The organism is Acidovorax sp., from assembly GCF_034519795.1.
Classification (GTDB): domain Bacteria; phylum Pseudomonadota; class Gammaproteobacteria; order Burkholderiales; family Burkholderiaceae_C; genus Acidovorax.
On record NZ_JAXHOB010000005.1, the window covers coordinates 1 to 42,278 of the forward strand.

Here is a 42,278-nt window from a genome sequence, read left to right on the forward strand (position 1 = left end):
TGGGCGCCATTGTGGCGAGATTCCCCGCGCTCGGGCAGCACTCAAATGGGTGATGCGCCAGGCGCTCGAACAGCCCCTCAGAGGGCGTTGTGCTGCCGGTTCTCTTCTGCATCGATGAATTTACAAAGGGCTACACTCATCTCGCGCTCTGGCGGGAGGCACACGATGTTTTCGAGCAGGTGCGCGGCATCGTCAAGGTAGTGACCGCCGTGGCCGCTACACACCAGGGATGGACGGTTGCGAGCCCCTGCGCGAGATCCGCAAGGACAGGCGCTTTCGCACGCTGTCCATCTTGGCGCTCACGGCCAAGGCCATGCAGGGCAACCGTGAGAAGTGCCTGCAGGCCGGCCGCCAGCGACTACATCGCCAAGCCGGTGAACACCCACCAGCTACTTTCACTGATGCGTGTATGGCTGAGCCTCTGAGCCCGGGACCGACGGCAGGCCTTTAGCAGATGTGGGCCATCAGGGGCTGGGGGCAGGAGCAGGACATGCGCTGGGCGCGGGAGGCGGGCTTCGACCACCACCTGGTCAAGCCCGTCAGCCCGGAAACGCTCATCGGGATGCTCGCCGACCTGGCATCGGCGCTGGCCGCTGCGGGCTGAGGTTCGGCGACAATCACCCGCCGATCACCAGACCCCAAGGAACCATTGGACCCATCGATCCTCGCGCGCCTGCTGGCGCCCGCCTTTCTGGCCGCGCAAATCGAGCGGCACCTGCAGCTGGGGGGCGCCTCCCTGCGGTCCGCAACGCCCAGGGACATCGATGCCCCGGGCTACCTCTCCGACCTGGTGGGCGTGGTGCTGGACTGGAGCGATCCGGTCGCCAGCGTCCCGGCGCGCGCCGTGCTCAAGGTGTCGCACCCCGGCTACGGCCAGCCGGAGCTGCCGTTCTACGAGGGCATCGCCGCGCACCTGGGCAGCCCTGTCATCCCCCGGTTCTTTGCCGGCGGCGTGGATGAACCCACGGGGCGCACCTGGCTGCTGATGGAGGACCTGTCGGAGTCGCACATGCGGCCCAGCGAGGCCCCCCTGCCGCCAACCCTGGAGCGCAACGGGCAGATCGTCGAGGCGCTCGCGCGCTTCCACGCCGCAGGCCGGGATCTCGGCCAGGCGCCGGGCACGGGCGGCACCACGCTGTGGGACCGCCTGCGCGCATCGGACTGGCAGGACGGCGCCTGGCAGCGCCTGCAGGCCCAGGCCGGCGATGCGCTGGACGAGCGCACGCGGGACATGTATGCGCGGTTTCTCCCCGCGTTTGCGGAGCTCGTCGAGCGCGCCGACCAGTTCCAACACCGTACCCTCGTCCATGGCGACGCCCACGTCTGGAACTGGATGGTGCCACGCGACGGCAACGCGGCTGGGGTGGCCAAGCTCATCGATTGGGACGGCTGGCACCAGGGCGTGGGCGTGTGGGATCTCTCGTACATGATGGCGGTGCAGTGGGACCGCCGCGTGCGTGCGCGCTTTGAGATGCCGCTGCTCGACCGCTACCATGCGGCCCTCGTGGCCAGCGGAGTGTCCGGCTATCCGCGCGAGGCGCTGCAGCAGGACTACCGGCTTGCGGTGCTGCTGCACCTGCGCACGCCCCTCGCCCGGTTCGCGCGGGGCATGTCGGCCTATGTCTGGTGGCCCCAGATCGGGCGCATCGCCGATGCGGTGGAAGACCTGGACTGCCTGGATCTGTTGGGATGAAGCACGCCCCCACAGGCACACGGGCGCTGCCGGGGGCGCCGTTCCTGGTCTCGGTGGCGATCATGGCGGTCTGCGGGGGGCTCCTGGTCGGGCTGCGCGCGGTGCGGGGGCGGCTGGCAGGCTGAAGACCGGCCGGCGCCCGAGGTCCGGACCGCCCTGGCTTGCTCTGTGCGCCTTTGGCAGAGCGATCCTCCACACCACCAGGCCGCCCGCCGCGAACGACGCTGCAACCGCCGTGGCGGGCAGGGCACCGGTCCCCAGGGCGAGAAGGCCTGCGCCCACCAGGGCCGCCGGCAGGCCTGTCGCCACCGGCCAGCGCAGCAGGCGCAGCCGCGCCAGCAGGTAGAACAGCACTGCCTGGGCTGCCGCCACCACCAGGTACAGCAAGGGCCAGGCCATCAGGGTCGTGGTGATCGTGTGCGTGTAGCCGTCGTCGGGCGTGCCGTCGGGCCGCAGCAAGGGCAGCGAGGCGAACTCGATCACCACGGCCAGCAAGGGCACCAGCAGCGCCACGGCCGATCCGGCCAGCACGGCCTGGGTGAAACGGGCAAGAAAGGGGCGGGGTCGTGCTGGCATGGCTGCGAGGCTGTGAAGGTCCCGTGGATGGTGCACGATTGTTGCGTGCCGTGTCGCCATCCCTATGAGGTGGGAGTGAAGTTTTTCCAAAGGCCGGTTCGGTGCGAACCTTCGGGGCCCCTGCACATACGCCGCAGCGGGGCTGCCCGCCGTCATGCCTTGCGGCACAGGCCGCCATGCAGCGCTTGCATGGCCTTGTTGCTTTTTGTGCCGCGCGGCCCGGATGTTACGAAGGCTTGCATTTTTGGGCGGGGCGCGCGCCTATTCTCGGCCTCGATGTCCATGGAAAGCCAGCGCCGCGTACCGCGCGTTGCCATGGCGCATTGCAGAACAAGCCAATAACCCGAGGGAGAAGAACACCATGGCCCAGAACCACAACCGAACCACCATCGCCAGGGCCGCTGCTGCGGCCATCGCCACCGTGGCCGGCCTGCTGCCGCAGGCGCATGCACAAACGGCTGCAGCCGTGCGCGACGTCGCCGTCGTGGCCGAGGCCGATGGCCCGCAGGCCGCGCGCCTCGGCGCCCTGGTGACCGAGGGCATTCGCAAGAGCAGCTCCATGCGCTACAAGGAGCCCGCGTCCAAGGCGCAGCTCACCGTGCGCATCGCCACCATGTCGGCGCAGGACGCGGGCTCCATCGTCTATTCAGCAAGCTGGGTTTCCACCGGCAAGGACACCCTGATCGACCGGCAACTGGCCACCTGCGATGTGGAGCGCATCGCAGCCTGCGCAGACACGGTGGTGGCCAGGACGGATGCGGTGCGCGCGTCGCTGGCTGGCAAGAAGTAGGGCGGGTCGGTTGAGGGCAAATCCGTATCAGGCCACGGGAACCCAGTTGTCCAACTGCAGGCCGGGCACCTTGGCAAATTCGCGGCTGTTGTTGGTGACCAGCAGAGCCTGTTGGCTCAGGGCATGGGCGGCGATCATGGTGTCGAGCGAGCCAATGGGCGTGCCACGGCGCTCCAGATCGGCGCGCAGGTCGCCATAGGCCCACAGCGCTGCCTCGTCGAACGGCAGGATCGTGAGCGGGGCCAGGAACATCTCCAGCGCCTGGCGGTTGCGTGCCGAGCCGCTTTTGGCGACGCCATACGCCAGTTCTGCCGCCACCACGCTGCACAGCCCGATGTCGCCGAGCCGGTATTGGCGAAAGCGCTCCAGCACCGCAGGCGGCCTGGCATTGATGAGGTAGATGCAGATGTTGGTGTCCAGCAGGATCATGGGGTGATCTCTGCGCGCATCTGGTCGTCAGGCTGCTGGCGCTCCAGCACAAAGCCTGGCTCGAAAGCCGCCAGCCCTTGCTCCAGCGTTTGCCACGGGGCCTCGACCGGCAGCAGCAGCACGCCGTTGCCAAAGTGCTTGACGACAACCTCGGTGCCGGAAAAGCGGTATTCCTTGGGCAGCCGGACGGCCTGGCTGCGGCCTGACTGGAAAAGGCGTGCGGTGTCCATGGAGGGGCCCCTTCAGATGGTGATTATCAATGGTAGCTACCAAAAGCCGGCTCGTCAAAGCGACGGCTATTCCAGCGCCCGCCCCATCAACACCTGCACCTGCGGCACCCCCTCGGTTGGCCCCGCCTGCACGGCCCGCACCAGCGCCCGCGCCACGTCGGCGCCCGGCCGGGCGCGGTAGTTGGCGGGGATGATCGGGTCGAGCAGCTTGAAGGCCTGGATGGAGAGGGATTCGGCGGCGCGCGGCGCCTGGCCCAGGGCCTCGCGTTCGCCCAGCAGCAGGGAAGGGCGCGCGATCACCAGCGTGGCAAAGCCCAGGCTCTTGAGCACCTGCTCGACCTCGCCCTTGACGCGGTTGTAGAAGATGCGGGAGTGGGCATCGGCGCCCATGGCCGTGACCACGCCGCAGCGGGTGGCACCGGCTGCGAGGGCCGTGCGCGCCGTGGCGATCACCGCATCCAGGTCCACGGCGCGAAAGGCCTGCTGGCTGCCAGCGGCCTTGATGGTGGTGCCCAGCGTGATGTAGACATCATCCACGTGCGGCAGGGCAGGCACCACGGGCTTGGCGCCCAGAACGGCGAAATCCACGGCGTGCAGGTGCAGCCGTGGATGTGAAATGTCCGGCCTGCGCCGGCCGAGGGCATGCAGGGCATGCACCTCGGGTGGCAGCGCGCCGTTGCCGGGCGCTGCCATGGGGGATTGATCCCCGCCGTTGGAGTCCGCCCCCAATCCTTGGGACTGGCGCGGCCGAGGCGAGTGCTCCCGCGCAAGGGCCGCCCCGCCGCGCTGGGAGCGTCCCCCTCCCGACTCGTGCAACGAGTCGAGAGAGGGGGAAGGCGCGAAGCGACTCAGGGGGTGTTCTTCACCTGCCAAAAGAGCCGCGAGAACCGCCTGGCCCACGAGACCCGTTGCCCCGGCCACCAGAACCACCCGTGCCGCCTCCGCCATAGCCGCCACCTCCGCCGTTGCCGCCACGATAACCACCACCACCGCCACGGCGACCGCCGCCGCCCATGCTGTCCACGCTGGTACGCATCGGATCAGGCTGGCCACCTGCGCCGCCGCCGGCATGGCCGGAGCTGCGATGGCCTGGATTGGCGTGGCCCATGTGGGTGCCCAGGTGGGCATTGGGGCGTGGTGGCTGGTCGTCGTAGCGGTTGCCGCCACCACCACCTTCATAACCACCGCCGCCGCCACCACCGCCACCGGAACGGCTGCGTGCCGGGGCCTGGCCACCGGCGCGTGCGCCGCCGCCCTGGCCGCCGCCACCACCGCCAGCGCGTGCGCCGCGCGGGCCGTTGCCGCCACCGCCGCCGCCAGCCGAAGCACCGCCACCGGCGCGGCCACCACGGCCGCCGCCACCACCACCATTGCCACCGCCGGCAGGGCGGGGGCCACGGTCGCCGCCACCACCACCGCCGCCAGCACCCTGGCCGGCCTTGTTGGTGCGGATGCGTTCCATCATTTCGCTGCGGGCGGCCTTGGCGGCGGCCTGCATCACGTCACGGCTCGGGGGCTTGCCTGCGCCGCCCCAGATGGTCTGGCGGCCCATGGCGATGGGCTCGGCCTTCTCGCCTGGCTCGGGGCCGAAGCCGTCGATGACCTGCACGGGGATCTGCTGCTTGGTAAAGCGCTCGATCTCCATCATGAAGCCTTCTTCGTCCATGCAGACCAGGCTCACGGCCTCGCCGCTGTTGCCGGCGCGGCCCGTGCGGCCGATGCGGTGCACATAGTCTTCCGAGACGTTGGGGATTTCGTAGTTCACGACGTGCGGCAGCTCATCGATGTCGATGCCGCGCGCGGCGATGTCGGTGGCCACCAGGGCGCGGATGTCACCGCTCTTGAAGCCGGCCAGGGCCTGCGTGCGGGCGCTCTGGCTCTTGTTGCCGTGCAGGGCCATGGCGTTCACGCCGTTCTTGGTGAGGAACTCGGCCACGTTGTTGGCGCCGAACTTGGTGCGGGTGAACACCAGCACCTGGCTCCAGTTGTGCTGCTGGATGATGTGCAGCAGCACTTGCTTCTTCTTGCCACGGCCCACGGGGTGGATCACCTGGGTGATGCGCTGCACCGTGGTGTTGCTCGGCGTGACCTGGATGCTCTGGGGGTTCTTGAGCAGGGTGTTGGCCAGGTCGCGGATCTCGTCGCTGAAGGTGGCCGAGAACAGCAGGCTCTGCTTTTCGCGCGGCACCAGGGCCAGCACCTTCTTCACGTCGTGGATGAAGCCCATGTCCAGCATGCGGTCGGCTTCGTCGAGCACCAGCACCTGCACCGTCGACAGGTCCAGGAAGCCCTGTTGCTGCAGGTCCAGCAGGCGGCCGGGGGTGGCCACCAGAATGTCCACGCCGCGCTTGATGCGGTCGATCTGCGGGTTCATGCCCACGCCGCCGAAGACGACGGTGGAGTTGATATCGAGGTATTTGCCGTATTCGCGTACGGACTCTTCCACCTGGGCGGCGAGCTCACGGGTGGGGGTCAGCACCAGGGCGCGGATGCCCTTGCCGCCAAACTTGTTCTTGGGTGCAGCGCTTTGCGAAAGGCGGTGCAGCAGGGGCAGGGTGAACGCGGCGGTCTTGCCGGTGCCAGTCTGCGCGCCGGCCAGCAGGTCGTGGCCTGCGAGAACGGCGGGAATGGCCTGGGCCTGAATGGGCGTGGGGGTCTCGTAGCCCGTTTCGTGCACGGCCTTCAGGATGGCAGGAGCCAGGTTCAGTTCGTCAAATGTCATGTCGTTGAATGCGCCCATCCGGGCGCTGGGTATCGGCCTGTCGTACAACCGGGGGGTTGCCGAGCCAGTCTCAAGCCGACGAGGTTCAAGGGTGGGAGCCCAGAGGTTGGAATGCCTCTTTCGTCCCCAGCGGTGTGCTGATGTGGCGGGCAACTGGAGCCCGTCACGGTGTGTATTGTCGCATGGCCTGATAATCATGCCTTGAACGCAGAATTCTTCTGCCCAATTTCGCAGGTACAAGACTCAAGCAAATGGCCCAATACGTATTTTCCATGAACCGCGTCGGCAAGATCGTGCCGCCCAAGCGCCAGATCCTCAAAGACATCTCCCTGAGCTTCTTCCCGGGTGCCAAGATCGGCGTGCTGGGTACGAACGGCTCGGGCAAGTCCACCCTGCTCAAGATCATGGCCGGCGTGGACAAGGAGATCGAGGGCGAGGCCATCCCCATGGCCGGTCTGAACATCGGCTACCTGCCCCAGGAACCCCAGCTCGACCCCGACCAGACGGTGCGCGAGAGCGTGGAAGCCGCCATGGGCCGGGTGATGACCGCCAAGGCCCGCCTGGAAGAGGTGTACACCGCCTACGGCGATGAAAACGCCGATTTCGACGCCCTGGCCGCCGAGCAGGCCGAGCTTGAAGCCATCATCGCCACCGCTGGCACCGATTCCGAGCACCAGCTCGAGATCGCCGCCGACGCCCTGCGCCTGCCCCCATGGGACGCCAAGGTGGGCCTGCTCTCCGGCGGTGAAAAGCGCCGCGTGGCCCTGTGCCGCCTGCTGCTGTCCAAGCCCGACATGCTGCTGCTCGACGAACCCACCAACCACTTGGACGCCGAATCGGTGGACTGGCTGGAGCAGTTCCTGCAGCGCTACTCGGGCACCGTGGTGGCCATCACCCACGACCGCTACTTCCTCGATAACGCGGCCGAGTGGATTCTGGAGCTGGACCGGGGCTCGGGCATCCCTTACAAGGGCAACTACAGCGACTGGCTGACCCAGAAGCAGGCCCGCCTGGAGCAGGAGCAAAAGGGCGAGGAATCGCGCGCCAAGGCCCTGAAGAAGGAGCTGGAATGGTCGCGCCAGAACCCCAAGGCGCGCCAGGCCAAGAGCAAGGCCCGCCTGGCCCGCTTCGAGGAACTGTCGGACTTCGAGTACCAAAAACGCAACGAAACCAACGAAATCTTCATCCCCGTGGCCGACCGCCTGGGCCATGAAGTGATCGAATTCGAAAACGTCACCAAGTCCTTTGGCGACCGCGTGCTCATCGACAACCTGAGCTTCAAGGTGCCCGCGGGCGCCATCGTCGGCATCATCGGCCCCAACGGCGCGGGTAAATCCACGCTGTTCCGCATGATCGCCGGCAAGCAGGAGCCCGACAGCGGCACCGTCAAGATCGGCTCGACCGTGAAGATGGCCTTCGTGGACCAGACGCGTGACGACCTGTCGGACGACAAGACCGTGTGGGAAGACGTCTCCGGCGGCCTCGATATCCTGAACGTCGGCAAGTTCCAGATGGCCAGCCGTGCCTATTGCGGCCGTTTCAACTTCAACGGCGGCGACCAGCAAAAGAAGGTCGGCATGCTGTCGGGCGGTGAGCGCGGCCGTCTGCACCTGGCCAAGACCCTGATCGCGGGCGGCAACGTGCTGATGCTCGATGAACCCTCGAACGATCTGGACGTGGAAACCCTGCGTGCACTGGAAGACGCGCTGCTCGAGTTTGCCGGCACCATCATGGTCATCAGCCATGACCGCTGGTTCCTGGACCGCATCGCCACCCACATCCTGGCCTGCGAGGGCGACAGCCAGTGGACCTTCTTCGACGGCAACTACCAGGAGTACGAGGCCGACAAGAAGAAGCGCCTGGGCGAAGAGGGTGCCAAGCCCAAGCGCATGCGCTTCAAGGCGTTGAAGTAAGCTCCCCCTGAGGCGCTGCGCGCCACGGTGCCACCGCCAGAGGCGGCGGCCCCTGCACGGGGCGCCGGCATCGGGCGCGCAGGTTTCGGCGGCATTGCTCAGGGCTGGCGCTGGGGAAGGGCTTCCGCAGCCTCCCGCCGCTTGTTCTGCGATTGGAGCGTGGCTGAGAATGGTATGTAAAGACGCAAGCTGCCGCCCGTGTCCGCAGCGCCACCGACCAGCAGGGAATTGTGCAGATGCCCCTCAGGTCAAGTAGCATTGCAGCTGGAAACCTTTTTCCTATCCCCCTTCCCACCATGTCCCAGGCAGCGCCTTCTTCGAAAACCGTTTTCCGTGCCTGTGTCGTCAATGCAGTGCGCGGGGGCGAGGCGCTCATGGAAAAGCTGGTGGCGGTCACCCGCAACGCGCTGACCGCCGAAGAGAGCACGGTGCGCAACATCCAGCAGCGCAACCTGGCCAGCGACAGCCTGCGCCTGCTGGGCCAGCACGAGGCAGCGCTGGTCAAGGGCTACTCGATGGCCCTGCTCGAGATCTTTGCCGAAGGGCCGCCCGCCGCCGTCGGCAAAGCCCGTTCCGCAGACGATTCGCCCCTGGATTTCGGCGAGCTCTCGCTCATGGACGAGAGCGAGGTGCAAAACCAGGTGGAGCTGGCGCGTGCCCAGCAACTGGCCGCGCATGCCACCGAAGCGGTGCTGGCCGAGCTCAATACCCTGGTCAGCTCCGCCCAGGGCCTGCGCAGCGTGCAGCCCGAGCGCAATCCGTTGCGGCCAGAAAGCTACATCCGGGCCCTGCAGCAGGTGGTGGGCGAGACCGGCGTGAACGCCGAGGTGCGCGGGCTGTGGATGCAGCACATGCGCGACCTGCTGGGCAAGCTGCTGGTCGACGAATACAAGACCATGGTCAAAAGCCTGCGCGACAACGGCGTGGAGCCCGTGGGCTACGCCGTCGTCGGTGCGCCCGGCGCCCGCACGGGCTACGGCGGCCTGCAAGGCGGCGGTGGCGGTGGCTACGTGGGCCACAGCCACGGCGGCCCCATGGCCGGCCCCAGCGGCTATGGCAGCCCGGGCTACGGCAATACCGGCTATGGCAACACCGGCTACGGCCGCGGTGGCTATGGCGGCGGTGGCGCTGGCAACCACTGGAACGGCGACCCCAACAACAACTGGAGCGGCGAGGCCCAGGTACCCATGATGTCGCCCCAGGCCGCTGCTGCCGAAGAGGCGCTGCTCACCGTGGGCATCCTGCGCCAGATGCTGGCCGGTGGCGATCCGTTCGATCCGCGCTCCTATGGCGCCGTGGGTGGCGGCATGGGCGGCGGCGTGCCTTCGCAGCCCGCCGCCATGCAATCGGCCTGGGCCGGGGGTGGTGCCAGCGGTCCGGGCAGCATGCATTCGGGCCTGGGCGGTGCCTACCACCCCGGCAATGCGGTGGCCGAGGCCATGGAAGACATGGCCCAGCTCGAACGCCTGGTGGGCCGCCTGGCCGGCGTGCCGCAGGCCGTGCCACAAGTGGCGCACCCGGTACCCCAGGGCGGCTGGGCACCCACCACGCCTGGCACGGCACCCCAGCACCTGTACACGGTGCCTGGCATGCCCTACCAGCAGATCTACACCGTGCCCGTGGTGGCCCCGCACGACCCGCCGGCCATGGCCGCCGAGGTGGTGGGCCGCATGATGGAGAACATCGCCCGCGATTCGCGGCTGCTGCCCTCGGTGCAGCGCGCCGTGCAGAACCTGGAGCCCGCGCTCAAGCACCTGGTGCGCCGCGACCAGAGCTTCTTCACCGAGCCGGCGCACCCTGCGCGCGTGCTGCTCGACGAGATGACCCAGCGCAGCCTGGCCTTCCCCGACGAGAAGGCCCCCGGCTTCGCCCGCTTCATCCGCCTGCTCAACGAATCCGTGGGCTACCTGGCCGGCATCGAGATCAAGGACGCCACCCCGTTCGAGACCGTGCTCAAGGCCCTGCAGGCCGCCTGGAACTCGCAGGTGCAAAAGGCCAAGGCCCGCCAGGCCGAAAAAGACAAGGCCCAGCTGCTGGCCGAGCAGCGCGAGATGCTGGCCGGCAAGATCGCCGCCGACATCCGCAAGCTGCCCGACCTGGAGCGCGTGCCCGCCGACGTGCTCGACTTCGCCGCCGGCCCCTGGGCCGAAGTGGTGGCCCTGGCCCAGGTCTCGCAAGCCCAGGGCGGCGAGGACGACCCCGGCGGCTACCTGGCCCTGGTGCCCGTGCTGCTGTGGAGCGCCCAGCCCGAACTCACCCGCACCGAGCCCGACCGCCTGTCCGAAGCCATCCCCGGCCTGCTCGTCAAGCTGCGTGAAGGCCTGCAGACCATCGACCACCCGGCCGCCAAGACCAGCGCCTTCCTGGAGCGCCTGGTGGGCCTGCACCAGGACGCCTTCGAGCGCGCCAACTTCGCCAAGATCACCCTCGATCCCGAGGAATCTTCCCGTGCGCCGGACTCGCGCGACCCCATGGACTCCGTGGCGGCGGTCGCCGGCTACGACGACAGCGCCCAGGCCCTGGTGGACAGCGCTGCCCCGGCGGCGGCAGCCCCCGCTCCCGCCCCTGCCGAGCCCTATGCCGAATTCGTCGTGGGCGCCTGGGTCGAACTCATCACCAACGGCCGCGCCGTGCGCACCCAGCTCACCTGGACCAGCCCGCACGGCACGCTGTTCCTCTTCACCGCGCCCGACAACAGCACCCAGTCCATGACGCGCCGCATGCGCGACAAGCTGGCCGACGACGGCTCCCTGCGCGTGGTGCCCGCCCCCAAAGTGCGCCCCCCGGCGCCGGCCCCCGCGCGCGCAGGCGGCATCGCCACCACGCGCGGCAGCCTGCCGGCACCCCTGGAAACCGCGCGCGGCAAGCTCGGCAGCGCGCCCAGCAGCAAGCAGGCGCCGCTCGCGGGCAAGCCGTCGTCGTCCAAGGGGCGGTAGGCGGGGCACGGCCGGTCGGTGCCGTTTGCTGGGCGCAGGCAGCCTGCTGAAGAAGTGATCGGCCGGCGTGCCGCCGGCTGCGGAGCAGGGCAACTCAGCCTTGCTCTTTCTCCATCGTGCTCGGCGCAGGTATCAGCACATTGCCACAGCGCTTCTGGCCCTGCACCGGCAGCAGCAAAAACTGGTGCTCCTGGCCCGGCAGGTGGCCGGTGACCAGGGCGCACAGCGCCTCGCTGGCCGCCCGGGCGCTGGCTTCGTCGGCAAAGCCCAGCGTGGCGCGAAAGCCCGCGTGCAGCATGTCGGGCCGCTGGTAGGCCTGCACGATGTCGGGGCGCTCGGTGCTGACCAGTTCTTCCAGGCGGGCCTGGGCCTCGGGCGCAAAACCCGTGAATACGATCTTGCGGCCCGGCCCGATGGTCGGGGTCCAGCCCGTCACCAGCAGCTGCCGGCCGATCACGGCCACCGCGTCGATGGACCCGGCGTAGCCATGGGCCACGCGCGGCAGGGTCTTGCCCAGCGGCATGACGGCGCCGGCGTTGGCCAGCTGGGACCGGATGGCATCGTCCTGCTGCCCTGGCGGCAGGCTGGCGAGCGGCACCAGGCACAGGCACGCCTCGCTCCACACCTGGATGCGCGTGCGCTCGGCGGCATCGGCCGGTGGCGTGCGCAGCAGGGTCGGCCGGGCATGGGGCTGGCCCGGCGCGAGGATCCACTGCGCCGCGTGCGCGTTCATGATCATCGAGGTCATGGAGATGGGCGAGAAGAACTCGAACGGCGCCAGGATCTGCCCCTCGGGCGGCTGCATGGCGAAGGCGTAGTGCGCCTCGAACATGGCGTCGATGGGGCGATCATGCGCGCGCTGGGCCAGCGACTGCTGCGCCGCCGCCGCCACGAAGACGAGCAGGGCCGCCAGCTTCCAGCGTGCCAGGCGCGCAGGCCACTTCAGGCACCACAGCACGCAGGCGGCGGCCCAGGGCACCCACAGAAAGCGCGTGTAGGCCATCCAGTCCGCATAGGCCTGCACCGCGAACAGCAGCGGAAACACCACCACCACGGCGGCGGCGCCCAGGCCCACCAGCATGCGCGATCGGTCCGCAGCGGGCTGCGCCAGCACGCCCGCCACGGCGCAGGCCAGGCACAGCACAGCGGCTGCCACGCCCAGCAGGTTGGCGCCCAACAGGCCATCGGTCAGCACGCGCGCCAGCTCGGCAGCAAAGGCCAGCACGGCGCTCCAGCTGTTCAGGGCGTGCTGGTGGTAGCCGCCCACACCCGCAAACACGGCGATGCGCAGCGCCGCATACCCCAGCGCCACGGCCAGGGCCGGGGCCGCAAAGCGCCAGCGCGCCAGGCCGCGCGGCGCGCCCGCAGGCAGCGGCAGCAGCAGGTACAAGGCGATCCACGGCACATAGACCTCCTTGCACAGGGTCGACAGCAGGTAGAACGCTGCTGCTAGCAACGCCCAGCGCCACTGCGCCTTTCGCACGGCATGCACATAGGCCCACAGGCCCAGGCAGGCGAACAGCATGCCGTTCACGTAGTGCCCCGACATCAGCTGCTGGGCCATGTGCACGGCCGGGGCGCCCATCAGCAGCAGCGCCGCGGGCAGCAGCGCCTGCCAGCGCCCAAGCCAGTGGCGCAGCAGCAGGTACAGCGCGAACGCCGCGCCCGCCAGCGACAGCAGGTGGTGCAGGTAGTAGCCAAAGGGCTCCAGGCCGAAGAGGGCGTGGTTGACCTGGTAGATGAACAGGTTCCAGGGCGCGAACTGGTTGCCCGAGACGGCGCGCGTCACCTGCGGGTCCATGAACACCGACCAGGGGCTGTACAGGCCCAGGTAGAACAGGTGCTGGCCATCGTCCCAGCGCCAGGAGCCTTGCAGGGCGCTGCCATGCAGTGCAAACGCCAGCAGGCACAGCGCGCCCAGCACGGCCAGATCGGCTGCCCAGGCGGGTAGGGTGCGGGTTCTCATACGCTGCATCACAGGGGCCGTGTGCTGGCGGGCATCAGCGCGTTCTGGCAGCGCGTGCCGCCTTCGATGGGCAGCAGCAGAAACTGGTGCTCCTGCCCCGGCAACTGGCCGGCAACCACCGCGCACAGGTTGGCGGCGGCGGCCTGGGCGGCCTCCGGGCTGGCAAAGCGCAGCGTGGCGTGGAACCCCGAGTTCAGCATGTCGGCACGGTGGTGCGCGCTGGCCACGTCGGGCCGCTGCACGCTCTCGATGGTCACAGGCGGTACGCCGGCAAACCCGGTGAGGAACAGTTGTCTGCCGGCGCCCAGCGTCGGCGTCCAGCCCCTCACGTGCAGCACGCCGCCCTCGGTGGTGATGGCGTCGATGGCGCCGCCCCAGGCGTTGGCGATATAGGGCAGGGGCTGGCGCAGCGGTGCCGCGATGGCCTGGTCGTCCAGTTGTGCGTGCAGTGCGGCCTGCTGCAGGGCCGGGGCCAGCGTGTCCAGCGGCACAAGGCACAGGCAACTGGCCTGCCAGACGCGGATGCGCGCGCGCTCGCCCGCATCCGCCGGCCACTGGCGCAGCAGAGCGGGCTGGGCATGCGCCCGCCCGGGCTCCATGCGCTGGCGCGCGGCGTGGGCGCTCATGGTCACCGCCGCCACATAGCCGGGGGTATTGAACTGGATGGGCAGCAGCACCTGGCCGGGCGGGGGCTGCAGGGCAAAGCCGTAGTGCGCATCGAACATCGCCTCGATGGGCCGGTCATGCTGGCGCTGCACCCAGGCCTGCTGGCCCGCCGCCACCACAAAAACCAGCAGCGCCAGCGCATGCCAGCGCGCCAGGCGCGGCGGCCAGGGCAGGCACCACAGCACGCACAGCGCGGCCCAGGGCACCCACAGCAACCGGGCGTGAAGCTGCCACTCCAGGCCCGGTCGCGCCACGAACAGGAGGGGAAAGACCACCACCATGATGGCCGCACCCAAAGCCGCCAGGGCCCTCAGGCGCGCCTGCGGCGCCTGCGCAGCCAGTCTGACGCCAATGCACACCAGGCACAGGGCCGTGGCCAGCAGCCCCAGGGCGCCAGAGCCCAACAGCCCGTGCCTCAGCATCAGGGCCATCGCACCGAGCACACCGGGCACATCGTGCCAGCCTGTCAGCGTGCCGGGCTGGTACCCCCCCGCGCCGGAGAACACCAGCACGCGCATGGCGGCGTAGCCCAGCGCGACGGCCAGGGCGGGCAGGGCGTAGCGCCAGCGCTGCACCCATGGCATGGGCGCCGCCGCTGCGCCCAGTGGCATGAACAGCGCCAGCGCGATCCACGGCACATAGACCTCCTTGCACAGCGTGGACAGCAGGTAGAGCCCGGCCGCCAGCCAGGCCCAGCGCCATTGCCTGCGCTCCACGGCACGCAGCTGGGCCCACAGGGCCAGGCAGGCAAAGGTGAAGCCGTCCAGGTAATGCCCCACCATCAGCTGCTGCGCCATGTGGAAGGCCGGCGCGCCCACCACGAGCAGCGCCGGGGCCAGCAGCGCCCGCCAGGGTGCGAACCACTGGCGCATCAGCACATACAGCGCGAAGGCCGCCGCAGCCAGCGACAGCAGGTGGTGCAGGTAGAACCCCCGCGGGTCCATGCCGAACAGGGCGCTGTTGACCTGGTAGACGAACAGGTTCCAGGGCGCGAACTGGTTGCCCGATACGGCGCGCGTCACCTCGGGGTTCAGGAACACCGACCAGGGCGTGTACTGCGTGCTGTTGAAGAGGTGCGTGCCGTCGTCCCAGCGCCAGTAGGCGTGCACAGCACTGCCATGCAGCACCAAGACCAGCAGGGCCAGCAGGCACAGGGCGATCAGGTTCTGGCGCCAGCCAGATGCTTGAGATGGAGATATGGGGCTCACGGGACTAGCGCAGGCGGTAGGTGAAAAACCGGTGGCCCAGGTAGCTGAAGGCCGGGATCACCGTGACCACCAGCGCAATGCCCAGCGCATAGTGGCCGCCGGCCTGCTCCACCACCCAGGTGATGCAGGTGCTGACCACGCCGCCCGCGCCCGCCACCAGGCCAAAGCGCCAGGCGGTGGCCGCGCTCAGCCGCTGGCCAAAGCTCAGCAGCGTGTTGGCCGTGTACGAGAACAGGGTGGCCACGGCGAACGCCGCCACGTTGGCCACAGGCGGCCGCGCGCCCAGCAGTTCGATGCACAGGGTGGCAACGCACACGTGCGTGAGGGTGGACAGCACGCCGATCAGCGCGAATCCGATCAAGGACCGAGAAGTGTTCATGAAAAAAGACGGAAAGAGGGCACGGCGCCGCTCAGCGGGCATCGCGCTGCGCAGGGGCATCGCCTTCGGCTGCCTCGCGCACGATGTAGACCGGGCGCCCCTTGGACTCCATGTACACCCGGCCCAGGTACTCGCCCAGCACGCCCAGCCCGATCAGCTGCAGCCCGCCCAGGAACAGCACCACCGTGATCAGCGAGGCATAGCCCGGCGCATCGCGCCCGAACAGCAGCACCTGGCCCACGATGACCAGGCCATAGGCAAACGCCAGCAGCGCCACCGCCAGGCCCAGGTAGGTCCAGATGCGCAGCGGCACGGTCGAGAACGAGGTCACCCCCTCCACCGCCAGGTTCCACAGGCCCCAGCCCGAGAATTTGGTGTTGCCGGCCGCGCGCACCGGCCGGGTGTAGGGAATCGTCGCCTGGCGAAACCCCACCCAGGCAAACAGCCCCTTCATGAAGCGGCGCCGCTCGGGCAGGCGCTTGAGCGCATCCACCACCTGGCGATCCATCAGCCGGAAATCGCCCACATTCGGCGGTATCTGCGAGTCGGAAATGCGGTTGTGCAGCCGGTAGAACCACTCCGAAGTCTTGCGCTTGAGCACATGGTCGGCGCTGCGGTCGGTGCGCTGCGCCAGCACCACGTCAAAACCCTGCTGCCACAGCCGCACCATCTCCAGGATCAGCTCGGGTGGGTCCTGCAGGTCCGCATCGATCGGCACCACCGCCGCACCCAGCGCATGGTCGATGCCTGCGGTCAGCGCCGCCTCCTTGCCGAAGTTGCGCGACAGGTCGATCACCCGCAGGCCCGGCACCGTGCCGCCCAGCGCGTGCAGCCGCGTCAGCGTGCCATCGCGGCTGCCATCGTTCACGCACACGATCTCAAAGGCCAGCCCGGTCTGCGCCAGCACCGGCAGCAGCTGCGCAAAAAAGAGGTCCAGCGTGGCCTCTTCGTTGAACATGGGGCAGACCACGGAGAGCAGCGCGGGCGCGGTGGTGCCGTGGCCATTGCGGTGGCTGGTGGCTGGCAGGGAGAAGGGTACGGTTTCGTTCAAAGGGCTGTGTGGTGGTTGGCCGCTGGGCTGTGCGCATGCGCAGGGCGTCGAAGATACTACATACCCGCTTGCATGCTCCCCATTCACAGCCCACCATCGGCCCCGGCGTGTGCCCCGAAGCACACGCCGGGGCGCCCCACCGAGTGCGCGGCCGGCTCGGGCAGAGCATTTCAACCCCGGGAGAACAGCGGAATGCCCCTGCATGAATGCACTGGTGGTTGTTTTTCCACTTTTGCGCGCAACCGGACCAAGTTCGCGGGGCTGCGCGAAGACCCGGCGCATGGCCACCTGCAGCGGGCCGAACTCACCAGGCCTGTGCAGGCGCGGGGTTTCATCATCCAGCGGCACCCGCCCCACCGGGCGTAGCGCCCCACGCGCGGCACCGTGCCGCCTCAGATCGAATCATCGTTGTGCTGCGCCCATACCGGCGCCGCCGCTTCATGCGACTCGACCCCGCGAAAGAACGCATCGCCCAGCAACTGGTAGTCGGCCGTGCCCGGCCCCTGCCAGCCCATGAACTTGGGCCGGTGCACGGCAAAGCCACTGGGTGATTGCGCGTTGCGGTAGGGCACCGCCATGGTGAGCGTGGTGGGCGGCCGGGCGTACGAGCGCACCAGCACGATCAACGCATCCGTGCGGCCCGAGGGCAGGGTGATGAAACCGTCGTACAGGGCGTGTCATCACCCATTTCGCCCCCGCGCTGGCCCCGGCATGCTGATGGATGCGCGAAGCGCGGCGCAGCCCATAGTGGACTATGGGCAAGCCGAGCGACAAAGCAGGCGCCGCATGCCGGGGCCAGCCCGAAGGGAAAGCCTACAGCGCGGCGCATTGCGGCGTTGCCCTTCGCTTGCGTAGCGGTGCTACGCGGCACTCAGGGCGCCTTGCACTGCACCGCGCTGCAGGCTTTCGCGGGGGTGAAATGGGCGATGACACGCCCTTGCCGCACGCTCGGCCTGGCCCGGGTTCTGGTCCAGGTACTCCTGCGCCTGGGCTACGCCATCTTCCAGCTGGTCGGCCGCAAAGCGCAGCATGTTGCGCCCATAGGCCGCCGATTCCTGGGCCAGCATGGGGGTCAGGGCCTCGCCCTCGGCCACGCACCAGATGCCGTGCACGGCAAAGAAGCCTGCGAGTTCGATGGCGCGTTCCAGAGCGGCGCTCCAAGAGCCAACTGCCTGCATTGGCATGGGGATCCAGGTCCTTTGCGGTAGCGGCTTGCTGATACGTCAAGCGGCCTAGCAGGCTGAAGAAATACTCCCCAGATTCCAAGCACGTCCCGCCCCGCTGGCGCATGCGGGCTCTCTTGTTTTCACATCCCGAGATTGAAGGGGTCTATCGGGCTCTTTGGCGCTTGATTTGAGCCACTTCGGCGTCCATTTGCCCTCAATACGCCCCCTGCAGACGCACCTGTCCCAATTGCTCCAAAGTGCGCATGCGCACCAGGTTGTATCCCGCCATCGTCAGCACGAACATCTGGTCCACGCGCTCAAGGCCTCGCACCATCACCTGCCTCATGCCGCCCACGGTCTTGGCCCAGCCAAAGCCTTGCTCGATGAGCTTTCTCTTTTGCTGCGATACCGCGTAGCCTTCGCTTTGCGCAATCGCATCGGGCACAGCCGAGTTTCTGCCTGACTTGTTTTGCGCCACATGGGGAATGACGTTCATGGCCTGGCAGGCCTCAATGAATTCGCGTGCGTCATAGCCTTTGTCCGCTCCCAGCGTGATGGTTCGCGTGGGATCGGCCTGCGCCTGTCGGGCGTCGTTGACCATGGCCTTGGCCGCTTCGCGCTCTGCGTAGCCATCGGCCAGCGTGACCACTGCATTGGCCACCAGGCCGTGGCGGTTGTCGTTCAGGGTGTGGCCCATGTAGCGCAGCTCGCTGGCGGTTTTGCCTTTGCGGTACAGCCGGGCATCGGCGTCCGTTGTGGATTCATGGGTGTCGTTGCTGCGCCGCTGGCCCTTGAAGTTGCCGCCATTGCCATTGGCATCTGCACCAGGGTCACCATCTCCACCGCCGCCCGCGTCATCGTCGTCCTTGCGCACAAAGCTCTTGTGGCCCGCCCAGGCCTGGATGAGCGTGCCGTCCACGCTGAAGTGCTCGCCCGAGAGCCAGTGCTTCTTGTCGGCGATCTTGAGCACTTCGTTGAAGAACTCAATCACGGCGTCGTGTTCGATCAGCCGCTCGCGGTTCTTGGTGAACACGCTGGGCACCCAGACCTCATCGTCCATGGACAGGCCGATGAACCAGCGAAACAAGAGGTTGTACTGCACCTGCTCCATCAACTGGCGCTCCGAGCGCACGCTGTACAGCACCTGCAGCAGCATGGCGCGCAGCAGCTTCTCGGGGGCGATGCTGGGGCGCCCGCCCTTGATGTCTGCTTCGTACATGCGCGAGAACAGGGCATCCATCTTGGCCAAGGCGGTGTTGACCATCTTGCGAACGGGGCGCAGGGGGTGCGACTCTGGCACGAAGTCGTCGAGCTTGCGGACAGAGAACAGGCTCTCGGTGAAAGTGTCGGCGCCGCGCATGGGGTCAGGGTCAAGCGATGTGGGAGGGGCTGGTGAGCTTACCGGGGTTGGACTGCTGGGCTGGCTGAGCGGGAGGTATTTCTTCAGCCTGCTAGGCCCCGAAGATTGAACTCTCTATCGACCGGAGGCCTGCCCTTGCGGCGCTCAAGCAACACCAAGATCCTTTCCCCCAAATAGGTGAGGCGTTTTGATGGGCTAATGCACGATGATAGCCTGAGTTTTTGATTGCCGATTGTCTGCCATGAGTATCAATGCCGATGGGCAAGATAAAATAATAATTGAGGGAGTTTTTGTGAAATATCGTTTTCGGATTTTTTTGGTGATGATTTTTTGTTTTTGCATGCAAGAAAATTCGCATGCTGAAGACGTGAAAATTAAAAAAAATCCGAAAATTTATTATACGACGGCAAGCGGGGCTAGTCACTGGGAAACTCGCTTTGATACTTTGGTTGGCGCTTTTGCAAGTGTCAAGGAAAAGTATGCATCATGGAATGGGCCAAATATAACCTATGAGGCATCGAATGTAAGGCCTGAGCCTGGTTACCCCATATACAATGGTGTAGCTGGCTCTTATATGTGGGATATGAAACGTATTACGCCCGATTGGACGGATACGCGTACGACAAGGGAAATTACAGCCCATGCCGAATGTGATCAGAGCGATTTGCCAGCAGGTATGCAATGGGCTCTGGAGTACGATACTGCTGCGATGCAGGTATGGTGTGCGCGATTTGTTGCTGCTAAGCCGCCGCGGCAAAATCCACCTAGCTGTCGGAATGATAATTCCCAAGGGGGGAGTGCCCCGCAATGGGATTTTTCGAATAATTCTGGACCCAATGCCGATGGCGGTCAATTCGGCAATCCCATTTTCCCTTTCACGGGAGACAAGGCTCAGGCGGAGGTGGATTACGCCAATACGTCCATAGATGGCTTGCAGATGGTTCGGCTATTTCATAGTGACTGGGTTAGAAAATCTGAAAATGAGAATTCAGGGTTGGGTGCTGCTTGGCGCCATAATCATCATTCATTCTTAAAGAAGGTGAACGAGAACACGCTCCAGATGGCTTTGCCTGGCGGAGGGGAACAGGTTTTGGTCAGAGATACGTTTGGCCCCAATCCTGGCCCGTGGCGCGTGCTCGGTGGCAATGATGTGTTTTCTCAGATTGGGGATGAACTCCAGTTGCGCAGGACTTCTGACGGGGCGCTTTTTGTATTCAAAAATCAGCTGCTGGAGTCTGTCAATCAAAGAAATGGCTGGAAAACCCAGTACGCCTACGATTCGAACAAGCGGCTAAAGCAAGTTCGAAATAATTTTGGGCGAACTCTGGATTTTAACTATGACGGTACGGGCAAGCTCACCAGTGTCGTTCCATCCGATGGAAGTCCTGTAAATTACGCATTTGATGCGAATGGCAGGCTCCAAACCGTGACCTATGCAGATGGAGTAACCAGAGGCTACCACTATGAGAGCAGCTTTAGTGCAAATTTTCTTACGGGTATAAGTGTTCAGGGCCAGAGATTTGCCACATTTTCGTACGATCAGTCGGGTCTTGCAGTAAGCACAGAGTATGCGGGTGGTGCCAATAAATATTCAGTTTCTTACCCGAGTCTTGGCTCGTCCGCTTATGTCATCGATCCGTTGGGGCAGGGCAGAAGTTACAGCTACAGTAGCAAGAACGGGTATTTTGCCGTCACCGGGAGCAGCGCGCACCCTGCAACCAACAGACCTTATGCGCAAACCCGAACGCAAAATGACTTTGGACTGATCGCTTGGGAAGGCGATTTTCATAATGTCTATACCACCTACCAATGGGATACTGCCCGGCGGCTGCCTTTGAGCGTGACAGAAGCTTATGGCAGACCGGAGGCGCGCACCACCACCACCACTTGGCATGCAGACTTGCCGCTGCCTATGTCGGTATCCAATTCCGTGCAGACTATTAGTTATACCTACGATAGTGCCGGCAACAAGCTAAGCCAGTCTGTTGCCGAGACAGGCGCCGTGGGCACTGCCCGTACCACGGAATGGACCTACGATGCTGCGGGGCTCGTGTCCACTGAAACCGCTCCCAATGGTGGAGTAGTCACTTATGCATATGACACGCTCGGCAACCTCACGCTGCGCACCAATGCCATAGGCCATGTGGATGGCTACACCTACGACGCAGGGGGCAGGGTGCTTACCCATACCGCTCCCAACGGCTTGGTGACTGCCTACACCTACGACAGTCGTGGTCGTCTGCTAACAAGCAGCAGTGGAGGGCAATTGACTACGTTCACCTACACGCCTGCTGAAAAAGTGGCGACAGCCACTTTTTCCCATGGCCACAGCGTGACCTACACCTACGACGCGGCCCACCGCGTGACCGGCTGGAGTGACAACCGGGGCAACTCGGGAACCTATGTGCTCGATAACATGGGCAATCGCACCAGTGAGCAAGTGCGCAATGGCCAGGGCCAGCTTGCTTGGCAACTGTCCAAGACCATCAGCTCCATGAACCGTGTGACAGCCGAGGCCGTTGGGACTCAAAGCCCTCAGCGGTACAGCATCAACAACAATGGGGATGTATGGGCCGCAAGCAATGATTTTGAGGGCACCACCGTCTACATCCGAGATGGCCTGCACCGCGTGGAGCATATCGACAGCTCCGAAAATGCGCGCGCCACGATTTCCTACGATGCGCTGGATGCAGTCACCAGGGTTTCCGACTTCAATGGGGTCGTGACCGCCTACACCCGCGACGCCCTGGGCAACGCCACCAGCGAATCCAGCCCCGACAGCGGCAGCGAAACCACCCAATACGACGCCCTGGGCCTGCCCAGCAGCATCACCAATGCCCTGGGCCAGGCAACGACCATCACCCGCGACCTCCTCGGCCGCCCCACGTCGATCACGCACCCCGGTGGCACCACCACCCTGCGCTACGACCAGACCCCGGCAAGCAAGGGCTACCTCAGCGAGATCGAAGACGCCAGCGGCACCACCACCTACCAGCGCGACCTGCACGGCCGGGTGGTGAGTCAGACCCAGAAGCTCATCAACAACGACACCCGCACCCTGGCCTACAGCTACCACGCCACCACGGGGTTGCTGAGTTCCACCACCTACCCGGGCGGCCAGGTCCTGCAGAACGTCTACGACGCCACCGGCCAGCTCACCGGCCTGACCTGGGCCGGCCAGCCCATCGTCAGCGGCATCACCTGGAGCCCCCTGGGCCAGCCCACCGGCTGGAGCTGGAACCTGCCCGGCGCATCGGCGGCCATCCCGGCCACCCGCAGCTACAACACCGCAGGCCAACTGACCGCCACCGAGTTCAGCAGCTACATCTACGACGCCGCAGGCCGCATCACCAGCCTGACCCAATCGCTGATGCAGCCCGCCAGCACCGACGGGCAAGCCAGCACGGTCACTCAGGCCCCCGCCACCTGGACAGTCACCTACAACCGTGCAGGCCGCATCACCGGCTTCACCAAAACCGTCGCGGCTGGCACCCCCGCCCACACCGTCACCTACGCCTACGACGCCAACGGCAACCGCACCACCAGCAGCCAACAGCGCGCAGGCACCACCACCAACCGCACCTACACCCTCACCGCCAACCGCCAGACCGGTTTCAGCCAAACGCAGACAGGTGCCAGCACCGCCAGCACCAGCGTCACCTACCAGTACAACGCCGCCGGCGACCTGCTGAACGACGGCCTGCGCACGTTCCAGTACGACAGCCAGGAACGCCTGGAAAAAGTCACCACCGGCACGGGCACAGACGCCCCCAGCACCCAGTACGCCCACAACGCCCTGGGCCAGCGCGTGTTCAAGACCGAACCGCTGTTCACCAGCGGTAGCGGATCAGGTGGAACCACCAGCGGCAAAAACCTCAACAACCTGCTGGCCGACCCCGAAGACCAGGAAGGGCAAGCGGAAAAGGAACAAGACAAAGGCTTCATCCAGACCGCGTATGAATTCTTCACCCGCCTGTGGAGCCCCGGCAGCAGTGACGCGCAAAAGCTCGGCTTCGCATATGTCTACGGCACCGACGGCACCCTGCTGGGCGAATACGGCATGGGCGGCAGCAACAGCAGCGGCACCACCCAGTACATCTACCTGCCCACGGCCAACGGCCCCATGCCCATTGCCGCCATCGTCAATGGCGTCGCCTATGCCGTGCACAGCGACCACCTGAACACCCCGCGCAAGCTCACCCAACCCGACGGCCAGGTGGCTTGGCAATGGGCTTACACCGCCTTCGGCGACGAGCAGCCCACCCTGGGAGCCAAGCGCTTCACCAACGAAACCACCAGCCCCACCACTGGCAGCACCAGCATCCCCGAGGTGACCTTCAACCTGCGCTATCCGGGGCAGTACTACGACAAAGAAAGCAACCTGCACTACAACTACTTCAGGAGCTACAGTGCGGAGCGGGGGCGGTATACGCAGGCGGATCCTATTGGGTTGGAGGGTGGGTTCAATCGGTTTGGGTATGTAAACGGGAATCCGTTGCGCTGGACAGATCCCAAAGGGTTGGTGGCTCCCGCTGCGGCGGCCTGCCTGTTGAACCCCGTGATGTGCGCAACTGTTGTTACGACCACCGGACTGGTTCTTGCAGACGCATGCAAGAAGACATGGGATGCGTTGTCGCCCGGTATCAATGAGATGTTTTCCAGGCGCCCAAATAAGGAAACTCGCGATGAGTCAGATCTTCAAGCTACTGATGAAGAAGATAATATTCGGTGTCAATACTGCGGCGATGTGCTAACTACTGAGCCGGGACATGGAAATTCTCGCGAGTTTGACCATGAACGTCCATGGTCGCGAGGTGGTGGTTCTGATATAGGTAACGTATTGGATAGCTGTAGAACTTGCAATAGATCAAAAGGTAATAAGCTATTTCCGGAAGAATGGGTGCCTAAAAAATGAATTTTCATTTAAAATCATATGTATGCATTCACGTTTTTGAAAATGCTCGACCAATTTTGTTGGTGAGCAGGCCTGATGGTGATTGGTGTTTTCTATGCGGTGATGATCATGAAAATAGTGCAAAATCATATAGAGTTGTTGGTATGGGGCACGTTCTAAATAAGGACCCAACGCTTGAAAGTCTGTTAGATTTGCAGCCCGATTGGGAGGCGGAGCGAGAAAATGTTAAATCGGGATGGGGGCGAAAAAAAATTGTTGACTAGATGCCGCATCCCGGTTGATTACGCAACTTCCAATACGACAGCGAAGAACGCTTGGAACGTGTGACCACCGGCACCTGCGTGGACGCCTCCAGCACCCCGGACGGATGAAGGGGTCAGGTCTTGCCTTTTGCCCCCAGACGGCCAGGTGGCCTGGCAATGGGCCTACAGCTTCTTCGGCGACGAACAGCCCACCCTGGGCTCCAAGCGCTTCACCAACGAAACCACCAACGAAACCACCAACCCCACCACGGGCACCACCACCATCACCCGAGGTGACCTTCAACCTGTGCTACCCGGAGTACTACGACAAGGAGAGCGACCCTGGATGCGGCAGTTGAATGCGCCCGAGGGTGCCGTGATCGGCGTGCCAGGCAAGGCGTGAGGACGCGGCGCACTGTTGTGCGCAAGGACGAGCAACGCCGCATGGCGCGGTGAGCGCGGTTCCATCGGGTGCATAGCGCCTTGTCAATCGCCCAACCGGGGTGCTCGCAGGCCCACCAGGTCGCTTGCCCCCGCGGCTTGGCTGGGTGACACTGGCGCGGTCAACTGCGCGCGCATCGGGTGCTTTCACCATCAAGGGGCGCCATGTCCCCAGGCGTAGAACAGGCAACTATTTCACGAAACGGTGCCCGGGCGCAGGCGCTGGAGGCTCTGCCCGCCCAGGGGGTGCGCTACAACGCATGCATGATCCAAGCCAGCGACGATCGGCGCTGCAACCCAATCCACTGGACCAGTTGTTCTGCCAGGTGCCCCCCTATGATCCCTGCACACCATCGCCTCATCCAATTGAGCGCAGCCATCGCCGAGTTTGGCCTGGAGGCCTTGTTCCATCGCGATGGCCGCTTCGATACGATGCAAGACACCATGGTCCACCCCTTCGGTTCGCCCCATGCGGACGGCCCGCTGATGGCCCTGGTGTTCGATGGCGACACCCGCCTGGACGAGCCCTTCGACGCCATGGCCGCTGGCGCCAAGCGGCGCGGCCACATGGACGGCACCGCCACGCCGCTGGATGAACTGCTGGAGCGCGCCTGCACCGTGGTCGTCAACGGCGACCTGCAGGCACCGCGCATCGACACGCGTGGCTGCCAGGCGCTGTTCGTGTTCGGCAGCGTGCGCTGCGGCGCGTTCGAGTTCTGGCAGGGCCCAGTCCACTGAAACCGAGAAATCGGCTGTGCGCCGGGGTGGCAGGGGGATGCAGCGCAAGGCGCGGGCTGCGGCCAAGGCTGGCCGCCTTGGCAAAGCCCGCAACGCCGCGATGCACCCGCTGCTACCCCGGCCCGAAGGGTGAGGGTCTGGCAGGGCCGCACTCGTCGTTGCCGTGCTCGCCGGGTGTGCAACCCGGCTGCGCCCAGCGCCTAGATTGCGGCCCTGCCAGACCCTCACGCACAGCCGATTTCTCGGTTTCAGTGGACTAGCCTGGATCACCGGCGACCTGGTGGCCTCGCGCGCCGTGTTGGCCACGGCCAGCCATGACGACCCGGACCGGGCCGACCACGAAGGCCGCAGCTATGCCTGCGTGCAGGGCAGTGTGCAGGCCCCGCGTGTGCAGACCTGGTTCATGCACCTGGGCCACCTGAACTGGCGCGAAGGCAGTGGTGCGGAACTGCGCGAAGACGAGGCCTATGAAGGCCGCGAGCACCTGTGGAAGACCGACCCGGTCTGGCTGCGCAGCAATGGCATCGACAACGCCCTGGGCGTGCCGGGATGATCTCCCGCCGCCCGGTCCCGGCCGGCTTCGCCCGCCAACGCACTGTCGGCAGGAGAGAGGCCGCCAAGCCCATCAGCTGGCGGACTGCACCTTGTCGGAGACCAATGCGGCAGGTTCTGGCACGGGCGCATCCCCCGCCTGCACCCGCAGCAACTTCCTGCGCACCATCTGAATATGGTTGCGCAGCGCATACAGCTCGTCCGCATACGACAGCGGCACGCTGATCTTCTCCACCTGCGCCTCCAGCGCATCCAGGGCCTTGAGCATCTCGGGGTGGCCGGCGGGGTTGGTCTCCAGCGTGTCCTCGATCTCGCGCAGGCGGCCGTACCAGCGGAACACGCGCGAGCGCACGCGGAACTGGTACAGCGGCGGCACGATGCGCGACAGGGGCAGCAGCACGGCGATCAGCAAACCCATCACCAGCCACATGCGGTCGATAAGGTTGGCGATCCAGAAGGGCAGATAGCGCTGCATCATGGGCACGGGCTCGTTGATGGCGCGCTCGCCCTCCTTGGCGATGGGCAGTTCGCTGTGGCGGGTGCTGGGGAACTCGCGCGCGCGGTTGAACCAGCTGGCGCCGCCGTGCAGCTTCTGCGCGTTCTGCGCAAACAGCGTGAGCAGGGCAGGGTGGGTGCCGTCGCGCGCCAGCAGCGAGGTGGTGGTGGCCACCAGGCGCGCGTCCAGCGGCGGGATGTTGCTGGCCAGGTCGACCACGCCGCGCGGCAGGGTCACGGGCGTCAGATACGGAAAGCGCCGCGCATACGCCTCGTGCTGGGCAAAGTCCATCAGGTGTACGCCAGGGGTCTGCAGCAGCATCTGCACCATCAGCGACTCGGGGGCCGAGGCGAACACCAGGGCATCGAGCTTGCCGTCGAGAAAAGCCACGGTGGCCGGCGTCTGCTCCAGCTGCGACAGGCGCACCTGCTTGGGCTCCACGCGGTTGGCCTCCAGCAGTTGCTCCATCAGGCGCGGCACGCCGCTGCCTTCGGACCCCACGTTCACGCGCAGGCCGCGCAACTGGCGCAGGCTGTCCAGCCGGCCCGCAGCGTTCACGCGCAGGGCCGATTCGGCGCGGTAGAACAGCCAGATGGGCTCGACGAACAGGCTGCCCAGCGATGCCAGGTTGTCCGGGTCATCGGGCAGCAGCTCGGCCGTGCCGCCCTGCACAAAGGCCAGGTCGGCCTCGCCATCGCGCAGCAATTGCAAATTGTGCGATGAGCCCGCGCTGGGCTTGAGCACCACCTCGATGCCATCGGCCGCCAGCGCCTTCTGGTAGCGCTTGCCAAACTCTTCGTACGCGCTTTGCGCGGGGCCTGTGGCCAGCGTCACCGTCTTGGGCGGGTTGGGGTTGAGCCACCAGTAGGCGGCGATCAGCAGGCCCACGGCCAGAAAGGCCAGCGGGCCGGCAGACAGGATCAGGTCGCGCAGGGTGAGGAAGGTGTTGCGGAAGGCCTGGGGCATGGATGGGGAACTGGTGGGGCGTTTGTAGAGAAAAGGCTGCGCTGGCCAGGGGGGATGCGCCAGGGATACCGTGCTTTGCTGCACCTTGCGGACTTCACGATTATCCGTGCAGGCGATTGCGGCATGGGAGCGGGGTCTCGGTGAAAGGTATCCATTGGTGAGTGTGCAGTGCAGGACTTCACCCAGGGCGATACTGCGTCTACAGTACGGGCATAGATGGTGATCTGCACAACGCTCTTCGTTTTCATCGGCAACTCGGTGTCGGCGCCGTGGGTTGCCATTCGGTGCCCATGACTCAACTCGACCACCTTGTTGATGAGTGGATCATCGGCCAGTCCCATGGCGGTGTTGACTCCGCGCAATACCAGGCCCGTCAGCCCCTGATGCTGGAGGTGATGTCCCTGCCCGATGAAGCGCCCGAGATGGCGTGGCAGTTCATTCTTGCCGTCATTGCCCGCAAGCCGCCGCAGCAGGTTCTGCAAGTTCTGTCGGCTTTGCTGCTGGAAGACCTGCTGACCGCCCACGGCCCGTTGTTCATTGAGCGTGCGGCCCGACAAGCGGCAACGTGTGATGTGTTCAAGAAACTGCTCGGCGATGTGTGGCTCGACCCTGAAGACACGCCTGTATGGCGCGACGTCTACGCCATTGCCGGGGTAAAGCCGCCGTTTCCGGAAGGCTTGCGGACCCGGTCCGCAGAAAGACAGCATCCTGCAGATGCCTGAGCACTCCACCTCCGCCGCATCTGCAGCCGTTGCGGCCATTGGTGCCTACCAGCGCTATGTCTCCCCGTACAAGGGCTTTTGCTGCGCCCACCGCGCGCGCACCGGACATGCCTCGTGCTCGCAATTCGCGCGGCGTGCCATCGAGCGCTGTGGCCTGCTGGCTGGGTTGAGTCTGTTGCGGCGCCGGCTTCTGACCTGCGCCGCGTCCTACCAGGCCTTGATGGCAGGCGGGCAGAAGTCCTCAGATGCCGGGCCACTCAACGAACCATGCCCCCTGTTCACTCTGCGCAATGCCAAGTGTTGTGGCGGAACATCGCTGGCTTCGTGCTGGCCGTTCGTGTAGGCCATGGAGTGCGCCGCCGGTTACAGATTGGCTGGCGTGGCCTGGCCTCCAATTGCGACCATCATGGCAAACTTGACCCACCTTGGGCGTTTTGACTGAAGATGACCATCCTCACCCGCGAGAACCTCAGCAACGGCAGTTTCCGCAACCGCATGAACATGGACGCCCACCCGGCATGGTGGTCTGACGAGCGGGTGGAGGCGTCCTTTGCCCACGCCTGGGCCAGCCGCCCCGAAGGGCCTGCCTGGGTGTTCGGCTACGGCTCGCTGATCTGGAACCCGCTGATGCCGTTCGAGGCGCAGCACACGGCCACACTGCAGGGCTGGCACCGCAGTTTTTGCCTGCGCTCCATCTCGGGCCGCGGCAGCCCCGAGCGGCCGGGGCGCGTGCTGTCGCTCATGCCCGGGGGCTTTGTGCAAGGCGTGGCCCTGCGCCTGCCCGAGGCCGAGGCCCAGGGCGAGGTGCGCATGCTATGGACGCGCGAGATGACCGGTGGTGGCTACCTGCCGCGCTGGCAGCCCGTGCAACTGGAAAACGGCCAGTCCGTCACCGCCATCACCTTCGTCGCCAACCCCGAGCACCCGCAGCATGAGCACGATGCCTGCGCCGAAACCGTGGCCCGCCTGGTGGCAGTGGCCAAGGGCGTGTTCGGGCCCAATATCGACTACGTGCTCTCGCTCGACCAGGCGCTGCGCGAGCGCGGGCTGCACGATCCGTATGTGGAGGCCATCGTGCGGGGCATCAGGGATGCACAACAGGTCGAAGGGTAGGGTGCGCAGGCCTTTTGTGGTGCCTGCTGCCGCCGACCAAGTGACAATGCGGGCTGGCCCTGCATCCCAATCAACATCCGCTTTCGCCCGTTCATCCATGCCCATCCACGCCTTGATCCCCAGCCGCACCCTCCTGATCGCCGTCGACCCCGATGGCAGTTGGTCCCTGGCGGACGATGGCACACCGGGCTCGGCGGACGTGGATTTCCGCCTGGAGATCACCGATGACGGCGGCAGCGGCTGCCTGCTGGTGTGCGCGTCGCTCGACGGCCAGCTGGCCGCCGACCACTGGTTTGCCACGCTCGACGAGGCCCAGGCCTTTGCGGCCGATGCCTTTGGCGTCGAGGTGCCGGAGTGGGGTGGCTGAGGGCCAAAGGCCCCAAATCGCTGCCAGCCGCGCCGACAATCCATTCACCGTGTCCATTTTTCCCATCCACAAGACTTTGCGATGACCGAGCCCATCGACCCCAACGATCCGTTGGAAACCACGCAACGCGCAGCGCTCGGCGAATATGCCGACACCACACAACCTGCGGGGCTTGGCGACTCTGGAGAGCCGGCGGAGCCGGACCAGGACGCCCCCGCAGAAGTGGTGCGCCTGATCGCCGCGCTGACCGCCATACCGGGCGTGACCCGGGCGCAGCTGGACAACACCTACCTGCCCGAGGTGGCGCTGGCCGACCTGTCGCAGCCCGGTGGCCCGCATGCCGACCTGCCGATTGCCGCGCTGCGCCGATCAGGCGGCGCGCTGGAGAACGAGGTGCTGCTGTCGCTGGAATTCCGCATCCAGCGCAACGAATCGGGGCTGCGCGCCGCGGAATTCCTGTCGTGGTGGGTGCGCGAACAGTCGCGCTTGGGCGAGAACATGCAGCTGCGCACCCTGGGCCAGCCCCCCATGGTGGCGGGCGAGCAGCAACTGGGCCGCACCCTGCGCTTCACCATCGACTGGTTCTACGCCGATACCTCCGAGGACATGGCCAACGTGCTCAGCGCCGTGGGCGGCAAGGCGCTGGCCCTGGAGCTGGCCACCACCATGTACAAGGATGCGTTCTAGAAGACGACTCCATGGGCCCGCCTGGCCTGCCCGCACACGAGCCGCCGCATGACCATCGACCCCACCGAACTCATCCTGCTCGGCCTGTGGCTGGTGGCGCCCGCCGTGGTGCTGGGCCTGATGGTGCTGTATGCCCTGCACCAGCGCTTTGGCGAGCGCCTGGGCCTGCGGCCCTGGCGGGCCGCCAGCCTGCTGGTGGTGGTGGGCATCGCCTTCACCGCGCTGCTGATGGCCCACGGGCCCGCCGGATTGGTGCGCGCACTGGGCGTGCGCGACCTCCGCATCTTGGGCTGGTACACCATGTGGGCGCCGCTGGGCTTTGTGGCCGAGGCGCTGGCCCTGCCGGTGGCGCTTTGGCTGGGGCGCGGGCGGTAGAGCACGGCGTACGAGACAAAGCTGTGGCTGCAGTGCACGACGAGCAGCAGCGCATCCCCGTGCTGCACGAGGAACCAACTGGCGGTCTCATGGTCGATGACGTTCATGGGGGCGCCGGTTCAGGCCATGGTGCAAATTCGCGCGCCAGCATCTCGCGCCCGGGCAGCACCTGCTGCACGCGGTGCATCACGCGCGCGAGCAGCGGGTCGCTGGTGTCGATGGGCCGCTCCACGCCCCACCAACCGGCCGGCAAGGCGCTGGCGGCATGCAGCGGCGGTGCTGGCCAGTGGGGCGGCGGCGCATGGCCCAGCCAGATGCGAATGCGCACCCAGCCCAGCAGCTCCATGGCCACAACCATGTCGTGGAAGGTGTCGAAATCGAAGGTCTCCTCATCGGTCGTGACACGGGTCTCGCGCTGGTGCGCCTCGGCTGCAGCGCTCAGGGCAGCGGCCAACGCGGGCGAGCCACTGTCGGTGTGCACATGGTCAATCAGCCCCTGATAAGCCGCGCATGCGCCCGAGGTGTCCACCATGCCCGGCATGCAGAAGGCGCTGACGGGCTGGGCCGCCACAGGCGTAAGCCAGTGCGTGAGCAGCGACAGTGCAAACGGCCCGGACTTGGAGCCCGCATCCAGCAGGTGGCCGGCGCTGTGCAGCGCCAGCATGCGCCGGCCCCATTGCGCGCAGCGCAGGCGGTCGCCCAGGGCGGCCAGCAGGTACAGCACCCCGGCGGCCTGGTGGCTCAGGATGTGCGGTTGGGTGATCTCCCCACCCTCCAGCCGGGCGCACTGCACCGCCATGCCCCACAAACGCCAGGCTGCGGCGCGGCTCCAGGCAGGGCCCGGGTCCGTTCCCTTGGCCGTCCATGCATGGATGGCCTCGGCCTGCAGCCAGAAGCCCAGGGTGCCCATGCACACCGTGGAGGGCGAGCGCACATAGCCCGCAGCTTTTTCGGTGTGCGCGTTGGAAAAGCGCCTTACGGGCAACTGCGCATAGTCGGCCAGCGCGCGCTCCGAGCGCGTCAGCAAGGTGGCCTGGTTGCCCGGGTGGGCCAGCCACTGCCCCAGTTGGGCAAGGGCCTCGTCGGTGCTGCTGCGCATCGTCATCAGTCCTGGGCGTGTCCGTGGTCAAACATCCTGCGCTCAGTCTCGTGCGCACCGCTGCCGTCCAGGTGGCTGGCCATGCGCACCACGGGGCCGTGCAGGTAGCCGTCGACCAGCATGCCTTCGCGCCACTGGCGCATGCCGTCGCCCAGGCTCAGCAGCTCCACCAGACCGCCCGGCAAGGCACTTGCCCGAAGGGTTGGGGCGAAATCGGGCGGTTAGACGCCCCGGCTGCTTGCATGGGCGCGAGCCCATGCGGCGCATCCGAAGCATCCACTCGTCCCGATTGCGCCCCAACGCGGCCCCGCAAAGAGCGTGAACACGTTCTGGTGTTTCGGCCTGCAGCAGCGTGCGGTCGCGCGAGAACCAGACCACGTCGCAGCTACCGTCCTCGTTCTCCAGCGTGTTCGGCCCTAGCGGGAAACCATCGTCAAAACGCAGGCGGTACGCGCCATCGTCGAGCACCACATGCTCTATGCCGTACCCGCGCAGGCCGCGCACGGCCTCGATGGAAAAGGCGCGCACGACGTCGGCCTCCAGCGCCTGGCGGATGGCATGGTGGGCCGCGAAGAAGCGCTGCTGCCAGGCCTCGACGCGTTCGGCATACGGGGCCAGGATGGCGTCGCAGCTGGGGGCAGCATCCTCGTCATCATCACCGTCCTCGTCCTCCCGCTCGGCCGCGGCGGCGTAGGCTGGGGCGATTGCGTGCCAGATGGCATGCACCTCGTCGACGAACGGCAGGGCATCCGCCAGCGCCGGGTTGTGGGCGATGGATGCCAGCACCCGGCCGGGGTCGCCGCCCCTCTCCAGCAGCACGTTGCGGAAGTACTGGTCCACACCGCCGTTGGAGGCCTGGGCGTCGAAGAGGTCGAAGTCATAGACGGCGCGCACAGGCGGCGCCAGGCCGAGCGGCATCTCCTCGCACAGCGCATTAATGATGGCGGCGCTGAAGAACGGCGCCCGGCGAAGCAGGGTGGGCCAGTCGATGGCGGGCAGGGAGTGCTTGGTGGTGTTCATGGTGTCGTGCCTCAGTCCCGGTCCGGCGCACCCAGCGGAAAATGCGGACGAAAGTACCGCGCCTCGTCCACCGCACGCGCGAACGAGGGGCGCGCCAGCAGCCGCGCACGGTAGGCGCGCAGCGCAGGGTACTGCTCGGCAATCGGGTGCGTCCAGTCCGCATAGAACAGCGAGGGCGCGGCTGCGCAGTCGGCCAGCGTGAAGTGCTCGCCCGCGGCCCAGGTGCGGCCAGCCAGCCGGCCTTCGAGCCAGGCGTAGGCACGGTCGAGCTTTTCCACGGCCAGGGCCATGCCGTCCCGGCGCTTGACCGCATCGCCCGTGAGCGCGCCGTTCACGGCCAGCTGCATGGCGTTCATCACATGCAGGTCGAAAAACCGGTCCATGAAGCGCACGTCGAGCGCCTCCACCGGGTCGCTGGGGATCAGGCGCACAGGCCCCGGGTGCTTGAGCTGCAGGTACTCGATGATGATGCTGGTCTCCACCACGTCGCGCGCACCATCCACCAGCAGCGGAAACTGCCGCAGCGGCCACTTTGCCAGCCAAGCGGCCGCGTGCTGCGGCGCATCGGGCCCCAGCACGCGAAACTCGAAGGGCGTGGCGTTTTCGTACAGCGCGATCAGCACCTTCTGCGTGTACGACGAGAAGGGGTGGCCGTAGAGCGCGGGCGGCGCTGCTGCGGGGGCCTGGGGTTCATGCGGGGCGGGCTGGTTCATCCGGGTCTCTTCCTGCGGGGGAGGTGGATCGAAGGCGCACGGTACCACGCGGGCGCGGGCGGTTTCCCATGCGGCTACGGCGCGCGCCTGGTGGTGCCCGGCGGCACCAGGCCGCGCCGCGCGATGGGGGTGGAGAACACGATGGAGGTGCGCGTCTCGCCGTATTGGTTGATGGTGCCGATGAAGCGCTCCAGGTCGGCCAGGCTGGTGGCCACCACAGTCATCACATACGAATCGGCGCCCGCCACGTGGTGGCATTCCAGCACTTCGGGGGCCGCGCGCAGCCGGTCCAGCAGGGGCTTCTTGGCAGGCTGGGCCACGGTGATGCCGATGGTGGCCTGCACCGGGTAGCCGGCCTTGGCGGCGTCCAGTTGCGCGGTGAAACCTTGCGCAATGCCCGCATCCTGCAGCCGCTTGAGCCGCTCCGCCGTGGCGGCCACGGACAGGCCGGCCGCCTCGGCCAGTATCTTCAGCGGTGCGCGCGCGTCACGCTGCAGCGCGCCCAGCAGGCGCCAGGCGGCATCGTCCAGCTCGTGGGCCTGGGTTCTTGTCAGAGCCATGTTTCACCAGAAAAAAGCGGGGTCCAGGCCCGATGGGCCGTAGCAATCCACTGTACCACTGGGGTTCTTGCGGCAGATGATCGTGTATCTCCAACCCAGCCGCATTTGCACCATGTTCGACATACAGAATTACGCCAGCTTCATCGCCGCCATCCTGGTGTTTCAGGCCGTTCCCGGCGCTGGCACCATCGCCATCCTCGACGCCACGGCGCGCGACGGCCGCAGCGCGGGCATGGCTGCGGTGCTCGGCACCCTCGCGGGCGATGGCCTGTTCATGCTGGCGGCAGCGGCCGGCCTGGCTGCGCTGCTGCAGGCGCAGCCAATGGCCTTTCAGGGGCTGCAGTGGTGTGGTGCTGCCTACCTGTGCTGGATGGGCGTGCAACTGCTGCGCCGCCAGTCCGTTGGTGCAGGCGCAGTGCCCGCGCGCCCGCAGGCGGTGGGGGTGTACTTTCGCCGCGCCTTGCTGGTGAGCCTGACCAACCCCAAGGTCATCCTGTTCTTCGTCGCGTTCTTTCCGCTGTTCCTCAAGCCCGGCGCCCCCGGCGCCACGCTGGCAGTGATGATGCTGCACGTCACCGTGCTGAGCCTGGCCTACCAGACCGCTCTGGTGCTGGTGGGCAACCTGGTGGCGGTGCGGCTGAAGGCGTTTCCCGGCGCCCGGCGCCTGGCCACACGGATTGCGGGTGTGGCGCTGGTTGGGCTGGGAGGGCGGTTGGCAGCCGGCATTCGCTGAATGCCCCTTGACAGCGGCTTGCCTTTTTGCGCTGACGCATACCTGCGGGGGGCGAGCGCTACAGGTATCGCCAACTGCTCCGCAGAGTAGCAGCACAGGCTTCTCGCACAGCGCCGTGCCCGTGGTGCGGGCCACGGCCATTACTCTGGGCGCCCCTGTCTCCATGAGGTGCTTGCATATGTCCCTGGGATTCATCGTGGGCCTGATCGCCCGTTGCCTGCTGCTTGCCGCCCTGGCCACGGCGAGCGTGGCCTTTTCGGTGCAGTGGTATGCAACGCCGTATCCCAAGCCCGAAGGGCTGGCGACCATGGGGTGGCTGCTGCAGTGGATGGCATTCCTGTGCATCTGGTTTGGCTTTCGCACGCTGGACCCGCTGGCGTGGATGCGGGGCGGGCTGGTGCTGTTTCCGCTGGCCCAGGCCGCCGTCCATTGGATGGCGGGAGAAATGGGCCTGACCCGGGATTTCACGGGGTGGGGTGGCTTCCAGGCGATGTTCTGGCTGCACGCGATCATCTCGTGCTGCCTGTGCATGGCTGCCTACGGGGTCTATTTCGTCCTGCGGCGGGTGCAGGGGCTCAGCGCCAAAGTCATTGATGGGTGATGGTTGATGCGGGCCGCCGAAGCGCAGCCGGAGCAGGTGCTCCGGGAGACTGCTGCGTGCACTGCGGCCAGAGAAGGGTGCAGCCAAGGGCGTGCTGCAGCGCGGTATCGGGCCGCGCCGCCATATTTCGCTGGTGCAAACCCCGGGCGGTTTCGATAATCGTGTGGCGGTGCAACGTTCGAGCGCCGCCGCCATCAATTCAAAACCAACAGGGGTGTCTTCCATGCGTCTTCCACGATCCACCATCGGCAGGCCTGCGCGCCTGGCGCTTGCCACTGCCTTGCTGGCCGCCTGCGGGCTGGCCGGTGCGGCCACCACCTGGTCGCCCGACCGCCCGAGCGAGGTGCGCATCGGCAGCCTGGTGGTGGGGGACACCAAGTACGACAACGTCGTCATCACCGTGGGCAATGTGCTGGGCTTCAGCGCTACGGGGCCCAACCGCAGCTATGACAGCTTCAACCCGTCCAACGGGCAGCTCACCATTGCCACCCTCACGGTGGGCAGCCAGTCCTTCTACGACGTGGTGATCACGGTGGGCGGGCTGGTCAGCGTGGGCGGGGGCGGTGCGCTGCCGGCCCTGGTGCCCAACGACCCGCTGTTCAGCCGCCAATGGCACCTCAGGAACACCGGCCAGAGCGGCGCGGGCGGCCCGGCCGCCCTGGCGGGCGAAGACCTCAACATCGGCAAGGCCTGGCAGCTGGCCACCGGCACGGGCGTGCAGATCGCGGTGATCGACGATGGCCTGGACATCTTCCACGAAGACCTGCGCGTGGTGGCCGGCAAGAGCTGGGACTACCGCACCAATGGCTATGGCGATCCATCATCGTCCACCAGCCCGCACGGCACCAGCTGCGGCGGCCTGGCGGCGGCCATCGGCAACAACAACCTGGGCGTGACGGGCGTGGCCTTCAACGCGCGCCTGGTGGGCTACAACCTGCTGTCGGCCACCACCGGTGCCTTCGGCGCCGACGCGGTGACCAAGGACCTGGCCAGCAACCACATCTACACCAACAGCTACGGCGCGGCCGACAGCAATGGCCTGCTGGCCCCGGCCGACGAGCTGTGGCGTGACGCCATCCGCACCGGCATCAGCACGGGCCGGGGCGGCAAGGGCGCCATCTACACCTGGGCGGCGGGCAACGGTGCGCCCGAGGACCGCTCGGACTACGACGGCCAGGCCAACTTCCAGGGCGTGCTGGCCATTGGCGCGCTCAACGACCAGGGACAGCGCTCCTCCTACTCCGAGCCGGGCTCCAACGTGCTGGTCACGGCCTATGGCGGCGAGTTCTGCAGCACCCAGACGACCACCACCACCGATGTATCGGGCGCCGGCGGCTACAACGACGGCAACAAGCCCGAGGACATCATGGGCAGCACCAACTACACGCGCTGCATGAACGGCACCTCGGCCGCCACGCCGCAGGCGGCCGGCGTGGCCGCGCTGCTGCTGGAGACCAACCCCGCGCTCACCTGGCGCGATGTGCGCGCCATCCTGGCCCGCACCGCGCGCAAGACCGACCCCGCCAACGCCGGCTGGGCCACCAACGGCGGCGGCCTGCACGTGAACCACGAGTACGGCTACGGCGCCATCGACGCGCTGGCCGCCGTGCGCGCCGCCGCAGGCTGGGCGCTGCTGCCCGCGCAGAAAACTGCCACCCAGGCCGCCACGCTGGGCAGCCCTGTGGCCATTGCCGACAACGGCGCCACCGCCACCAGCAGCCTCACGCTGCAGGGCAGTGGCATCGGCAAGCTCGAATTCGTGGACCTGGCCATCACCTCCAGCCACACCAACGTGGGCGACCTGGAGATCACGCTCACCAGCCCTGCCGGCACGCGCAGCACGGTTTCGGTGGTGCGCGATTGCAAGGACACGGCGGCCAACGCCGTCACCTGTGGCGCCGCCCTCGAAGCGGGCTTCACCTTCGGCATCGCGCGCCTGATGGGCGAGGCCGCCGACGGCAACTGGACCCTGTCCGTGCGCGACGGCCGCACGGGCGAGACCGGCAGCGTCTCGGCCTGGAGCATCAAGGCCTATGGCTACTGAGGGGCAGCGCCCCCTGTTCCATCGCACACCACCCCATTTAACCGAATACCTGCCGAGGCCTCACACCATGAAGCTCCCCACTTTCTCTCTCCTGCGCCTTGCCGCAATGGCCCTGGCCGCCAGCGCGGTGGCCTCCGGCGCCCTGGCCGCCACCACGGCCCATTACTTCGACGGCGACACCCAGCGCACCATCACGCTCGACACCAGCCTGGTCGCGGTCATCACTCCGGTCCCTGAAACCGGCAGTGCACAGGCGCGCAGCGTGGGCGAGGGCGCCAGCCCCGCACCCCTGGTGCAGCTGCAGCCCGCCAGCCAGAGCGTGGCCAGGGGCGCTGCCGGCACGCACATTTCGCCCGTGTACCGCGAAGGCAACTCCCCCGCAGGCCGGCTGATGGCGCTGCCCGGCGGCGTGGTCGTGAAGTTCAATCCCGACTGGAGCGACGCCCAGGTGCGTGCCTGGGCCCAGGCCAAGGGCCTGACGGTCACCCAGCGGCTGGGCACCACGGGCAACTGGTACCTCATCGCCACGGCCCCTGGCAGCGCCGCACTGGAGCTGGCCAACAGCCTCAAGGCGGGTGGCGAGGTGCTGGCGGCCATGCCCAATTGGTGGAAGCAGACGGCGGCACGTTGAATCTGCTGTGCCGTTTCGGCCGCGGTGGCGCCACGAGAAGCCACCGCTGTTCGTTGCCGCCCAAGTGGCCGTGGGCAGCAGCACACAGGCCCAGCTACACCCGCAACCGCATGCAGCGCGCCGTGCGCGCGATGAAAGATTCGCCGCACTGGGATTTTTGTCAGCAGGGCGAGCCCTTGCCCTTTGAGTCTGTGGATGCCTACACCGCTGGCACCCGGTGAAGGAAGGAGCGATCGAACCATGGACAAGCCGGTCAGATTCGTCGCCACCCTTGCCGACCGGTGCTACGGACGTCTGGTACTGCCCCTGTTGCTGGGCCTGATGGCTGCCGTGGCGCTCACGCAGTGGGTTGCATGGTTCACGGGCGGCATGGGCATCTGGCTGGTGCTGGGGGCCGCCGGCATCGGCATCCTTTGGCACGCCGATGCCGTGGCCACTGCCACGGGCAAGCCCGCGACCGTGAGCACACCCGTCGGAACACCCGCGGACTTCGCCTGGCAGGGCGAGCCCTTGAACATCTCCCGCCCCATCGCCGCGCTCGGCCTGTGCCTGCTCGGCCTGGTCTGGGGCGGGCTGATCGGCTGGTGGGCCGGCGCACTCTGGGCCGGTGCCGCGGCAGTCGCCGTGGCGCCGCTTCCCATCGCCTTTCTCTGGGCGCTGGGCAACCGCCAGCCCATGCCCTGGGGCTACACGGCTTTTGCGGCCTGCGCGTTGCTGTCGGGTGTGGCGGTGTTGTGGGGGGCTGGTGCACGCGATGGGGTGAACCGTCTGGCGCTTCCGAATGGAGTCGCTCCGCCGAACTACACTGGAAAGGTGCCCAGCGGGGCCAAGCAACCCAAGCAGAACTGGACGGCACATGAAGCAGGAACAGGCAGCAGCGCTGTACGAGATCTATGAGCGCGCGTTGGCCGTGCTGTCCGAAGCGGAGCCTGTGATCCAGGCGCTCCCTGACGACGAGGAGCGGCGTTCTGCCTTTCGCAGCTATCGCGAGGTCATCGCCAAGGTTCTTTCCTCCCTGCGCGCTCCCCTGGTGCAGGAGTATCCGGCGCTGGATACGAGCAGCCCGACGGAAGACGAGCCCGACACTTTGCTCGATTCAGAGGAGCAGGAGCTCGTTGACCGCCTGACGCCAGAGCAGATACAGCGCATCGATGCGCAATTGCTGGCCGACTGTGTAGCTGGGTGGTGGCGCAAGTCTGCGCGCATTGTCGGCACAGCTTGGCTGGCACTCTCCAAGGAACTTCCCGATGTACCCGTTGCCTACTACGCCCAGCGCGTGATTGCGCTTGTGGAGGCGGGCAGTCTTGAAGCGCAAGGGAACCTGCACTACATGCGTTTCAGCGAGGTTCGCCTGCCCAGCAGAGCAGAATGTCCCTGATGCTGCCCGCCGCGCAATCTCGGCTGCCATTCCCCACACGCATAGCCCGGTGAAACCCCATGAATGAACTGCTCGACCCTCTCCTGGACATGCTTGCGGCGCCGCGCGTGCTGGTGTCGCTGGTCGCCGGGGTCGTCGCGGCAGTCTTCCTCGCCACCCATGTGCCCTGGTTCAGCGGTGGTATGGGCCTGGCGATGGCGATTCTGTCGCCCGTGGCGGGGTTGGTATGGGAAGCCCGGGCTGAGCAGGCTGGCCAGAGGAGGGCGGCACGGGGCCAACGCGCTTCCAAGGTGTTCCTGGCGCTGCTGCTGTGCGCCGCGGGCCTGGCGTGGATGTTCATGGGGAGTCCGCTGGTCGGCTCCCTCGAGGGGCGCCTCGCCGTGCTGGCCTGCGCCCCGTTTGCCGTGGGCGGCCTATATGCCCTGGTGTTCTGGCGCCCCGTGCCGATTCGCCCCCTGCTGTTCGCAGCGGCCTCGCTGTGGTCCGGCGCGGGCGCCCTCTGGTGGCTGCTGGCCGCGCAGGGGCACTTGTGAGCGGCGCGGCAGGCGTATGCCTGGCGGGCAAAACAAGAGGAACAACAGAAAACGGGGCCGCGAAGCCCCGTCGTTCATTCTGAAGGATATCTTCGCTCAGGGCCTGGCGGCCCGCCGCTTCTTCTCAAACGCCACGCACTCCGGCACCGACAGCAGGTCGTTGCTGTCCGCATCGGCCGCGTCGTAGTAGGCCATGCGGGCCTCCACCACCTCCTTGAACGACAGCTTGCCATCGCCATCCTTGTCGGTGGCCGTCAGGCGCTTGATGCGGCCCTTGCCCATGCGCGGCACGTGGGCCAGCTCGGCCAGGACGACATGGCCGCTGGCGTCGGGCCCCAGGCTGTGCCAGCGCCGCAGTCATGACCGGCCAGTGGGTGCTTGGTCTCGCCGCACCGCGCCAAGCGGCCCGTGGCAAGGGCAGCAGGAGAGGAGGAAGCCTCCGACGCGGTGCTGCCGTCGCACGATCCGGGCTGTTATCTCTGTGCGGGCAACACGCGGGTCAGCGGGGACGTGAATCCGGATTACACCGGGACGTTTGTCTTCACGAACGACCACGCCGCATTGATGCCCCCGTCTGACTCCCCTCCCCCCAGCAGAGGGAGGGCTGGAGAGGGGGAGGCCGTCGAGCCAAGCGCCCTGCCGCCCGTTGCCCCCTCCCCAACCCTCCCCCCGCTGGGGGGGAGGGGCGAACCAGATCGAGGCGGCCTACGGGACGAGTCGGGGTGATCTGCTTCTCCCCGACACGACCGCACGCTGCCCGAGCTGTCGCTGGCAGCGATCGGCGGCAGTCATCGACACCTGGTGCGAGCAGAGCGCCGAACTCGGCCGGACGCACCCGTGGGTGCAGGTGTTCGAGAACATTGGTGGGTAGGAGGGGGATGCCCTTATTAGATTACTAACCGGACACCCCGGCTTAGACGCCCAAGCCGTTCCTATAGTCGAAGTCGACATCAGGACCCCTGCCTTGATGCAGTGGATCGCGGCTCCCGAAACCAGCGAAGCCTCGTCCCTGACGACCCCCCCCCCCCCCCTCAGAACCTCTAAACCCCTATATACTACTACTACTGTGGGGTGGGTAGGGCTGGGGTAGGGGGGAGGGGGGTGGGGGGAGGGGGGGAGGGGGGTGGGGGGAGGGGGGGGGGGGGAGGGGGGGTGGGGGGGTGGGGGGTGGGGGGGGGGGGGTGGGGGGTGGGGGGAGGGGGGGTGGGGGGGTGGGGGGAGGGGGGGTGGGGGGAGGGGGGGTGGGGGGAGGGGGGTGGGGGGAGGGGGGTGGGGGGGGGGGGGGTGGGGGGAGGGGGGGGGGGGGGAGGGGGGTGGGGGGAGGGGGGAGGGGGGGGGAGGGGGGTGGGGGGAGGGGGGAGGGGGGGGTGGGGGGAGGGGGGGGGGGGGGGGGGGGAGGGGGTGGGGGGAGGGGGGTGGGGGGAGGGGGGAGGGGGGAGGGGGGAGGGGGGAGGGGGGGAGGGGGGGAGGGGGGAGGGGGGAGGGGGGAGGGGGGAGGGGGGAGGGGGGGAGGGGGGAGGGGGGAGGGGGGGAGGGGGGGAGGGGGGGAGGGGGGAGGGGGGAGGGGGGAGGGGGGAGGGGGGAGGGGGGGAGGGGGGGCGCGGGGAGGACTAAGAAATGCATTTTTCGGTGTAACTTTGGCATCTAAATACCCCTCGGACCCTAAAAAAGGCCATTTTTCGCCCTCCCCCCTGCTGGCCCCCCCCCCCCCCCCCCCCCCCCGCCCCCCCCCCGCCCCCCCCCCCCCGCCCCCCCCCCCGCCCCCCCGCCCCCCCCCGCCCCCCCCCCCCCCGCCCCCCCCCCGCCCCCCCCGCCCCCCCCCCCCCGCCCCCCCCCGCCCCCCCCCCCCCCCCCCCCCCCCCCCCCCCCCTCGGACCCCCGCCCCAAGCGGTCTGGCCTGCCTCGGGCTCCTTCTTGGAGTTGTCTCCTACGACCCCTAGGGAGTCTGCCCCATGGGCTAATACAAAACTGGCCTCCGTCGGTCTAACGGCGGGAACACGCCCGCGCAAGCAAAAGAAAAGTATAAGAATAGATAACAAAGTACAAACAAAACAAATAAAATGAATACAAGATAAAATAAAATAAAATAGTAAATGATAAAAATAAGAAAAATAGGAAACGTGACACCTCGGCTTGGATGCCCAAGCCGTTCCTGGAGTCGACGTCGACAGAAGGACCCTGCCTTAATGCAGTGGATCGCGGCTCCCGAATCCAGCGAAGCTTCGTCCCTGACGACCCCCCCCCACCCCCCCCCCCCTCAGAACCTC

41 protein-coding genes are annotated in these 42,278 nt (G+C 66.8%); 23 read left to right on the forward strand and 18 right to left on the reverse strand.

What is annotated here, in order from left to right; genetic code table 11:
• The first annotated feature begins 454 nt into the window (after positions 1-454).
• Complete coding sequence (locus U5N23_RS05700) at positions 455-604, forward strand: hypothetical protein (protein WP_322591856.1); 150 nt, start codon at positions 455-457, stop codon at positions 602-604.
• A 45-nt stretch (positions 605-649) separates the two neighbouring features.
• Positions 650-1,693: an aminoglycoside phosphotransferase family protein gene (locus U5N23_RS05705; RefSeq protein ID WP_322591857.1), complete on the forward strand. Its 1,044-nt coding sequence runs from the start codon at positions 650-652 to the stop codon at positions 1,691-1,693.
• A 60-nt stretch (positions 1,694-1,753) separates the two neighbouring features.
• On the opposite strand, the gene U5N23_RS05710 is transcribed toward U5N23_RS05705, so the two are convergent.
• Positions 1,754-2,269 carry a hypothetical protein gene (locus U5N23_RS05710; protein ID WP_322591858.1) on the reverse strand — a complete coding sequence of 172 codons (516 nt, stop codon included), beginning with the start codon at positions 2,267-2,269 and terminating at the stop codon, positions 1,754-1,756.
• Between the two features lie 361 nt (positions 2,270-2,630).
• Here U5N23_RS05710 and U5N23_RS05715 point away from each other — a divergent pair, with 361 nt between their 5' ends.
• Positions 2,631-3,059 carry a hypothetical protein gene (locus tag U5N23_RS05715; protein WP_322591859.1) on the forward strand — a complete coding sequence of 143 codons (429 nt, stop codon included), beginning with the start codon at positions 2,631-2,633 and terminating at the stop codon, positions 3,057-3,059.
• Positions 3,060-3,086: 27 nt separating this feature from the next.
• Here the strand turns inward: U5N23_RS05715 and vapC are convergent, their stop codons facing one another.
• The 4 genes from vapC to U5N23_RS05735 form a co-directional block, all read right to left on the reverse strand.
• Positions 3,087-3,488, reverse strand: coding sequence for a type II toxin-antitoxin system tRNA(fMet)-specific endonuclease VapC (vapC, locus tag U5N23_RS05720; protein ID WP_322591860.1), 402 nt, complete (start codon positions 3,486-3,488; stop codon positions 3,087-3,089).
• A complete protein-coding gene (locus U5N23_RS05725; protein ID WP_322591861.1) occupies positions 3,485-3,718 on the reverse strand; it encodes a type II toxin-antitoxin system VapB family antitoxin in 234 nt (77 codons plus the stop codon). Before U5N23_RS05725 ends, vapC begins: the two co-directional genes overlap by 4 nt.
• Positions 3,719-3,784: 66 nt before the next feature.
• Positions 3,785-4,411, reverse strand: coding sequence for a nucleoside-diphosphate sugar epimerase (locus U5N23_RS05730; RefSeq protein WP_322591862.1), 627 nt, complete (start codon positions 4,409-4,411; stop codon positions 3,785-3,787).
• A 169-nt stretch (positions 4,412-4,580) separates the two neighbouring features.
• Positions 4,581-6,440 (reverse strand): DEAD/DEAH box helicase, encoded by a 1,860-nt coding sequence (locus tag U5N23_RS05735; RefSeq protein WP_322591863.1) that lies wholly within the window; start codon positions 6,438-6,440, stop codon positions 4,581-4,583.
• A 251-nt stretch (positions 6,441-6,691) separates the two neighbouring features.
• Between U5N23_RS05735 and ettA the strand changes: the two genes are divergently transcribed.
• Positions 6,692-8,353 (forward strand): energy-dependent translational throttle protein EttA, encoded by a 1,662-nt coding sequence (ettA, locus tag U5N23_RS05740; protein WP_322591864.1) that lies wholly within the window; start codon positions 6,692-6,694, stop codon positions 8,351-8,353.
• 296 nt (positions 8,354-8,649) lie between these two features.
• Positions 8,650-11,289: a DUF1631 family protein gene (locus U5N23_RS05745; protein ID WP_322591865.1), complete on the forward strand. Its 2,640-nt coding sequence runs from the start codon at positions 8,650-8,652 to the stop codon at positions 11,287-11,289.
• A 94-nt stretch (positions 11,290-11,383) separates the two neighbouring features.
• Here U5N23_RS05745 and U5N23_RS05750 read toward each other — a convergent pair whose 3' ends face one another.
• The 7 genes from U5N23_RS05750 to U5N23_RS05780 all read right to left on the reverse strand — a co-directional run bounded on the left by U5N23_RS05750 (position 11,384) and on the right by U5N23_RS05780 (position 19,085).
• Positions 11,384-13,255 (reverse strand): glycosyltransferase family 39 protein, encoded by a 1,872-nt coding sequence (locus U5N23_RS05750; protein ID WP_322591866.1) that lies wholly within the window; start codon positions 13,253-13,255, stop codon positions 11,384-11,386.
• An 8-nt stretch (positions 13,256-13,263) separates the two neighbouring features.
• Entirely contained in the window at positions 13,264-15,129 is a 1,866-nt protein-coding gene (locus U5N23_RS05755) for a glycosyltransferase family 39 protein (protein WP_322591867.1), read from the reverse strand.
• A gap of 4 nt (positions 15,130-15,133) precedes the next feature.
• A complete protein-coding gene (locus tag U5N23_RS05760; RefSeq protein ID WP_322591868.1) occupies positions 15,134-15,508 on the reverse strand; it encodes a GtrA family protein in 375 nt (124 codons plus the stop codon).
• Positions 15,509-15,539: 31 nt separating this feature from the next.
• Positions 15,540-16,466 (reverse strand): glycosyltransferase family 2 protein, encoded by a 927-nt coding sequence (locus U5N23_RS05765; protein ID WP_322591894.1) that lies wholly within the window; start codon positions 16,464-16,466, stop codon positions 15,540-15,542.
• Between the two features lie 485 nt (positions 16,467-16,951).
• Positions 16,952-17,179 carry a hypothetical protein gene (locus tag U5N23_RS05770; RefSeq protein WP_322591869.1) on the reverse strand — a complete coding sequence of 76 codons (228 nt, stop codon included), beginning with the start codon at positions 17,177-17,179 and terminating at the stop codon, positions 16,952-16,954.
• A 240-nt stretch (positions 17,180-17,419) separates the two neighbouring features.
• Entirely contained in the window at positions 17,420-17,743 is a 324-nt protein-coding gene (locus U5N23_RS05775; RefSeq protein WP_322591870.1) for a hypothetical protein, read from the reverse strand.
• A gap of 196 nt (positions 17,744-17,939) precedes the next feature.
• The gene (locus U5N23_RS05780; RefSeq protein WP_416208577.1) at positions 17,940-19,085 is read right to left on the reverse strand and encodes an IS5 family transposase; all 1,146 of its coding nucleotides are present in this window, start codon (positions 19,083-19,085) and stop codon (positions 17,940-17,942) included.
• A gap of 241 nt (positions 19,086-19,326) precedes the next feature.
• Here U5N23_RS05780 and U5N23_RS05785 point away from each other — a divergent pair, with 241 nt between their 5' ends.
• The 4 genes from U5N23_RS05785 to U5N23_RS05800 all read left to right on the forward strand — a co-directional run bounded on the left by U5N23_RS05785 (position 19,327) and on the right by U5N23_RS05800 (position 25,974).
• The gene (locus U5N23_RS05785) at positions 19,327-24,000 is read left to right on the forward strand and encodes an RHS repeat-associated core domain-containing protein (RefSeq protein WP_322591871.1); all 4,674 of its coding nucleotides are present in this window, start codon (positions 19,327-19,329) and stop codon (positions 23,998-24,000) included.
• Positions 24,001-24,390: 390 nt separating this feature from the next.
• Positions 24,391-24,645, forward strand: coding sequence for a hypothetical protein (locus U5N23_RS05790; protein WP_322591872.1), 255 nt, complete (start codon positions 24,391-24,393; stop codon positions 24,643-24,645).
• A gap of 374 nt (positions 24,646-25,019) precedes the next feature.
• Positions 25,020-25,421 carry a hypothetical protein gene (locus tag U5N23_RS05795; protein WP_322591873.1) on the forward strand — a complete coding sequence of 134 codons (402 nt, stop codon included), beginning with the start codon at positions 25,020-25,022 and terminating at the stop codon, positions 25,419-25,421.
• Between the two features lie 205 nt (positions 25,422-25,626).
• On the forward strand, positions 25,627-25,974 hold the full coding sequence (locus tag U5N23_RS05800) for a hypothetical protein (RefSeq protein ID WP_322591874.1): 348 nt from the start codon (positions 25,627-25,629) through the stop codon (positions 25,972-25,974).
• Positions 25,975-26,046: 72 nt separating this feature from the next.
• Here the strand turns inward: U5N23_RS05800 and U5N23_RS05805 are convergent, their stop codons facing one another.
• Entirely contained in the window at positions 26,047-27,435 is a 1,389-nt protein-coding gene (locus tag U5N23_RS05805; protein WP_322591875.1) for a TAXI family TRAP transporter solute-binding subunit, read from the reverse strand.
• Between the two features lie 290 nt (positions 27,436-27,725).
• Here U5N23_RS05805 and U5N23_RS05810 point away from each other — a divergent pair, with 290 nt between their 5' ends.
• From U5N23_RS05810 to U5N23_RS05830, 6 genes are all read left to right on the forward strand, one after another.
• On the forward strand, positions 27,726-28,157 hold the full coding sequence (locus U5N23_RS05810; protein WP_322591876.1) for a DUF6869 domain-containing protein: 432 nt from the start codon (positions 27,726-27,728) through the stop codon (positions 28,155-28,157).
• Positions 28,150-28,500, forward strand: coding sequence for a membrane protein insertion efficiency factor YidD (gene yidD / locus U5N23_RS33070; protein ID WP_416208578.1), 351 nt, complete (start codon positions 28,150-28,152; stop codon positions 28,498-28,500). The genes U5N23_RS05810 and yidD overlap by 8 nt, the downstream gene beginning before the upstream one ends.
• 101 nt (positions 28,501-28,601) lie before the next feature.
• Positions 28,602-29,270 carry a gamma-glutamylcyclotransferase gene (locus U5N23_RS05815; RefSeq protein WP_322591877.1) on the forward strand — a complete coding sequence of 223 codons (669 nt, stop codon included), beginning with the start codon at positions 28,602-28,604 and terminating at the stop codon, positions 29,268-29,270.
• Positions 29,271-29,367: 97 nt separating this feature from the next.
• Positions 29,368-29,637, forward strand: a complete 270-nt coding sequence (locus U5N23_RS05820; RefSeq protein ID WP_322591878.1) for a hypothetical protein — start codon at positions 29,368-29,370, stop codon at positions 29,635-29,637.
• 81 nt (positions 29,638-29,718) lie between these two features.
• Positions 29,719-30,324 carry a hypothetical protein gene (locus U5N23_RS05825; protein WP_322591879.1) on the forward strand — a complete coding sequence of 202 codons (606 nt, stop codon included), beginning with the start codon at positions 29,719-29,721 and terminating at the stop codon, positions 30,322-30,324.
• Positions 30,325-30,372: 48 nt separating this feature from the next.
• A complete protein-coding gene (locus U5N23_RS05830; protein WP_322591880.1) occupies positions 30,373-30,699 on the forward strand; it encodes a hypothetical protein in 327 nt (108 codons plus the stop codon).
• Between the two features lie 103 nt (positions 30,700-30,802).
• Here U5N23_RS05830 and U5N23_RS05835 read toward each other — a convergent pair whose 3' ends face one another.
• The 4 genes from U5N23_RS05835 to U5N23_RS05850 form a co-directional block, all read right to left on the reverse strand.
• A complete protein-coding gene (locus U5N23_RS05835; protein WP_322591881.1) occupies positions 30,803-31,798 on the reverse strand; it encodes a hypothetical protein in 996 nt (331 codons plus the stop codon).
• A 42-nt stretch (positions 31,799-31,840) separates the two neighbouring features.
• A complete protein-coding gene (locus U5N23_RS05840) occupies positions 31,841-32,818 on the reverse strand; it encodes a hypothetical protein (RefSeq protein WP_322591882.1) in 978 nt (325 codons plus the stop codon).
• A gap of 11 nt (positions 32,819-32,829) precedes the next feature.
• Entirely contained in the window at positions 32,830-33,531 is a 702-nt protein-coding gene (locus U5N23_RS05845) for a glutathione S-transferase family protein (protein ID WP_322591883.1), read from the reverse strand.
• A gap of 74 nt (positions 33,532-33,605) precedes the next feature.
• On the reverse strand, positions 33,606-34,091 hold the full coding sequence (locus U5N23_RS05850; protein WP_322591884.1) for an Lrp/AsnC family transcriptional regulator: 486 nt from the start codon (positions 34,089-34,091) through the stop codon (positions 33,606-33,608).
• 112 nt (positions 34,092-34,203) lie between these two features.
• Between U5N23_RS05850 and U5N23_RS05855 the strand changes: the two genes are divergently transcribed.
• From U5N23_RS05855 to U5N23_RS05885, 7 genes are all read left to right on the forward strand, one after another.
• The gene (locus tag U5N23_RS05855) at positions 34,204-34,824 is read left to right on the forward strand and encodes a LysE family transporter (protein ID WP_322591885.1); all 621 of its coding nucleotides are present in this window, start codon (positions 34,204-34,206) and stop codon (positions 34,822-34,824) included.
• Between the two features lie 196 nt (positions 34,825-35,020).
• A complete protein-coding gene (locus U5N23_RS05860) occupies positions 35,021-35,425 on the forward strand; it encodes a hypothetical protein (protein WP_322591886.1) in 405 nt (134 codons plus the stop codon).
• Between the two features lie 223 nt (positions 35,426-35,648).
• Positions 35,649-37,469 (forward strand): S8 family serine peptidase, encoded by a 1,821-nt coding sequence (locus tag U5N23_RS05865; RefSeq protein ID WP_322591887.1) that lies wholly within the window; start codon positions 35,649-35,651, stop codon positions 37,467-37,469.
• Positions 37,470-37,536: 67 nt separating this feature from the next.
• A complete protein-coding gene (locus U5N23_RS05870; protein WP_322591888.1) occupies positions 37,537-38,100 on the forward strand; it encodes a S8 family serine peptidase in 564 nt (187 codons plus the stop codon).
• Between the two features lie 240 nt (positions 38,101-38,340).
• A complete protein-coding gene (locus U5N23_RS05875; protein WP_322591889.1) occupies positions 38,341-38,997 on the forward strand; it encodes a hypothetical protein in 657 nt (218 codons plus the stop codon).
• Complete coding sequence (locus U5N23_RS05880; protein WP_322591890.1) at positions 38,957-39,478, forward strand: DUF3658 domain-containing protein; 522 nt, start codon at positions 38,957-38,959, stop codon at positions 39,476-39,478. Before U5N23_RS05875 ends, U5N23_RS05880 begins: the two co-directional genes overlap by 41 nt.
• Before the next feature lie 59 nt (positions 39,479-39,537).
• Complete coding sequence (locus tag U5N23_RS05885) at positions 39,538-40,011, forward strand: hypothetical protein (RefSeq protein ID WP_322591891.1); 474 nt, start codon at positions 39,538-39,540, stop codon at positions 40,009-40,011.
• A gap of 96 nt (positions 40,012-40,107) precedes the next feature.
• On the opposite strand, the gene U5N23_RS05890 is transcribed toward U5N23_RS05885, so the two are convergent.
• The gene (locus tag U5N23_RS05890; RefSeq protein ID WP_322591892.1) at positions 40,108-40,293 is read right to left on the reverse strand and encodes a hypothetical protein; all 186 of its coding nucleotides are present in this window, start codon (positions 40,291-40,293) and stop codon (positions 40,108-40,110) included.
• Between the two features lie 126 nt (positions 40,294-40,419).
• Between U5N23_RS05890 and U5N23_RS05895 the strand changes: the two genes are divergently transcribed.
• Positions 40,420-40,737 carry a hypothetical protein gene (locus U5N23_RS05895; RefSeq protein WP_322591893.1) on the forward strand — a complete coding sequence of 106 codons (318 nt, stop codon included), beginning with the start codon at positions 40,420-40,422 and terminating at the stop codon, positions 40,735-40,737.
• Positions 40,738-42,278: the final 1,541 nt, after the last annotated feature.

Bases quoted from the DNA above. Each gene is read 5' to 3' on its own strand.
- U5N23_RS05700 (WP_322591856.1), top strand. From the start codon at position 455: ATGTGGGCCATCAGGGGCTGGGGGCAGGAGCAGGACATGCGCTGGGCG.
- U5N23_RS05710 (WP_322591858.1), bottom strand. From the start codon at position 2,269: ATGCCAGCACGACCCCGCCCCTTTCTTGCCCGTTTCACCCAGGCCGTG.
- U5N23_RS05715 (WP_322591859.1), top strand. From the start codon at position 2,631: ATGGCCCAGAACCACAACCGAACCACCATCGCCAGGGCCGCTGCTGCG.
- vapC (WP_322591860.1), bottom strand. From the start codon at position 3,488: ATGATCCTGCTGGACACCAACATCTGCATCTACCTCATCAATGCCAGG.
- U5N23_RS05725 (WP_322591861.1), bottom strand. From the start codon at position 3,718: ATGGACACCGCACGCCTTTTCCAGTCAGGCCGCAGCCAGGCCGTCCGG.
- U5N23_RS05730 (WP_322591862.1), bottom strand. From the start codon at position 4,411: ATGGCAGCGCCCGGCAACGGCGCGCTGCCACCCGAGGTGCATGCCCTG.
- U5N23_RS05735 (WP_322591863.1), bottom strand. From the start codon at position 6,440: ATGACATTTGACGAACTGAACCTGGCTCCTGCCATCCTGAAGGCCGTG.
- ettA (WP_322591864.1), top strand. From the start codon at position 6,692: ATGGCCCAATACGTATTTTCCATGAACCGCGTCGGCAAGATCGTGCCG.
- U5N23_RS05745 (WP_322591865.1), top strand. From the start codon at position 8,650: ATGTCCCAGGCAGCGCCTTCTTCGAAAACCGTTTTCCGTGCCTGTGTC.
- U5N23_RS05750 (WP_322591866.1), bottom strand. From the start codon at position 13,255: ATGAGAACCCGCACCCTACCCGCCTGGGCAGCCGATCTGGCCGTGCTG.
- U5N23_RS05760 (WP_322591868.1), bottom strand. From the start codon at position 15,508: ATGAACACTTCTCGGTCCTTGATCGGATTCGCGCTGATCGGCGTGCTG.
- U5N23_RS05765 (WP_322591894.1), bottom strand. From the start codon at position 16,466: ATGTTCAACGAAGAGGCCACGCTGGACCTCTTTTTTGCGCAGCTGCTG.
- U5N23_RS05775 (WP_322591870.1), bottom strand. From the start codon at position 17,743: ATGCCAATGCAGGCAGTTGGCTCTTGGAGCGCCGCTCTGGAACGCGCC.
- U5N23_RS05780 (WP_416208577.1), bottom strand. From the start codon at position 19,085: ATGCGCGGCGCCGACACTTTCACCGAGAGCCTGTTCTCTGTCCGCAAG.
- U5N23_RS05785 (WP_322591871.1), top strand. From the start codon at position 19,327: ATGAGTATCAATGCCGATGGGCAAGATAAAATAATAATTGAGGGAGTT.
- U5N23_RS05795 (WP_322591873.1), top strand. From the start codon at position 25,020: ATGATCCCTGCACACCATCGCCTCATCCAATTGAGCGCAGCCATCGCC.
- U5N23_RS05805 (WP_322591875.1), bottom strand. From the start codon at position 27,435: ATGCCCCAGGCCTTCCGCAACACCTTCCTCACCCTGCGCGACCTGATC.
- U5N23_RS05810 (WP_322591876.1), top strand. From the start codon at position 27,726: ATGACTCAACTCGACCACCTTGTTGATGAGTGGATCATCGGCCAGTCC.
- yidD (WP_416208578.1), top strand. From the start codon at position 28,150: ATGCCTGAGCACTCCACCTCCGCCGCATCTGCAGCCGTTGCGGCCATT.
- U5N23_RS05815 (WP_322591877.1), top strand. From the start codon at position 28,602: ATGACCATCCTCACCCGCGAGAACCTCAGCAACGGCAGTTTCCGCAAC.
- U5N23_RS05820 (WP_322591878.1), top strand. From the start codon at position 29,368: ATGCCCATCCACGCCTTGATCCCCAGCCGCACCCTCCTGATCGCCGTC.
- U5N23_RS05825 (WP_322591879.1), top strand. From the start codon at position 29,719: ATGACCGAGCCCATCGACCCCAACGATCCGTTGGAAACCACGCAACGC.
- U5N23_RS05830 (WP_322591880.1), top strand. From the start codon at position 30,373: ATGACCATCGACCCCACCGAACTCATCCTGCTCGGCCTGTGGCTGGTG.
- U5N23_RS05835 (WP_322591881.1), bottom strand. From the start codon at position 31,798: ATGCGCAGCAGCACCGACGAGGCCCTTGCCCAACTGGGGCAGTGGCTG.
- U5N23_RS05840 (WP_322591882.1), bottom strand. From the start codon at position 32,818: ATGAACACCACCAAGCACTCCCTGCCCGCCATCGACTGGCCCACCCTG.
- U5N23_RS05845 (WP_322591883.1), bottom strand. From the start codon at position 33,531: ATGAACCAGCCCGCCCCGCATGAACCCCAGGCCCCCGCAGCAGCGCCG.
- U5N23_RS05850 (WP_322591884.1), bottom strand. From the start codon at position 34,091: ATGGCTCTGACAAGAACCCAGGCCCACGAGCTGGACGATGCCGCCTGG.
- U5N23_RS05855 (WP_322591885.1), top strand. From the start codon at position 34,204: ATGTTCGACATACAGAATTACGCCAGCTTCATCGCCGCCATCCTGGTG.
- U5N23_RS05865 (WP_322591887.1), top strand. From the start codon at position 35,649: ATGCGTCTTCCACGATCCACCATCGGCAGGCCTGCGCGCCTGGCGCTT.
- U5N23_RS05870 (WP_322591888.1), top strand. From the start codon at position 37,537: ATGAAGCTCCCCACTTTCTCTCTCCTGCGCCTTGCCGCAATGGCCCTG.
- U5N23_RS05875 (WP_322591889.1), top strand. From the start codon at position 38,341: ATGGACAAGCCGGTCAGATTCGTCGCCACCCTTGCCGACCGGTGCTAC.
- U5N23_RS05880 (WP_322591890.1), top strand. From the start codon at position 38,957: ATGAAGCAGGAACAGGCAGCAGCGCTGTACGAGATCTATGAGCGCGCG.
- U5N23_RS05885 (WP_322591891.1), top strand. From the start codon at position 39,538: ATGAATGAACTGCTCGACCCTCTCCTGGACATGCTTGCGGCGCCGCGC.
- U5N23_RS05890 (WP_322591892.1), bottom strand. From the start codon at position 40,293: ATGGGCAAGGGCCGCATCAAGCGCCTGACGGCCACCGACAAGGATGGC.